39 protein-coding genes and 1 tRNA gene are annotated in these 50,479 nt (G+C 63.0%); 24 read left to right on the forward strand and 16 right to left on the reverse strand.

Annotated elements, in window-relative coordinates; translation table 11 throughout:
- Nucleotides 1-209 precede the first annotated feature (209 nt).
- From AC0L3I_RS31650 to AC0L3I_RS31665, 4 genes are all read left to right on the forward strand, one after another.
- Nucleotides 210-2,315 carry a 5'-nucleotidase C-terminal domain-containing protein gene (locus AC0L3I_RS31650; protein WP_473529545.1) on the forward strand — a complete coding sequence of 702 codons (2,106 nt, stop codon included), beginning with the start codon at nt 210-212 and terminating at the stop codon, nt 2,313-2,315.
- A gap of 144 nt (nt 2,316-2,459) precedes the next feature.
- Complete coding sequence (gene hemH, locus AC0L3I_RS31655) at nt 2,460-3,530, forward strand: ferrochelatase (RefSeq protein WP_473529546.1); 1,071 nt, start codon at nt 2,460-2,462, stop codon at nt 3,528-3,530.
- A gap of 251 nt (nt 3,531-3,781) precedes the next feature.
- Nucleotides 3,782-4,732 (forward strand): SPFH domain-containing protein, encoded by a 951-nt coding sequence (locus tag AC0L3I_RS31660; protein ID WP_473529547.1) that lies wholly within the window; start codon nt 3,782-3,784, stop codon nt 4,730-4,732.
- A gap of 10 nt (nt 4,733-4,742) precedes the next feature.
- The gene (locus AC0L3I_RS31665) at nt 4,743-5,207 is read left to right on the forward strand and encodes an NfeD family protein (RefSeq protein WP_473486423.1); all 465 of its coding nucleotides are present in this window, start codon (nt 4,743-4,745) and stop codon (nt 5,205-5,207) included.
- 365 nt (nt 5,208-5,572) lie between these two features.
- On the opposite strand, the gene AC0L3I_RS31670 is transcribed toward AC0L3I_RS31665, so the two are convergent.
- Nucleotides 5,573-6,574, reverse strand: a complete 1,002-nt coding sequence (locus AC0L3I_RS31670) for a KpsF/GutQ family sugar-phosphate isomerase (RefSeq protein WP_473486422.1) — start codon at nt 6,572-6,574, stop codon at nt 5,573-5,575.
- A gap of 152 nt (nt 6,575-6,726) precedes the next feature.
- Between AC0L3I_RS31670 and AC0L3I_RS31675 the strand changes: the two genes are divergently transcribed.
- Nucleotides 6,727-8,463, forward strand: coding sequence for an outer membrane beta-barrel protein (locus tag AC0L3I_RS31675; RefSeq protein WP_473529548.1), 1,737 nt, complete (start codon nt 6,727-6,729; stop codon nt 8,461-8,463).
- A 160-nt stretch (nt 8,464-8,623) separates the two neighbouring features.
- Here AC0L3I_RS31675 and galU read toward each other — a convergent pair whose 3' ends face one another.
- On the reverse strand, nt 8,624-9,529 hold the full coding sequence (gene galU / locus AC0L3I_RS31680) for a UTP--glucose-1-phosphate uridylyltransferase GalU (protein WP_287211435.1): 906 nt from the start codon (nt 9,527-9,529) through the stop codon (nt 8,624-8,626).
- Nucleotides 9,530-9,742: 213 nt separating this feature from the next.
- Here galU and AC0L3I_RS31685 point away from each other — a divergent pair, with 213 nt between their 5' ends.
- Both AC0L3I_RS31685 and AC0L3I_RS31690 read left to right on the forward strand, forming a co-directional pair.
- The gene (locus AC0L3I_RS31685) at nt 9,743-10,969 is read left to right on the forward strand and encodes a lytic murein transglycosylase (protein ID WP_473486420.1); all 1,227 of its coding nucleotides are present in this window, start codon (nt 9,743-9,745) and stop codon (nt 10,967-10,969) included.
- Between the two features lie 131 nt (nt 10,970-11,100).
- Nucleotides 11,101-12,339, forward strand: a complete 1,239-nt coding sequence (locus AC0L3I_RS31690) for an SGNH/GDSL hydrolase family protein (protein ID WP_473529549.1) — start codon at nt 11,101-11,103, stop codon at nt 12,337-12,339.
- 155 nt (nt 12,340-12,494) lie between these two features.
- Here AC0L3I_RS31690 and AC0L3I_RS31695 read toward each other — a convergent pair whose 3' ends face one another.
- A complete protein-coding gene (locus tag AC0L3I_RS31695; RefSeq protein WP_473529550.1) occupies nt 12,495-13,949 on the reverse strand; it encodes a glutamate synthase subunit beta in 1,455 nt (484 codons plus the stop codon).
- A 144-nt stretch (nt 13,950-14,093) separates the two neighbouring features.
- Entirely contained in the window at nt 14,094-18,842 is a 4,749-nt protein-coding gene (gene gltB / locus AC0L3I_RS31700; RefSeq protein ID WP_473486505.1) for a glutamate synthase large subunit, read from the reverse strand.
- Between the two features lie 471 nt (nt 18,843-19,313).
- Here gltB and AC0L3I_RS31705 point away from each other — a divergent pair, with 471 nt between their 5' ends.
- Nucleotides 19,314-20,366, forward strand: coding sequence for a threonine aldolase family protein (locus AC0L3I_RS31705; RefSeq protein WP_473486417.1), 1,053 nt, complete (start codon nt 19,314-19,316; stop codon nt 20,364-20,366).
- Nucleotides 20,367-20,441: 75 nt separating this feature from the next.
- Here AC0L3I_RS31705 and AC0L3I_RS31710 read toward each other — a convergent pair whose 3' ends face one another.
- Nucleotides 20,442-20,909 (reverse strand): Hsp20 family protein, encoded by a 468-nt coding sequence (locus tag AC0L3I_RS31710; RefSeq protein WP_473486416.1) that lies wholly within the window; start codon nt 20,907-20,909, stop codon nt 20,442-20,444.
- Between the two features lie 539 nt (nt 20,910-21,448).
- Here AC0L3I_RS31710 and AC0L3I_RS31715 point away from each other — a divergent pair.
- Nucleotides 21,449-22,423 (forward strand): alpha/beta fold hydrolase, encoded by a 975-nt coding sequence (locus tag AC0L3I_RS31715; protein WP_473486415.1) that lies wholly within the window; start codon nt 21,449-21,451, stop codon nt 22,421-22,423.
- A 97-nt stretch (nt 22,424-22,520) separates the two neighbouring features.
- Here AC0L3I_RS31715 and AC0L3I_RS31720 read toward each other — a convergent pair whose 3' ends face one another.
- The 3 genes from AC0L3I_RS31720 to AC0L3I_RS31730 all read right to left on the reverse strand — a co-directional run bounded on the left by AC0L3I_RS31720 (nt 22,521) and on the right by AC0L3I_RS31730 (nt 25,257).
- Entirely contained in the window at nt 22,521-23,033 is a 513-nt protein-coding gene (locus tag AC0L3I_RS31720) for a DUF1579 domain-containing protein (protein ID WP_473529551.1), read from the reverse strand.
- A 119-nt stretch (nt 23,034-23,152) separates the two neighbouring features.
- The gene (hisN, locus tag AC0L3I_RS31725; RefSeq protein WP_473486413.1) at nt 23,153-23,926 is read right to left on the reverse strand and encodes a histidinol-phosphatase; all 774 of its coding nucleotides are present in this window, start codon (nt 23,924-23,926) and stop codon (nt 23,153-23,155) included.
- Between the two features lie 374 nt (nt 23,927-24,300).
- Nucleotides 24,301-25,257 carry an N-formylglutamate amidohydrolase gene (locus tag AC0L3I_RS31730; RefSeq protein ID WP_473486412.1) on the reverse strand — a complete coding sequence of 319 codons (957 nt, stop codon included), beginning with the start codon at nt 25,255-25,257 and terminating at the stop codon, nt 24,301-24,303.
- Between the two features lie 147 nt (nt 25,258-25,404).
- Between AC0L3I_RS31730 and cpdR the strand changes: the two genes are divergently transcribed.
- Both cpdR and AC0L3I_RS31740 read left to right on the forward strand, forming a co-directional pair.
- Entirely contained in the window at nt 25,405-25,767 is a 363-nt protein-coding gene (gene cpdR, locus AC0L3I_RS31735; RefSeq protein WP_006199474.1) for a cell cycle two-component system response regulator CpdR, read from the forward strand.
- 115 nt (nt 25,768-25,882) lie between these two features.
- Nucleotides 25,883-25,957: transfer RNA gene (locus AC0L3I_RS31740), tRNA-Val, on the forward strand.
- 323 nt (nt 25,958-26,280) lie between these two features.
- Here the strand turns inward: AC0L3I_RS31740 and fcl are convergent.
- Complete coding sequence (fcl, locus tag AC0L3I_RS31745; protein WP_473486411.1) at nt 26,281-27,243, reverse strand: GDP-L-fucose synthase; 963 nt, start codon at nt 27,241-27,243, stop codon at nt 26,281-26,283.
- A gap of 141 nt (nt 27,244-27,384) precedes the next feature.
- Nucleotides 27,385-28,539 carry a dihydrodipicolinate synthase family protein gene (locus AC0L3I_RS31750; protein WP_473486410.1) on the reverse strand — a complete coding sequence of 385 codons (1,155 nt, stop codon included), beginning with the start codon at nt 28,537-28,539 and terminating at the stop codon, nt 27,385-27,387.
- Between the two features lie 235 nt (nt 28,540-28,774).
- Here AC0L3I_RS31750 and AC0L3I_RS31755 point away from each other — a divergent pair, with 235 nt between their 5' ends.
- The 13 genes from AC0L3I_RS31755 (at nt 28,775) to AC0L3I_RS31815 (ending at nt 43,653) form a co-directional block, all read left to right on the forward strand.
- Entirely contained in the window at nt 28,775-29,818 is a 1,044-nt protein-coding gene (locus AC0L3I_RS31755) for a LacI family DNA-binding transcriptional regulator (RefSeq protein WP_123149668.1), read from the forward strand.
- On the forward strand, nt 29,815-30,831 hold the full coding sequence (locus AC0L3I_RS31760; protein ID WP_473486409.1) for a Gfo/Idh/MocA family protein: 1,017 nt from the start codon (nt 29,815-29,817) through the stop codon (nt 30,829-30,831). Before AC0L3I_RS31755 ends, AC0L3I_RS31760 begins: the two co-directional genes overlap by 4 nt.
- A complete protein-coding gene (locus tag AC0L3I_RS31765; RefSeq protein ID WP_473486408.1) occupies nt 30,828-32,429 on the forward strand; it encodes an acyl CoA:acetate/3-ketoacid CoA transferase in 1,602 nt (533 codons plus the stop codon). Before AC0L3I_RS31760 ends, AC0L3I_RS31765 begins: the two co-directional genes overlap by 4 nt.
- Nucleotides 32,422-33,198, forward strand: coding sequence for an enoyl-CoA hydratase/isomerase family protein (locus AC0L3I_RS31770; protein ID WP_473486407.1), 777 nt, complete (start codon nt 32,422-32,424; stop codon nt 33,196-33,198). Before AC0L3I_RS31765 ends, AC0L3I_RS31770 begins: the two co-directional genes overlap by 8 nt.
- 25 nt (nt 33,199-33,223) lie before the next feature.
- A complete protein-coding gene (locus AC0L3I_RS31775; protein WP_473486406.1) occupies nt 33,224-34,735 on the forward strand; it encodes an aldehyde dehydrogenase family protein in 1,512 nt (503 codons plus the stop codon).
- Nucleotides 34,736-34,794: 59 nt separating this feature from the next.
- Nucleotides 34,795-36,048: an ABC transporter substrate-binding protein gene (locus AC0L3I_RS31780; RefSeq protein ID WP_091600411.1), complete on the forward strand. Its 1,254-nt coding sequence runs from the start codon at nt 34,795-34,797 to the stop codon at nt 36,046-36,048.
- A gap of 164 nt (nt 36,049-36,212) precedes the next feature.
- Nucleotides 36,213-37,169: a carbohydrate ABC transporter permease gene (locus tag AC0L3I_RS31785; protein ID WP_473486405.1), complete on the forward strand. Its 957-nt coding sequence runs from the start codon at nt 36,213-36,215 to the stop codon at nt 37,167-37,169.
- Nucleotides 37,166-38,110, forward strand: a complete 945-nt coding sequence (locus AC0L3I_RS31790) for a carbohydrate ABC transporter permease (RefSeq protein ID WP_473486404.1) — start codon at nt 37,166-37,168, stop codon at nt 38,108-38,110. Before AC0L3I_RS31785 ends, AC0L3I_RS31790 begins: the two co-directional genes overlap by 4 nt.
- A 4-nt stretch (nt 38,111-38,114) precedes the next feature.
- Complete coding sequence (locus AC0L3I_RS31795) at nt 38,115-39,230, forward strand: ABC transporter ATP-binding protein (protein ID WP_192356886.1); 1,116 nt, start codon at nt 38,115-38,117, stop codon at nt 39,228-39,230.
- Nucleotides 39,231-39,235: 5 nt separating this feature from the next.
- Nucleotides 39,236-40,747: a GMC oxidoreductase gene (locus tag AC0L3I_RS31800; protein WP_473486403.1), complete on the forward strand. Its 1,512-nt coding sequence runs from the start codon at nt 39,236-39,238 to the stop codon at nt 40,745-40,747.
- A gap of 208 nt (nt 40,748-40,955) precedes the next feature.
- The gene (locus AC0L3I_RS31805; RefSeq protein ID WP_473486402.1) at nt 40,956-41,717 is read left to right on the forward strand and encodes a 3-ketoacyl-ACP reductase; all 762 of its coding nucleotides are present in this window, start codon (nt 40,956-40,958) and stop codon (nt 41,715-41,717) included.
- 12 nt (nt 41,718-41,729) lie between these two features.
- Nucleotides 41,730-43,358 (forward strand): GMC family oxidoreductase, encoded by a 1,629-nt coding sequence (locus AC0L3I_RS31810; protein ID WP_473486401.1) that lies wholly within the window; start codon nt 41,730-41,732, stop codon nt 43,356-43,358.
- A 10-nt stretch (nt 43,359-43,368) separates the two neighbouring features.
- On the forward strand, nt 43,369-43,653 hold the full coding sequence (locus tag AC0L3I_RS31815; protein ID WP_473486400.1) for a Dabb family protein: 285 nt from the start codon (nt 43,369-43,371) through the stop codon (nt 43,651-43,653).
- 30 nt (nt 43,654-43,683) lie between these two features.
- Here the strand turns inward: AC0L3I_RS31815 and AC0L3I_RS31820 are convergent, their stop codons facing one another.
- The 6 genes from AC0L3I_RS31820 to AC0L3I_RS31845 form a co-directional block, all read right to left on the reverse strand.
- Nucleotides 43,684-44,529, reverse strand: a complete 846-nt coding sequence (locus tag AC0L3I_RS31820; protein WP_473486399.1) for an EamA family transporter — start codon at nt 44,527-44,529, stop codon at nt 43,684-43,686.
- Between the two features lie 7 nt (nt 44,530-44,536).
- Nucleotides 44,537-45,451, reverse strand: coding sequence for an endonuclease/exonuclease/phosphatase family protein (locus tag AC0L3I_RS31825; protein WP_473486398.1), 915 nt, complete (start codon nt 45,449-45,451; stop codon nt 44,537-44,539).
- 369 nt (nt 45,452-45,820) lie between these two features.
- Nucleotides 45,821-47,371: a cation:proton antiporter gene (locus tag AC0L3I_RS31830; protein ID WP_473486397.1), complete on the reverse strand. Its 1,551-nt coding sequence runs from the start codon at nt 47,369-47,371 to the stop codon at nt 45,821-45,823.
- A 170-nt stretch (nt 47,372-47,541) separates the two neighbouring features.
- Nucleotides 47,542-48,606, reverse strand: a complete 1,065-nt coding sequence (locus tag AC0L3I_RS31835) for an ABC transporter ATP-binding protein (RefSeq protein ID WP_473486396.1) — start codon at nt 48,604-48,606, stop codon at nt 47,542-47,544.
- Between the two features lie 29 nt (nt 48,607-48,635).
- Nucleotides 48,636-49,430: an ABC transporter permease gene (locus tag AC0L3I_RS31840; RefSeq protein ID WP_473529552.1), complete on the reverse strand. Its 795-nt coding sequence runs from the start codon at nt 49,428-49,430 to the stop codon at nt 48,636-48,638.
- Entirely contained in the window at nt 49,427-50,335 is a 909-nt protein-coding gene (locus tag AC0L3I_RS31845) for an ABC transporter permease (RefSeq protein ID WP_473486394.1), read from the reverse strand. The genes AC0L3I_RS31840 and AC0L3I_RS31845 overlap by 4 nt, the downstream gene beginning before the upstream one ends.
- Between the last annotated feature and the right edge of the window lie 144 nt (nt 50,336-50,479).

Below are 50,479 nucleotides of genomic sequence, written 5' to 3' on the forward strand. Positions count from 1 at the left end.
GCGAAAACTCGCAACCTGGGATACCGACTACCTGATGGCAGCTCTCCAAGCCCGTTAACCTGGACTCGTTGCCCTGCGTTAAACACCTCTGCGCATGACCCCAAAATCGGAATCGATTTTCGGAAAGGATCATGCGCAAATTGGTACAGTGTCCTTTGCGCGTCCAAAATGACGCGCGGCGCTGTACTCAGGTCATCCGGGAGACGAAGATGAAGAAGATCGCCGCCATTGCCGCCCTGTCGGCGTCCACGCTCGGCCTGTCGGCCGGCGTGTCCTTTGCCGACTACACGCTGAACATCCTGCACATCAACGACTGGCACAGCCGCATCGAAAGCAACAACAAATATGAATCGACCTGCTCGGCCGAGGAGGAGACCAAGGGCGAGTGCATCGGCGGCGCGGCGCGGCTGATCACGGCGATCGCCCAGGAGCGCAAGAAGCTCGACGGCCAGAACGTGCTGCTGCTCAGCGCCGGCGACAATTTCCAAGGATCGCTCTTCTACATAACCTACAAGGGCAAGACCGAAGGCGAATTCCTCAATCAGATGAAATTCGACGCCATGGCGGTCGGCAATCACGAGTTCGACGATGGCGAGGCGGCGCTGGCGCCGTTCCTGGACATGATCAAGTTTCCGGTGCTCGGCGCCAATGTGAAGGCCGACGCGCAATCCAAGCTCGGTGACCGTGTAAAACCGTCGATCGTGATCGAGGTCGGCGGCCAGAAGATCGGCGTCGTCGGCGCGGTCACCAACGACACGCCGGAGCTCGCCTCGCCGGGCCCTAACGTCATGATCGAGGACGACGTCAAGTCGATCACATCAGAGGTCGAGAAGCTGAAGGGAGAAGGCGTCAACAAGATCATCGCGGTTACCCATATCGGTTACAAGCGCGAGCGCGACGTCATCGCCAAGATTCCGGGTGTCGACGTGGTGGTCGGCGGCCACAGCCATTCGCTGCTGTCCAACACCGACCCCAAGGCTGAAGGCCCCTACCCGACGATGGTCGACAATCCGGACGGCTATAAGGTGCCGGTCGTCCAGGCAGCGTCCTATTCGAAATATCTCGGCGAGTTCAAGGTCGTGTTCGACGACAACGGCGTCGTCAAGCAAGCCAGCGGCGACCCGATCTACCTCGACAAGTCGATCACGCCGGATCCCGCCGTGCTTGCCCGCATCAAGAAGCTCGGCGCTCCGATCGAGGCGTTGAAGAACCAGGAGGTCGCCGAAACCACCAAGGCGATCGACGGCAGCCGCGAGAACTGCCGCACCCGCGAGTGCGAGATGGGCAATCTCGTCTCCGATGCCGTCCTCGACCGCGTCAAGGACCAGGGTGTCGAGATCGTCATCACGAATGGCGGCGGTCTGCGCGCCTCGATCGACCAGGGCACCGTCACCATGGGCGAAGTGCTGAACGTGCTGCCATTCCAGAACACAGTGGCGACCTTCCAGATTTCCGGCAAGGATCTGATTGCCGGGCTAGAGAACGGTCTCAGCCAGATCGAGGACGGCGCCGGCCGCTTCCCACAGGTTGCCGGCCTGAAGTATTCATTCGACAAATCGGCCGCCCCGAATGCCGGGCGCGTCAAGTCGGTCGAAGTCATGCAAGGCGGCGCGTGGACGCCGATCAATCCGGATAAGGATTACCTGGTCGCCACCAACAACTATGTGCGCCAGGGCGGCGATGGCTACGACGTATTCGCCGACAAGGCCAAGAACGCCTACGATTACGGTCCGGGCCTCGAACAGGTGGTCGCCGATTATCTCGGCGCGCATCGGCCCTATACGCCGAAGCTCGATGGCCGTATCACCGAGATCGCGGCCGCCGCCGCGGCGGAACCGGTCCAGGAACCGGCCCAGGAACCGGCCAAGCCGGCTGAAGCCGCGCCTGCTCCGGCCGAGCCGGCAAAGCCGGCAGAAACGGCTCCAGCCGCAACCGCGGAGCCGGCGATGCCCGAACCGCCGGCTGGTTCGGACGATATCGCCACGACGCCGCCAGCCGTCCCGGCGGAACCCGCCCCGGCAGCGCCGGCACCTGCCGAGCCGGCTAAACCGACCGAGACGGCACCCGCGGCACCGGCTCCTGCGGCGGAACCGGCCAAACCAGCCGAGGCTGCGCCTGCCGAGCCGGCAAAGCCGGCCGAGGCAACACCGGCCGAAAGCAGCCATGTGATCGTTGCCGGCGATACCTATTGGGACCTGGCGGAGAAGGCCTATGGCGATGGCACCAAGTGGAAAACGATCTCGGACGCCAACAAGGACTATGAGCCGCGCCGCCTTCCGGTCGGCGCAACCTTGACCATCCCGGCCGCAAACTAAATTCTTCCGTCATTGCTGGAAAACCCGTCCGGGGAACCGGGCGGGTTTTCTGCTTTCCGCCCGAGGTAAGATAAGGTGCGGCCAGACGCTGCATTGAAAACCGGCGCGGCATCGCTAGTTTCGCGCGGTGTCCGGAGATCCCTAATGACGCTTTCCAACCCTGTCGATCCCAAGGCCGCGGCGGCGAAGGGCCTCGGCCCGCAGCCGGCAGGACAGCCGCCGGTCGGGGCGGGCAGGATCGGCGTCATGCTGGTTAATCTCGGCACGCCCGACGGCACGGAATTCAAGCCGATGTGGCGCTACCTCAGGGAATTCCTGTCCGATCCGCGCGTCATCGAGCTCAACAAGGCGATCTGGTACCCCATCCTCTACGGGCTGGTTCTCACCACACGGCCGAAGAAGTCGGGCGCCAACTATGCCAGGATATGGAACCGGCAGCGCAACGAGTCGCCGCTGCGCACCTACACCCGCGCCCAGAGCGAAAAGCTGACCGAGGCGCTGCGCGACCTGCCCGACGTTATCGTCGACTGGGCGATGCGTTACGGCAATCCGTCGACCGAGAGCGTCGCCAAAGGGTTGGTCGCGCAAGGCTGCGACCGCATTCTGTCTTTTCCGCTCTATCCGCAATATTCCGCGACCACGACCGCGACCGCCAACGACCAGCTGTTTCGCGCGCTGATGAAGATGCGCCGCGCCCCGGCGATCCGCAGCGTGCCGCCCTACTATGCCGAACCGGTTTATATCGAGGCGCTTGCCCGTTCAATCGAGCGCCATCTGGCGACGCTCGATTTCGAGCCGGAGGTGGTCATCGCCTCCTATCACGGCATTCCGAAACCCTATTCCGACAAGGGCGACCCCTATCAGGCCCATTGCCTGGAGACGACCCGGCTGCTGCGGGAAAAGCTCGGTTGGGATGAGAAGAGGCTGATCACCACGTTCCAGTCGCGCTTCGGTGCGCAGGAATGGTTGCAGCCCTACACCGACAAGACGGTCGAGAAATTGGCCGGAGAAGGCGTGAAATCGATCGCCATCATCAATCCGGGCTTTTCTGTCGACTGCATCGAGACGCTGGACGAGATCGGCAGAGAGGCGGCCGAGACTTTCCACCATGCCGGCGGCAAGAAGTTCGCGCACATCCCCTGCCTCAACGACAGTGCCGAGGGCATGGCGGTGATCGAGGCGATGGTGCGGCGCGAACTGTCGGGCTGGATTTGAAGCGGACATAATCGAGCGCCGCTAGCCCGGCCGCCCATACGCCGACAATTCGCGATCACCCGATTGTAACATTTCTGAAACACACTTAAGTGTTTGGTGAAGTCGGTTGCGTTGAAACGTCTACCGCATCGGCGGAAAATCGGAATCGATTTTCGGAAAGCACGATGCGCAGGTATAAAAGTTAGAGCGTACTTTGTGCGTCCAGTGGACGCGCGTCGCTCTAATGTGCTCGGCATCTGAGGGAGGGCCAAATGGATTTCAGTGGTTTCGATATCGCGCTTCTTGTTCTTGTCGCTCTTGTCGTGCTCGTGCTTTTCAAAGGCATCCGGACAATCCCGCAAGGCTACAATTATACCGTCGAACGCTTTGGCCGCTATACCAAGACATTGAGCCCCGGCCTTAACCTCATCGTGCCGTTCGTCGACCGCATCGGCGCCAAGTTGAACATGATGGAGCAGGTGCTCGACGTCCCGACCCAGGAGATCATCACCCGCGACAACGCCACCGTCGCCGTCGACGGCGTCGCCTTCTACCAGGTGCTCAACGCCGCGCAGGCCGCCTACCAGGTCGCTGGGCTGGAGAACGCCATCCTCAACCTGACGATGACCAACATCCGTACCGTGATGGGTTCGATGGACCTCGACGAGCTTTTGTCGAACCGCGACGCCATCAACGAACGCCTGCTGCGCGTCGTCGACGAGGCGGCGCACCCCTGGGGCATCAAGATCACTCGTGTCGAGATCAAGGACATCAACCCGCCGGCCAATCTCGTCGAATCGATGGGTCGCCAGATGATGGCCGAACGCAACAAGCGCGCGCAGATCCTTGACGCCGAAGGCCTCAAGCAGTCGCAGATCCTGGAAGCCGAGGGCCGCAAGGAAGCCGCCTTCCGCGACGCCGAGGCGCGCGAACGCTCCGCCGAGGCCGAGGCCCGCGCCACGCAGGTGGTGTCGGAAGCGATCTCCAAGGGCGACGTGCAGGCGCTCAACTACTTCGTCGCGCTGAAATACACCGAAGCGCTGACCAGGATCGGCTCCGCCACAAACAGCAAGGTTGTGCTGATGCCGATGGAAGCTTCGTCGCTGATCGGCACGCTCGGCGGCATCGGCGAGATCGCCAAGGAAGTCTTTAGGGGCGACGGCACTGCCGGCACGCCGCAGCAAGCCGCCCGCCCGCCCGTAGTTCGCCCGAGCGAGAGCTGAGGCCGGTCCCATGTTCGACCGCATCATTTCCGAACTCGGCCCTTGGAACTGGATGGTTCTCGGCTTCCTTCTCCTCGTAATGGAGGTCGTCGCACCGGGCATTTTCATGCTGTGGATCGGCATCGCCGCGCTGCTGATCGGTGCAGTCTCCCTGCTCATCTGGGACGCAGGTTTTTGGACTTGGCAGGTCCAGGTTCTCGCTTTCCTGGCGATGTCGCTGGTTTCAACCTATGTCGGCAAGAGACTGGCGGGCGGACGCCACGACCCGACAGACCAGCCACTGCTCAACCGCCGCGGCGAACAAATGATCGGCAGGATGGCGACACTGGCCGAGCCCATCAAGGACGGCCGCGGCCGCATAAAGCTGGGCGACACGCTATGGCGCGTCTCCGGCCCCGATCTGCCGGCCGGCACGCAGGTGCGCGTGACGGGCGCGGCCGACACCGATCTGGAACTGACGGTCGAGGCGGTCTAGGACCGATCCCACCGATCTCGGCGGGCGACTTTTCAAACAGGCCTGAGCCTCTGTCAGAGACTGTTTCGAAATTCGATCTGGCGAGTCATATGGTGGTGGTTTCGAGAACCGGCGCGCAGCGGACATTAGAGCGCTGCGCGTCCAATTGGACGCGCAAAGGACGCTCTAACACTTTGCATTTGCGCATGATCCTTTCCGGGAAACCGAAATCGGTTTCCGGGGTCATGCGCTGGTCCGTGAGCACCGGCCTACGCCGGCCGTAGCTTTAACTGCCACGACCGCTCATAAGTGCTTCGGCCGGCGAAGGCCGGAAGCGCAGAAAACGCCATCAGATGGCCGCCAGAGTAGAGTTTCCAAACGGGCTCTCAGGCCGCGCCGATGCGCAGCAGATCGTGCAGATGGACAAGTCCGACCGGCCGTCCGCCCTCGACAACCATCAGGCTGGAGATGGCCGAATTGTTGATCGTCTGCAGCGCCGTCGCCACCAGCGTATCTGGACCGGCCGTCTTCGGCTCCTTGGTCATGACCTGATCGACACTCATCGCCAGAAGATTGCTGCCGATGTGGCGCCTGATATCGCCGTCGGTGACGATGCCGATCAGCGCACCATCCGCAGCGGTTATTGCCACGCAGCCAAACCCCTTGCGCGACAATTCGAGGATCGCTTCGCGCATTCCAGTGCCGGAAGGCACCAGCGGCAGCCTGTCGCCGACATGCATGATGTCGCGGATCTGCGTCAGATTGGCGCCAAGTTGCCCGCCGGGATGGAAGGTGCGGAAATGATCCGGCGTGAAGCCGCGCGCTTCGAGCAACGCGATGGCCAGCGCATCGCCGATCACCAGTTGCAGCAGCGTCGATGTCGTCGGCGCCAAGCCATGCGGGCAGGCTTCCGGCGCACGCGGCAGCAAAAGCACCACATCGGCCGCGCGCGCCAGCGCCGATCGCTCTCCGGCGGTGACCGCGATCAGCGGAATCGAGAAGCGCCTGGAATAGGCGATGATGCCCTTGAGTTCCCGGCTCTCGCCCGACCACGACATGGCGATGATGGCATCGTCCCTGGCGATCATGCCGAGGTCGCCGTGATTGGCTTCGGCAGGATGGACGAAGAAAGCCGGCGTGCCGGTCGAGGCGAGCGTTGCGGCGATCTTTGAGCCGATATGGCCGCTCTTGCCGACGCCGGTGACGATGACGCGGCCCTCGATCTGCGACACCATGTCGACGGCGCGCGCGAACGGTTCGGTCAATCCGTTTTCGAGCGCGGCCGCCAGCGCCGCGACACCGGCCTGCTCGGTCGCTACCGTTCTGAGCGCCGAGGCGATCGAAGCTTGCCCGTCGAACCGCTTCTTGTCTTGGGATCCCGCATGCATGGCTGATGCGATTAGCGCTTTGCTGCGCGCCTGTCCAACGGAATTGCCATCCAGCGGGGCTTTAAACCAACGCCGCCTCAACCCTCCATTAACCATCCCTATTTACGGTTCGGTAAGTATGGCGCGCGGGCGCCGCGCAAGCAGTGGTGGCAATGTCCGGGGCCCAGCATGAAAAGAAAGGAAGGCGAAACGGCAAGGCGGTCTACGCCTTGCTGTTGGCGACCAGCGTCTTCGCCTTGCTGCGGCCTGCGCAGCCCTATGCCCAGGTAGCCGAGCTGCGCGGCGAGGTTTCGGAATCAGCGATTCTGGACGACCAGCAGCGCGAAACCAGGCAATTGAGCATGGCCAGCGCCCAGGATCAGACGGCACGGGCCGACGCAGCCATCCAGGGCAATGCACCGGCGCCGACCTATCAGCCGGCCAGCCCGGGCGCCGTGCAGGACGACGACACGGCACCCGCGACCGGCAGCATTTTTGATCCGCTGGAAGCCACCGATGATGCGTTTGCGGACACGCCCGCTCCAATCCCGCCGCGCCGGCCATCGAGCGTAACGCAACGCGCGAACGATCAAGACTTGGCCGCCGAGGCCGCCGCCGCGACTGCAGCCACGACGGATGACACGGACACCGGCGAAACTGACCAGGACGCCACCAATCCCCGTGCCGTGACCATTGATTCCGCCGACAGGCAGCAGCTCGATCCGGGCGCCGAGCGCGCCGAAGCTATCGAAGGTCAGGACGAGAGTGCCGAGGACGACCCGTTCGCCGCCACCGGCATCAAACTCGGCTCCTTCGTGATCAGGCCGACGCTCGAGCAAGGCCTGACGGCGTCGTCGAATGCCGATTCAAGCACCGAAGGCAAACCGGCCCTGCTGTCCGAAACGGCGCTGCGCTTCAATGCCATCTCCGACTGGCGGGAGAATTCGGCTGTCATCGACGGCTATGGCATCTTTCTCAAGACCATATCGGGCGACGAGGTTCAGGAGGCACGGGGCCGTGTCGACGGCACGCTCAATGTCGACCTCGACAACGATCTGCGCGCTATCGCCAGCCTTGGTTACGAGGCGGCGCCGGAATCGGCTTCGTCGCCGGTCGTCATCGAAGGCACCGTCGAGCAGCCGGTGCGCCAGAGCATTAACGGCAGCCTCGCGGTCGAGAAGGATGCCGGCAAGATGCGCTTCGCCCTGACCGGCGCAGTCGAACACGACATCTACGGCGACGCCAAGCTTTCGACGGGCGGAACGCTGTCGCAGAAAGACCGTGACTCGACGCTCTATACCGCCACCTTGCGCACCGGCTACGAGATTTCCCCCGCTATCACCCCCTTCACCGAAGTCGAAATCGGCCGCCGGGTCTATGATTTGCGCGTCGACGCCAATGGTTTCGAACGATCCTCGACGGGGCTTGGGGTTCGGGCCGGCGCCGAGCTCGACCTCGGCGAGAAGCTTGCCGGCGAATTCTCGGCCGGCTGGCTGCGGGAGGCGATCGACGACGACCGGCTGCCGGCAATTTCGGGTGCCACGGTGAACGCCGACCTCAGATGGTCGCCGGAACGCGGCACCACGATCGGCCTCATCGGACAAACGACCGTCGAGGGCACGACAACCCCCGACGAAAGCGGCGACATCCTTTACTCCGGCCTCCTGACGGGCGAGCGGGAAATCCGTGCCAACCTGATCGGGAACGCAGCTCTCGGCGTGGGCTGGCGCGACTACGTCGGGTCCGACGGCCATGATCTGATACTGAGCGCCGAGGCCGGACTGACATGGTGGCTGAACCGGTATGCCGGACTGACCACCCGCGCCAGAACTGAAAAACAGACCAGCAACCTGGAGGGCCGCGACTACACCGCCCACAGCATCTTCGTCGGGGTGAAGCTGCAGCCGTAAGGCAGCCGTTAAAGGTTTGGGGTATCTCGAGTTTTCGGGTCAGGCGGTGGCGAGAATGGTGGCTTCGATCACCTGAACGCAGCCTACATCGAGGTATGCGAGTGCCGGAAGCGCAGGAAAACCGCCGTTCCCCGGCCGGCTGACTATCGATATACCTAAATTAGAACGCCGCGCCCCGTTGCTCTGACGGTTTCATCTCGTCGAGAAGCTTGCGGATAACGCCCGCCATTCGGCCGTTTATGTCGCTGCGCCACAGCGCGAAGGCGACGTTGGCCTCGACAAAGCCTTCCGGCGATCCGCAATCAAAGGTGCGCCCCTGGTAGTGGCAGCCGTAGAAGGGCTGTTGCTTCTCCAGCTTCAGCATCGCATCGGTGAGTTGGATCTCGTTGCCGGCGCCCTTCTCCTGGCCCTCGAGAATCCCAAATATCTCCGGCTGCAGGATGTAGCGCCCGTTGATGTATAGGTTGGAGGGCGCCGTGCCGGCCTTCGGCTTCTCCACCATGCCGGTGATGCGGAAACCGTGATGCGTATCCTCGCCACGGCCGACGATGCCATATTTATGGGCCTCGGCGGGGTCGCATTCCTGAACCGCGACGATGTTGTTGCCGGTCTCGGCATAAAGCTCGACCATCTCCTTCATGCAGCTTTTTTCCGACTGCATGATCATGTCAGGCAAAAGCAGCGCGAAGGGCTCGTCGCCGACCAGCTCGCGGGCGCACCAGACGGCATGGCCGAGGCCAAGCGGGACCTGCTGGCGCGTGAAGCTGGTCTGCCCCGGCGAGGGTTGCAGCCGCTGCAGGCGGGCGAGCTCGTCGTCCTTGCCGCGCTGGGCGAGCGTGTCATAGAGTTCGAACTGGACGTCGAAATGGTCCTCGATGACCGCCTTGTTGCGGCCGGTCACGAAGATGAAATGCTCGATGCCGGCTTCGCGTGCCTCGTCGACCACATACTGGATGACTGGCCTGTCGACGACCGTCAGCATTTCCTTGGGTATGGCCTTGGTGGCCGGGAGAAAACGCGTGCCGAGACCGGCGACCGGGAAAACTGCCTTGCGAACTCTCTTCATGCTGTCAATTATCCGCTTCTAAGCCTGTTCGGCAATCCCGCCTCGAGACATTTTCGTGCCGGAATCTAGGATTATGGAACGGCTGGTCAGAAAAAAATTTGTAGTCCGTAAAGCACCAACCCGCCTTTTCGTTCCCAACGGCACCTATGGTAAACTAAATGCTAACCGGGTTCGGCGATGAATGATCTTCCTGTGATGAAGAAGGAGGAAAAGATGACCGTTCGCAACGCCGCAACGCGCTTCACAAGCTTCGTTGCGGCCGCCAGCCTGTCGCTTGCCTTGCTGTTGCCCACCGGATCGGCTTTTGCCGACGCCGGTTTCCGGCAATGGGTGGCGAGTTTCCGCGCCACCGCGGTGCGGAGCGGCGTTTCCGGCGCCGTTTACGACCGGGCATTCGAGGGCATCAGCGATGCCGACCCGGTCGTGCTGGAAAAAGCGCGTTATCAACCCGAATTCACCGCGCCCGCCTGGGACTATTTCGACAACCGCGTCCACGACCAGTCGGTCGCTGTTGGCCAGCAGATGGCAAGGAAGTGGAAGCCGTGGCTAGACAGGATCGAGGCAAGATACGGCGTCGACCGTCACATCCTGCTGGCCATCTGGTCGATGGAATCGAATTACGGCGAAATCCTCAAGCGCGACGATGTCATGCGCAATGTCGTGCGTTCGCTGGCAACACTTGGCTATGCCGATTCGAGACGATCGAAGTTTGCCCGCACTCAGTTGATCGCGGCGCTGAAAATCCTGCAAAGGGGCGACATCGACAAAAGCCACCTCAGCGGCTCATGGGCCGGCGCCATGGGCCATACCCAATTCATTCCCACCAGCTATCAGGCCTATGCGGTCGATATGGACGGCGATGGCAAGCGCGACATCTGGAATTCGATTCCCGATGCATTGGCAACGGCCGCCAATCTGCTCAAGAAGAACGGCTGGCAGGCCGGCAAGACCTGGGGCTATGAAGTCAGCCTTCCCGACGGAAAGAAGTTCCCGGCCGGATCGAAGTCACTATCGCAATGGCAAGCGCTGGGTGTCACGCGTGTCAACGGCAAGCCGTTCAAGAATAGCGCGGAGAAGGCCACGCTGAAGGTGCCAGGCGGCCGCGGCGGCCCGGCTTTCCTGATGATCAAGAATTTTTCGGTCATCAAGCGGTACAACAATGCCGACAAATACGCGGTTGCTGTTGGCCTTCTTGCCGACGGAATCGCCGGCTATGGTGGGCTTGTGCAGGACTGGAAGCGGCCTTTCACGAAGCTCTCCTTCGAGGAGAGGCAAGAGCTTCAGCAGCGGCTTTCCCAGTACGGCTACTATGACGGCAAGTTCGACGGCAAGATCGGCGAGGGATCGAAAGCCGCCATCATGGCCTTCCAGGCGAAGGCTGGCTTGACCCAGGACGGACATCCGAGCATGGAAGTGCTCAAATGGCTCAGGCAGAACTAGCCTCGCATAGGGGCTGACCTGGAGCATCGGACCCAAACCGGTTTTGGGGAATCCGATGCTCAAAAAAAAAGATAGAGCGGCGGCACGGTTGGATTTGAGGGTCCGGCGCTCTTAAGGGATGGAGACGGTAATTGGTTTCGGCTGCGCGTATCCGTGTGATCCTTCGTCGCGTGCCGATCCTGATTCTGGCTATTGCCGTTCTGGCCGTCAGCACTGCCGCCGTCTTTCAGGCGCCGGCCATGGCGCAGGAAGAACAAAGGCGTGGCTGGTCGCTGCGCGACTTGTTGTTTCTGCGCCGAAGCGAGCGGGTGGAACCGCCGCGACTGATTCAGCCGCGACAGATTCAGAGGATCGGGCCACGGAAGCCAAAAGCCAGAAAGGCCCGTGCCGCGCCGCGCCGGCCGGCTGAGCCGGCAGCCCCCATCGTCGAGAAGGCGCCGGATGCCCGCACCGTTCTGGTGGTCGGCGATTTCATGGCGAGCGGCCTCGCCGAAGGTCTCGACACCGCCTTTGCCGAAAACACCAAGGTCAGGATCGTCGTCCGCAGCAACGGTTCGTCCGGTTTCGTGCGTGACGATTTCTACAACTGGCCCGAACAGATCAAGTCGCTGATCGAGACCGAAAAGCCGGCGGCCGTGATCGTCATGCTGGGCTCCAACGATCGGCAGCAAATGCGCGTGAACGGTGAACGCGAACAGCCGCGGTCCGAAGCCTGGACCAAGGAATACGAACGCCGGACCGAAGCGTTCGGTAAGGCCATTGCGTCGGCCAACGTGCCATATCTGTGGGTCGGCATGCCGGCCTTCAAGGCGACGAAGATGACCTCAGACATGCTGGCTTTCAACGACATCTACCGCTCGACGGCCGAAAGTCACGGCGGCGAATTCATCGACATCTGGGACGGTTTCGTCGACGAGGAAGGCGCCTTTGTCACCAGCGGGCCTGACATCAACGGCCAGCCGGTGCGCCTGCGCACCGACGACGGCATCTATGTCTCGAAAGCCGGCAAACGCAAGCTCGCCTTCTATGCCGAAAAACCCTTGCTGAAGATCCTTGGAATGACCGCTCCCCCCGGCACACTGGCAGCTTATGCGCCAGCCGGCGCTCCCGTCGGGGCGCCGGCGCCGACACCCATGGCCGTCGATCGCACCGTGCCGATGCTGCTCAACGATCCGGCACTCGACGGCGGCTCGGAACTTCTCGGCGCTGCATCGCCGGCAAAGGCGGACGGGCCTGGCGAAAAACTTGTCGTCGAGGGCAAGGCGCCCGCTGCTTCGCCCGGCCGCGCCGACGATTTTTCCTGGCCGCCCAGGGGACAGCCTGCGGCGGCGGCCGCTGGAAGCGACACGACGACGGCGATCAATCCTTGATACGAGGCTCCTCGGAGACCGTTTCGAAACTCGCTCCTGTGAGTCATATGAGGGTGTTTTCGAGAACCGGAGCGGAGCGTACATTCGAGTACGTGAGCACCGGAAGCGCAGAAAACGCCCTCAGATGGCCGCAGGAGTAGAGTTTCCAAACGCTCTCAGCGCGGCAACACGCTCGATCCCATCAACGCCTCGTCGATCGAACGAGCCGCCTGCCGGCCCTCGCGGATCGCCCAGACGACTAGCGATTGACCGCGGCGCACATCGCCCGCCGCATAGAGCTTTTCGACGCTGGTCTTGTAGTCGCGGTCATTGGCCTCGACGTTGTTCGAGCGGCGGCTGTCGATGGCGATCTTCATCTGGCCAGCCAGCTCCGACACCGGTCCGACGGTGGCCGGCCCGGCAAAGCCGATGGCGATGAAGGCGAGATCCGCGCGGATGACGAATTCCGTGCCGGCGATCGGCTTGCGCTTTTCATCGACCTCGCAGCATTTGACGCCGGTCAACGCGCCGTCCTCGCCGATGAATTCGAGCGTCGCCACCTGGAACTCGCGCTCGGCGCCTTCGGCCTGCGAGGACGAGGTGCGCATCTTCGTCGCCCAGTAAGGCCAGACTGAAAGCTTGTCTTCCTTTTCCGGCGGCTGCGGCCGGATGTCGAGCTGGGTGACGCGCACGGCGCCCTGGCGGAAGGCGGTGCCGACGCAGTCGGAGGCGGTGTCGCCGCCGCCGACGACGACGACATGCTGGCCGCCGGCGACGATCGGCGGCGAGGGCCACGCCACCGACTGGATCGGCTCGCCGCCGATGCGCTTGTTCTGCTGCACCAGATAGGGCATCGCGTCATGCACGCCGTCGAGATCGTCGCCGGGAATGTTGGCCGGGCGCGGCGTTTCCGAACCGCCGCAATAGAGCACAGCATCGTATTCGGCGAGCAGTTCCGCCACCGGTTTGTCGACGCCGACATTGACGCCGCAATGGAAGCTCACGCCCTCGCCTTGCATCTGCTCGATGCGCCGGTCGATATAGTGCTTCTCGATCTTGAAGTCGGGGATGCCGTAGCGCATCAGCCCACCCGGCCGGCTCTCGCGCTCATAGACGTGGACGTCGTGGCCGGCGCGGCCAAGCTGCTGGGCGGCCGCCATGCCGGCCGGCCCCGAGCCAATGACGGCGACGCGCCTGCCGGTCTTCTTTTCCGGCGGGTAGGGCCGGATATGACCGGTTTCATAGGCCTTGTCGGCGATCGCCTGCTCGATCGTCTTGATGGCGACCGGAATGTCCTCAAGGTTCAGCGTGCAGGCTTCCTCGCAAGGTGCCGGACAGATGCGGCCGGTGAATTCCGGGAAATTGTTGGTCGAGTGAAGGTTGCGGATCGCATTGTCCCAGTCGCCATTGTAGACGAGGTCGTTCCAGTCCGGGATCTGGTTGTGGACCGGGCAGCCGGTCGGCCCGTGGCAGTACGGAATGCCGCAATCCATACAGCGCGCGGCCTGTTTCTCGACCTCCTTATCCGACATCGGCAACGTGAACTCGCGAAAATGCCGGATGCGGTCGGAAGCCGGCTGGTACTTGTGCACCTGCCGGTCGATCTCGAGAAACCCTGTTACCTTGCCCATAGTCCAGTCCCTGCTGTCCAGATGGCGCGCTCGACGACGCACCCGTTAACCTCATAAGGCAGCCATGGCAACCTTCAGTCCGAGGCCAGGATTGTTGATGAAGGCGTCGACCGGGAAGCCTCGCTTCCCGGCAACTCCCAAAGCCTATTCCGCCGCCACGCCCATGCGCATGCGTTCCATTTCGATCAGCGCGCGGCGGTATTCGACCGGCATGATCTTCCGGAATTTCGGCCGGAAAGTCGCCCAGTTGTCGAGGATCTCGCGGCCTCGCACCGAACCCGTATAATGGACGTGGTTCGAGATCAGCTGATAGAGCCGCTCCTCGTCATGGCTGGTCATGTCGCCGGACACGTCGACGCGGCCTTTGTGGTCGAGGTCGCCGCCATGATGGAGCAGTTTCTCCATCAGGTCGTCTTCTTCGGGAACGGGTTCCAGTTCGACCATCGCCATGTTGCAGCGCTCGGCGAAATCACCTTCCTCGTCGAGCACATAGGCGACGCCGCCCGACATGCCGGCGGCGAAGTTGCGGCCGGTCTGGCCGATGACGACGACAATGCCGCCGGTCATGTACTCGCAGCCATGGTCGCCAACGCCTTCGACGACGGCGGCCACGCCCGAATTGCGAACCGCAAAACGCTCACCTGCAACGCCGCAGAAATAGGCCTCGCCTTCGGTTGCGCCGTAGAGCACGGTGTTGCCGACGATGATCGACTCCGCTGCGACGATCTTCGTGTTCTCCGGTGGGCGGATGACGATGCGTCCACCCGACAGGCCCTTGCCGACATAGTCGTTGCCGGCGCCAATCAGTTCGAACGAAACCCCCCGCGCCAGGAAGGCGCCAAAGGACTGGCCGGCGGTGCCGGTGAGCTTCACCGAGATCGTGTCCTCACGCAGGCCCTTGTGCTTGAAGCGCTTTGCCACTTCACCGGACAGCATGGCGCCGGTGGAACGGTCGACATTGCGGATCGGCAGCTCGATGCTGACCGGCTGCCTGGCCTCGAGCGCCGGCTTGGCCAACTCGATCAGCCTGCGGTCGAGCACGTCGTCGATCGGATGCTTCTGCCGCTCGGTCCAGTGCACCGCCTCATGCGGGGCATCCGGCTTGAAGAACATCTTGCTGAAATCGAGCCCGCGCGCCTTCCAGTGCTGGATCAGCGCCCGCTTCTCCAAGAGTTCGGTGTCGCCGATGATCTGGTCAAGATGGGTGTAGCCCATCTCGGCGAGCAGCGCCCGCACCTCTTCCGCCACATAGAAGAAGAAGTTGATGACGTGTTCCGGCGTGCCCTTGAAACGCTTGCGCAACACCGGATCCTGCGTCGCTACGCCGACCGGGCAGGTGTTGAGATGGCACTTGCGCATCATGATGCAGCCGGCCGCGATAAGCGGCGCGGTCGAGAAGCCGAATTCGTCGGCGCCAAGCAATGCACCGATGACGACGTCGCGACCGGTGCGCAGGCCGCCATCGACCTGCAACGCAACGCGCGACCTGAGGCCGTTGAGCACCAGCGTCTGGTGCGTCTCGGCAAGGCCCATTTCCCACGGGCTGCCGGCGTGCTTGAGCGAGGTCAGCGGCGATGCGCCGGTGCCGCCGTCATAGCCGGAAATGGTGATGTGATCGGCGCGCGCCTTGGCGACGCCGGCCGCAACCGTGCCGACGCCGACTTCGGACACCAGCTTGACCGAGACATCAGCCGCCGGATTGACGTTCTTGAGATCGAAGATCAGCTGCGCCAGATCCTCGATCGAATAGATGTCGTGGTGCGGCGGCGGCGAGATCAGGCCGACGCCGGGCGTCGAATGCCTGACCTTGGCAATGGTGGCATCGACCTTGTGGCCGGGCAGCTGACCGCCCTCGCCGGGCTTTGCGCCTTGCGCGACCTTGATCTGCATCACATCGGAATTCACCAGATATTCCGCCGTCACGCCGAACCGCCCGGAAGCGACCTGCTTGATCGCCGACCGCTCGGGGTTCTTGCCGCCGCCCGGCAGCGGCAGGTAGCGGTCGGCCTCTTCGCCGCCCTCGCCGGTGTTCGACTTGCCGCCGATCGTGTTCATGGCGCGCGCCAGCGTGGTGTGCGCTTCCCTGGAAATCGAGCCGAAGGACATCGCACCGGTCGAGAACCGCTTGACGATATCGGCCGCCGACATGACCTCGTCGAGCGCGACCTTCTTGCGGCCGGTTTCTTCGGCGAACCTGATCTTGAACAGGCCGCGAATGCTCTGCGCCCGCGCCGCCTCGCTGTCGATCTGAGCGGAATAGTCCTTGAACGTCTCCCACGATCCTTGGCGCACGGCGTGCTGGAGGGTGGCCACGGCATCGGGTGACCAGATATGCGCTTCGCCGCGCATGCGGAACATGTATTCGCCGCCGACCTCGAGACTGTTGCGCAGCACCGGGTCGTTGCCGAAGCCGTCGGCGTGGCGGCTGACCGTCTCGGCCGCGATCTCTTCCAGCCCGACGCCTTCGATCAGCGTCGCGGTGCCGGTGAAATACTTCTGCACGAAATCGGTCTTCAGCCCGATCGCGTCGAAGATCTGCGCGCCGCAATAGGACTGGTAGGTCGAGATGCCCATCTTCGACATCACCTTGAGAATGCCCTTGCCGATCGACTTGATGTAGCGGGAGACGACCTCGTAGGCGTCGACCTCGGCCGGCAGCTCGCCGCGCTTGTGCATGTCGAGCAGCGTGTCGAAGGCGAGATAGGGGTTGATCGCCTCGGCGCCGTAGCCGGCAAGGCAGCAGAAATGATGCACCTCACGCGGCTCGCCGGACTCGACGACGAGCCCCACCGACGTGCGCAATCCCTTGCGGATCAGATGATGGTGGACCGCCGCCGTGGCCAGAAGTGCCGGAATGGCGATGCGGTCCGGCCCGAGCTGACGGTCGGACAGGATGATGATGTTGTAGCCGCCGGCGACCGCCGCTTCAGCGCGCTCGCACAGCCGGTCGATGGCGCCCTGCATGCCGGCCGCGCCTTCGTTCGAAGCATAGGTGATGTCGATCGTCTTGGTGTCGAAACGGTCCTCGGTGTGACCGATGGAGCGGATCTTCTCCAGATCGCCATTGGTCAGGATCGGCTGGCGCACTTCGAGCCGCTTGCGACGCGAATTGCCGACGAGGTCGAAGATGTTGGGCCTCGGCCCGATGAAGGACACCAGGCTCATCACCAGTTCCTCGCGGATCGGGTCGATCGGCGGGTTGGTGACCTGGGCGAAGTTCTGCTTGAAATAGGTGTAGAGCAGCTTCGATCTGTCCGACATCGCCGAAATCGGCGTGTCGGTGCCCATCGAGCCGACCGCTTCCTGGCCGGTGGTTGCCATCGGCGACATCAACAGCTTGGTGTCTTCCTGGGTGTAGCCGAACGCCTGCTGGCGATCGAGCAGGCTGACGTCCCTGCGCAGCGCGCGCGGCTCGACCGGCTTCAGGTCTTCAAGGATGAGTTGGGTGTTGGCGAGCCAGCTCTTGTAGGGATGCCTGGTCGCGATCTCCGACTTGATCTCCTCATCGGAAACGATGCGGCCCTTCTCCAGGTCGATCAACAGCATGCGGCCGGGCTGCAGCCGCCACTTCTTGACGATCCTTTCCTCCGGCACCGGCAGCACGCCGGCTTCCGAAGCCATGATGACGCGATCGTCGTCGGTGACGATGTAGCGCGCCGGGCGCAGCCCGTTGCGGTCGAGCGTAGCGCCGATCTGGCGGCCGTCGGTAAAAGCTACTGCGGCCGGTCCGTCCCACGGCTCCATCAGGGCGGCGTGGTATTCGTAAAAGGCCTTGCGATCCTGATCCATCAACTTGTTGCCGGCCCAGGCTTCCGGGATCAGCATCATCATCGCATGGGCGAGCGAGTAGCCGCCCTGCGTCAGGAATTCGAGCGCATTGTCGAAACAGGCGGTGTCCGACTGCCCCTCATAGGAGATCGGCCACAGCTTGGAGATGTCGTTGCCGAACAGTTCGGAATCGACCGAGGCCTGCCGCGCCGCCATCCAGTTGACGTTGCCGCGCAGCGTGTTGATCTCGCCATTGTGGGCGACCATGCGATAGGGATGCGCCAGCTTCCACGACGGGAAGGTGTTGGTCGAGAAACGCTGGTGGACGAGGATCAGCGCCGTCTCGAAACGCGGATCGGTCAGATCCTTGTAATAGGCACCGACCTGATAGGCCAGGAACATGCCCTTGTAGACGATGGTCCGCGATGACATCGACACGACGTAGAAGCCATTATCGACGCCCTTGGTCTCTTCATGGATACGACCGGAAATGACCTTGCGCAGGATGTAGAGCCGCCGCTCGTAATCATCGTCGCTCTCGATCTCGGCGCCACGACCCAAAAACACCTGCCGCTGGACCGGTTCGGAAGCAGCGATATCAGGCGCCTTTGACAGCAATGAATTGTCGACCGGCACATCGCGAAAGCCGAGCAGCGGCTGGCCTTCAAGCTGCGCCACCTCGGCGATGATGCCTTCGATATGCGCCTGAAGCTGAGGATCGCGCGGCATGAACACATGGCCGACGGCGTAATGGCCGGGCTTGGGCAGTTCGACGCCTTGGCTGGCCATCTCCTCGCGGAAGAAGCGGTCGGGAAGCTGCACCAGCACGCCGGCGCCGTCGCCCATCAGCGGATCGGCGCCGACGGCGCCGCGATGCGTCAGGTTTTCGAGCACCGCAAGGCCGTCCTTGACGATCTGATGCGACTTCTCGCCTTTCATGTTGACGATGAAGCCGACGCCGCAGGCATCGTGCTCGTTGCGGGGATCGTAAAGGCCGTGGGCGGCGAGGCCGGTATGGGTGCGCCCGATATTGGTCAGGCCAGTGGCGTTGGACCGATTTTTGACAGCTGGCGCTTTCGTCTGCGCGGCCGGGCCGTTCGTCGCAGATGGCGTCATTTCCGTCATCATCCTGTCCTCCATTCCGCGCCCCTCAGGGCGCTGGTTTCCGTCGGGAAGCGCCTGGGCTTCCCTCTCATCCTTGCGGCACGTCTTGCGAAATCCTTGCCGAACCAGGCGGCCTGGTTCGCACCGGCAATCGTACAGGCCAGAGTCGGGCTGTCTACCTGTCGCTCGCGGCAACGGCCGGAGAGGCCCAATGATACGCCAATCCAGCCTGTTTTTGTGCGACAAAATAAGACAGCACTACTGTCCTAAATTTTTATGACAGAAATTGCGGATGCGCACAAGACCGATTCACAACAATCTTAGGCATTTAGAGACAGAAAATTACGCGCGACCGTACCAAAACGCAACCTTCGGTCGTCCGCCTGTGTCCCGGCCTCTCGCTGGCTTTACCGCTTTTCCGCCGCTTGGCACTTGCGAGCGGCATGCGAAAGCGGCCAAGGTTGCATCGATTTTCCCAGCACAGGCAAACGCATGAATTTCGCTTCCGACAATTGGGCAGGCGCCCATCCCGACATCTCAGCCAATTTATCCCGGCATGCCGCAGGTGCTGCCAATGCTTACGGCGACAGCGACCTGGACCGCGCCATCTATCGGCGCTTCAGCGAAATTTTCGAACGCGAGGTTGCAGTGTTCTTCGTCGCAACCGGTACGGCGGCCAACGCCCTCTCCATGAGCGCGTGCAACCGAATTGGCGGCATCGCCTTCTGCCATTCCGAAGCGCATATGACCGTCGATGAATTCGGCGCGGCGGGCTTCTACACCGGAGGGGCGCGCATGTCGCCGGTGCCGGGTCCATTGGGGCGCATCAATCCGCAGGCGCTCGACCGGGCCATCATGCGCTATTCCCAAGACCTGGCTCCCGCCGGCCAACCGATGGCGGTCACGATCACGCAGGCGACGGAAGTCGGCACCGTCTACACCGTCGCCGAGATCACAGCCATCTCCGAAGTGAGCCACCGTCATGGGTTGCCTCTGCATATGGACGGCGCGCGCTTCGCCAACGCGATTGCCGCGATAGACACCAGTGTGGCGGAAATGACCTGGAAGAGCGGCGTCGACATCGTCTCCTTTGGCGGCACCAAGAACGGCTGCTGGATGGCCGACGCAGTCGTGGTTCTTAATCAAGACCTGGGGCATGATTTGCGCCTGTTGCGCCAGCGCGCCGCCCAGAACTTTTCCAAGTCGCGCTTCATCTCGGCCCAGTTCGAAGCCTATTTCGCCAACAATCTGTGGCTGGAAACCGCGCGACACGCCAACGCCATGTCGGCTCGGCTGGCGGCAGCAATTGAGGATTCTGCTTCGGCCCGGCTCGCCTGGCTTCCCCAGGCCAATGAAGTCTTCGCAATCCTCAGCCGCAACAATGCCGAACGGTTGCAAGCCGCCGGCGCCAAATTCTACGATTGGGGGGTGCCGCATGGCCTTGACGGCCACATCGGCGAGGACGAGGCGCTCTACCGTTTCGTCACCAGCTTTGCGACCACGGCCGAAGAGGTCGACCGCTTTGGCCAGCTAATTGCTGGATAGCACCTTATCCACATCCACAAAAAAGGGCGACGCCAAGCGCCGCCCTTCGTCCCTGAGATCGTCTTGTGACGCAGCTTACGCGGCGGTCTTGGCCTCGATCTGCTTGGCCTTCGCCGAAGACGCGGTGATCGCGATCTTGCGGGGCTTCAGCTCCTCGGGAATATTGCGCTTGAGATCGACGAAGAGCAGGCCGTTCTTCAGCGAGGCGCCGACGACTTCAACATGGTCGGCAAGCTGGAAGCGGCGCTCGAAGGCCCTGCTGGCGATGCCGCGATAGAGCAGTTCGGAGCCTTCGCCATTGCCCCCTTCCTTGCGCTCACCCTTGACGGTCAGGACATTGCGGTGAGCTTCGATCGAGAGCTCGTCGTCCGAGAAGCCGGCGACCGCCATCGAGATGCGATAGGAATCCTCACCGGTGCGCTCGATGTTGTAGGGTGGATAGGTCTGCGCACCTTCGGGCTGCGCAAGCGAATCGAGCATGGTGAACAGCCGGTCGAAACCGACGGTCGAACGATAGAGCGGGGAAAAATCAACGTGACGCATAGTGTGTTCTCCTGTTGAGCAACAAAGTTTGCGTATGGCCGGTGCGAAACCCGTGACGGCGTTCCGAATAGGCCAGCGGCCCCGACATTGGCGGCCACAGCAGACATTTGGGGAACACCTGAAAGCATTTCAAGATTTCTCGATGAACGGCAGATGAACCGCGGCTTCGGCGGACGTTCAGCTAAGTGGCGGTAGACTGCTTCCAGGATCAAGGAACAGGCGGCGGTTACGGCGTCGCGCGTCCTCTCGGACACGCAAGGACGCTGTAACACTTTGATTGCGCATGATTCACAGCGAAAATCGGGTCCGATTTTCGGTGTCACGCGCGAGATGCCGCAACGGCGCCGACCGGGTGTAACGTCCCTTCCTCCCGGATCGACGGGGGCCGGAAGCATGCCGCAAGCTGCTTTCGGCCTCACTCGCTGGCTGCCTCGTTCAGCCTTTCCAACGCGTCCGGAATTCCTTTGCTTTTGCTGCATGGGCGTCTATGCCTACCAAAGCTTGCGCCATGCAGGCAGCGACACACAAACGCAGCGCGAATGACGGACCTCCTCAACAAAATTCCCCTCTTCCGCGAAATTCCGGGCAATCCGCTACCGGAAAATGCGGCCGGTGGTTTCTTTACGACGCGCGATGGCAAGAAGATCCGCTACGGCCTCTTTCCCGCCGTTGCCCGCCCGATGAAGGGCACCGTGGTCGTCTTGACCGGCCGCAACGAGTGCATCGAAAAATATTTCGAGACCATCCGCAACCTTGCCGATCGCGGCTTCGGCGTCGCCACCCTCGACTGGCGCGGCCAGGGCGGTTCCGACCGGCTGATCAGCGACCGCGAGCGCGGCTATGTCCGGAGCTTCTTCGACTATACCGGCGACCTGGAACAGTTCTTCGAGGAGATCGTGCTGCCCGACTGCCGGGGGCCATATTACATATTGGCCCATTCGGCTGGGGCGGTGATTACGCTGCTTGCCGCACCGTCGATGGTGAACCGCGTACGGCGCATGGTGCTGATCGCGCCATTCCTGGCCGTCCCCGACCTGCCGGTCTCGACAACCACCGTTCGCCGCCTGTGCTCGCTGTTCTGTCTGCTGGGCCTTGGCAAGCTTTATGCCGCCTGGGGTCCGCGGCCCAGAAGAATCATTCCGTTTGCCGCCAACATGGTGACATCAGATCCAGAGCGGTACCGACGCAACACGCTGATCTACGAAACCTACCCGCAGCTGGCGCTCGGCGGCCCGACGATACGCTGGCTGAAAGCGGCGGCGCAGGCCTCCGAGGCCATCAGCGATCCCGACTTCATGGCCAGGATCCAGGTACCCTTGCTGGTGATCGCCGCCGGTGCCGACCAGGTCGTCTCGACCAAGGCGGTGGAAACCTACACCAGACGCCTGCGCCTCGGTTCGCTGCTGGTGATCGATGGTGCACGCCATGAAATATTGCAGGAAGCCGACTTCTATCGCGAGCAGTTCTTTGCCGCCTTCGATGCCTTCATCCCGGGAAGCGACGACACCGCCTGATTGAGTGCCGCACTCCCTCCGGACGCTCCAAGAGCGCTCCAAGTCATTGAAGTCCATGCCTCGGCTTGAAAAATGCCTGCCAACCTCGATCGTCGGCCTATCCCTGCCGGGCGAAATCCATGATCCAGTTGGTCTCCCAGGTCTTGCCGCCATCCGGTGAAAAAGCCTGCTCCCAGCGCGCCGATTTTTCAGTGATCCGCGACCAGAGGAAGCGAACCTGGATATTGCGTCCGTCGAAGACGTCGTCGCACAGGAACGTGCCGACGCCTGCTTCGAAGGTGCCGCGCATCGGAACATCGATGGTTGCCGGGTTGCGGCCGTCGATCCACCAGATCGACCATTGTCTCGTCGCCGGATCGAACGTCCGCAGCGTGGCGGCGCGATAGGCCTCGCCGGGCAATTCAATCACATTGTCGTCGACATTGCCGAGGCCGCCAAGGATCGGGCGCACGTCGCATGTCCCGCCAAACACGTCCCAGTTCGTGTCGCCTTGCAGCCGCTTCTGCAACCTTCGATGGCTGACGTTCCAGCGTGCGAAGAAGAGATCGAAATCGGCCCGGCCGTCTGCTGGAGCATTTTCGGAACGGCTGGCTGTTGACTGCGTCGACATGAATACCTCCCCGTGGCATGATCTCCATAGCAGAGAGCTGCTGACATCTTCCTGTCAGGAGCGTGGGCTACATCGCCGGTGGGCACCTTGGTCCCGCAATCGCCAGCTGCCCAGCCGGTTCAGCCACGCAGCGCCGCCATCGCGGCGGCATGAAGCTCCGGCGTTGCCGCAGCCAGGATGTCGCCGCCCCTTTCCGCCGGTCCGCCTTCGAAGGTGGTGACGACGCCGCCGGCCTTCTCGATGATCGGGATCAGCGCGACGATATCGTAGGGCTTTAAACCGGGGTCGGCGACGATGTCGACGCTTCCCGCCGCGACCATGGCGAAGGCATAGCAGTCGGTGCCGTAGCGGGCGAGCTGGACCTGCTGCTCGAACAGGTCGTAGCGCAGGCGCGCGTCTCCCTTGAACAGTGCCGGCGTGGTGGTGAACAGCGTCGCCTCGGCGAGGCTTGCCGTCTTGCGTGTCGTCAGCCTTCGCGGTCCGCCCGGGCCTTCATAATGGGCACCGGACGCGTTGGCATAGAAAAGCTCGCCGGTGAAGGGCTGCGACATCATGCCGGCAACGGCATCGCCGTCGACTGTCAGCCCGACCAATGTTCCCCACACCGGCAGGCCGGAAATGAAGGCGCGCGTGCCGTCGATCGGATCGATCACCCAGACGTGCCTGCTGGAAATGTTCTCGCTGCCATGCTCCTCGCCAAGGATGCCGTGATCGGGATATTCCGCTGATATAAGCGCCCGGATGACCCGCTCGGCCTCGCGGTCGGCCTCGGTGACCGGGTCGAAGCTGCCTTGCTCCTTGTTGGCGACCGCGCCCTGGCTGCGGAAGCGCGGCAAGGTTTCGGCCGCGGCGGCATGCGCAATGCGCCGCATGAAATCGATGCTGATATCCAACTGAGTCTCCCCGCGTTGCAGCCTGCTGGAACCGTCGTTTGCCTGTGGTTTTCCGCCAAAGCAAGGGCGTGCGGAACTTTTGCGCATCGTCAACTGTTGCTCGAATGCAACGCTGGCGCCCTCGAATTCAGTTTCCACATCACCGTGAATTAAAAACTCCGGTCGACGGCTTGACATTTGTGCATCGCACAATAGATTTGTTCTCGGACAGGCTTTCCTGTCCATGCCCTCCTTGGGCGTTTCCTCCCTAGACTTCGACCGTGTCGTGCAAACGATGCGGTCTTTTTTTCGGCGTGGCATCCAGCGGATTGCGCTTCCCCGACCCGCACGTCGACGCCTTTATCTGGCGCAAGGTCTCGTTTCGATTTTCGGCATCATTCGGCGGCAAGCGGCAGATCGATAAAATGGTGGTCGGGCATCGCCATCAGATCGGCCGAGAATTGTGCCAGATCGTCGGCGAGTGCATCGAAGCCGGCGGATTTCTGGAACGTCCGCTCGTTCATGTAAAGCCCGCGATTGACCTCGATCTGCAGTGCATGGAGATGGCGCACGGGGCGGCCATAGTGCTCGGTGATGAAGCCTCCGGCGTAAGGCTTGTTATGGGCGACGGTGTAGCCCATGCCGATCAGCAGGCCGATCGCCGTCTCGGTCAACGCTGCCGAGGCGGAGATGCCGAAACGGTCGCCGACGATGAAGTCGGGCCTGACACCGCTGTCGCCGACCCTGATGCTCGCCGGCATCGAGTGGCAATCGATCAGCACGGCAAAGCCGAACCGCGCATGGGTCCTGGTCAAAAGCCGTTTCAGCGTCTCGTGATAAGGCTTGTAGACAGCCTCGATACGCGCGACGGCTTCCGCCAGTGGCAAGCGGCCGGCATAGATTTCGAGCCCCTCTCCCACCAGCTTGGGCACGGTGCCAAGCCCGCCGGCCACGCGTGCCGAGCGGATGTTGCAGAAGGACGGCACGGGTTCGGCGAACATCCGCGGATCGAGTTCCCACGGCTCCCGGTTGACGTCGAGATAGGCGCGCGGGAAGTTTGCCGCCAGCATCGGCGCGCCGAGCGCGACGGCGCCGCCGAACAATTCGTCGACGTAGCAATCCTCGGAGCGGCGGATGGCGTTTCGATCCAGCCTTGCCATCGCCAGGAACCGGTCCGGATAGTGACGGCCGCTATGCGGCGAGTTGAAGAGGAAGGGGACGCGCTGTTCGGCGCCCGACCGGATTTCGAAGGGAGGAACGACCGAAAAATCCTCGGCTGCCGTTTTCAATTTGAACGAATCCGGAAACACCAATGCATCATGGTTGGAAACGTGCCACCTCGCCGGCCGCATGTCCAGCGTTTCGGCGTCCGGGCCGCTTTGTTAAAGGCCGATCGGGCCTTTATCGTTCACTTGATGTTTACCCTCACCTCCTCATATACAGGATGGTTAACGGGCTGCCCCACGGCAGACTCGGACGGGTGATTCGGACGGGAAAAGATGGCACGCATTCTACTGGCGGAAGACGACGATGACATGCGCCGGTTCCTCGTCAAGGCGCTGGAGCGTGCCGGCTACCAAGTCAGCGACTTCGACAATGGCGCCAGCGCCTATGAGCGGCTGCGCGAAGAGCCTTTCTCGCTGCTCTTGACCGATATCGTCATGCCGGAGATGGACGGCATAGAACTCGCCCGCCGCGCCACCGAGATCGATCCCGACCTCAAGGTCATGTTCATCACCGGCTTCGCCGCCGTTGCGCTCAATCCGGATTCCAAGGCGCCGAAAGACGCCAAGGTGCTGTCGAAGCCGTTCCATCTGCGCGACCTCGTCAACGAGGTCGAAAAGATGCTGCAGGCAGCCTGATCCGATTCCGGCACGGCTTCAGCGCGCCTTCGACGGCGTGGCAAGGCGAACCTTTCTTTCCCTTTTCCTGCTATTGACGCGCCGTAGCAAAAATGGTGTATGCGCGGCTTCGGATGGGCGTGTAGCTCAGCGGGAGAGCACTGCATTGACATTGCAGGGGTCACAGGTTCAATCCCTGTCACGCCCACCATCCAGACAATCCGCCGTATCCCGCAGATATCCTCGCTCAAGGGCGCTTCCGGGCTGGACCGCGTGAATGCCGCATTTTCGAGAATGCCAAAATCGGACGCCTTGATTTTCTCGCCCAGCCAATGCTTCTCAATAAAGTCGGCAGAGAATATCTTTTCGACTACATCGACGACATGAAACATGAAATTTGGGTGAGGGCATCGCTCCTCTAGGTCAATCCGAAACGGTATCCAAGCGTGTCGGCGAGCGACTTTGCATTGGCCATGGCCAAGAGACGGCCGCCCAAGCCGTCATGTCTGGTGCGGCAATCAGCGTCGTTGAGGATCAGGCCGCGCCGAGGCGGAGGTCACCTGTCTCGATATGCTGGAGAAACCAGGCATAGGTCTGTTCCAATCCGCTCTGAAGCGAGTACCGCGGGCGCCAGCCCGTGGCAAACAGGCGCGACACGTCCATCAGCTTGCGCGGCGTGCCGTCCGGCTTCGTCGCATCGAATGTGAGCACCGCGTCGGCGCCGACGACGGAGAGCATGGTGCGGGCCAGCTCGGCAATGGTGATGTCTTCGCCCGAGCCGACATTGACGTGGCTGTCGCCGGCATAGTTTTTCAGTAGCCAGACCAGAGCGTCGGCGGCGTCGTCGACATGCAGGAACTCGCGCATCGGCGTGCCCGATCCCCAGACCTCCAGGGTTTTGTCGCCGGCCCGCTTGGCCTTGTGCGCCTTGCGCATAAGGGCTGGTACGACATGGCTGGTGGAGAGGTCGAAATTGTCGCCGGGGCCATAGAGGTTGGTCGGCATCGCCGAGATGTACTCGACACCGTATTGGCGCCGATAGGCTTGGCACAGTTTCAGCCCAGCGATCTTGGCGATCGCGTACCATTCGTTGGTCGGTTCGAGCGGACCGGTCAGCAAGGCGTCCTCGGAGATCGGCTGTGCCGCAAACTTCGGATAGATGCAGGACGAACCGAGAAACAGCAATTTCTGCACCTCGTTGCGAAAAGCGCTCTCGATGACATTGGTCTGCATGATGAGATTGTCCTGCAGAAAATCGACCGGCAACCTGTTGTTTGCCAGGATACCGCCGACCTTAGCCGCAGCCATCACCACCGCATCCGGCCTGTGGTCTGCCATCCAGCGCCGCACGCCGGCCTGGTCCATCAGGTCGAGTTCATCGCGGGATGCGGTCAGGACCTCGCAGTCCTCGTCCGCCAGCCTGCGCAATATGGCCGATCCGACCATGCCGCGATGCCCGGCCACGAAAACGCGCTTGCCCTGAAGGTCGAAGTCCATTGGCGTATCCCTATGCAGAACGGTCGCTATGACCACTGGCGTCGCCGCGCCAGATGGTCCTGCGTCGGACGCATAGCGCATACAGATTTGCCCGGACAAGGCAAATCGGAGATTCGGGCGAGCTCTTCTTGCGGTTGGCGCTCAGACGCCCGCCACGGCGCACAGGTTCTTCATTCTTGCGACGGCAAGCTCCGGGTCGGCCAGCAATCCGGCCTGGTCGGCAAGACGGAACACATCCGCATAGTGGCTAATGCCGCGCGCCGACTGCATGCCGCCGATCATCGAGAAATGGTCCTGGTGGCCGTTCAGCCAGGCCATGAGGACGATACCGGCCTTGTAGTACTCGGTCGGCGCCTCGAAGATTTTCCGCGACAGAGATACCGTCGGCGCCATCAGCGCGTCATAGCCTGGGCGGTCGCCAGCGGCCAGTTTCGCCAGCGCGGCATTGGCGACCGGCGCAATGGCGTCGAAAATCCCGAGCAGCGCATGCGAATGTCTTTCGCCGTCGCCGGCGATCAGCTCGGGGTAGTTAAAGTCGTCGCCGGTGAACATGACGACCCCTTCCGGCAGCCGGTTGCGCAGGGCAACCTCTTTGCCGGCATCGAGCAGCGATATCTTGATCCCCTCGACCTTGCCGGCGTGGCGTTCGATGATGGCGACGACCGTGTCGAGCGCGGTGTCGAAATCATGGCTGCCCCAATAACCCTTCAGCGCCGGATCGAACATGCCGCCCAGCCAGTGCAGGATGACCTTGCCGGATGCCTGGGACAGGATGCGATCATAGACGCTTATATAGTCGTCGGGACCCTTGGCGACAGCCGCCAGCGCGCGGCTGGCCATCATGATCGCCGTGCCGCCCAGGCCTTCGATGAAATCGAACTGCTCTTCATAGGCCGCGATGACATCGTCGAGTGTCCTGACGGCGCCTGGCGCCAGATGGTCTGTTCCGGCACCTGAGGCGAGGTCGGCGCCCTCGACGGTTCGCGCCTCGGCGATCGAGCGGCGGATCAATTCCCTGGCGTTTGTCCAGTCGAAACCCATGCCACGCTGTGCGGTATCCATCGCCTCGGCGATGCGGAAGCCGAGCCGCCACAGATGATGGCGAAACGCCATCGTGCGCTCCCAGTCGACCGCTGGATGAGCCCATGGATCGGTCATCTCAAGCGGATCGGCAACGACATGGGCGGCGGCATAGGCGATGCGCGAAAACCGCGCGCCGATCACCGGCTGTGCCGGCTGGCCGACAAGGCGGTAGCGAGTGCTGCGACCGCCCTCCCCGGGCAAGGCAATGTCCATCGATCTCTCCCTTGGTCGCGCCTATAAATGGAACGTTCCAATAAATCAAGAACCTTTTGATCCTCAATCCATGCCCCGAAATGCTGCCTCGCAGCGACAAAGCCCTTTGAGTGCACCGTCCTCAGCCGCGGGGTACTCGTTTTCTGGATTCGAGAAAATCCTGATTGACTCAAATGCAGCACGGAATTAGAACGTTCCAATAAATTCGACCAGAAAATACCGGAGGACGATCGGGATGGCCAGCAGGCCCAAGGCGACGATACTCGACATTGCCCGTGAGGCGGGCGTGTCCAAGTCGACGGTGTCGCTCGTGCTGCAGGGCAGCGGTCTGATCCGGCCTGAGACCGCGCTGAAGGTTCGCAAGGCGATCGAGGATGTCGGCTATGTCTACAACCGCGGCGCCGCCAATCTGCGCAAGGCCCACTCCAACGTCATCGGCATGGTCATCAACGACCTTACCAACCCGTTTTTCGCCGAAATGGCGGTCGGCATGGAGCGTGTCTTCCAGTCGGCGGGCATCGTGCCGTTCATCGCCAACACGGCGGAGAACCCGGTGCGCCAGGAAGAGGTGCTGAAATCGCTGATGGAGCAAGGTGTCGCCGGGCTGATCGTGTCGCCGGCGCGCGGCACGACGCCCGGTGCTTTCCGCCGCATCGAGACGGCGGGGCTTCCGATCGTCTTCACCATGCGCCGCCTTCCTGAAAGCCGCATCCCGGTGATCGCGCCTGACAATCATCGCGGCGCCTGGCTCGCCACCGCCCATCTGATCGGCAAAGGGCATCGCCGGCTGGCCTTCTTCGGCGGCTCATCGGATCTGGTGGTCTATCACGAGCGGCTGGGCGGTTTTCGCGAGGCCTGCGAGGGGCTCGGCATCGCCAAACGCGATATACTCGTCGTCGAAGGCGAAACCAGCCGCAAGGGCGGCATTGCCTGCCTGGAGACGGCCCTCGCCATGGCCGAGCCGCCGACCGCGGCGCTGTGCTTCAACGATGCGGTCGCCTTCGGCGTCATGTTGGCGCTGCGCAAGCGCGGCCTCGAGCCCGGCGCGGATTTCGCCGTCGTCGGCTTCGACGACGTGATCGAAGCCCAGCATTATATGCCGGCGCTGACCAGCGTCGCGGTGGATTCGGCAGGCCTGGGCGAGCGCGCCGCCCATGTCATGCTGAAGATGATCCAGTCGCGCACCACGCGCGCCGAGGATCATATCGGCGCCGTCAACCTCGTCGTCAGGGACAGTTGCGGTCCTGATCGCCGCGCTGGAATGGGAGACGCGGCATGACCGTCAAATGGGGACTGATCGGCGCAAGCACGATCGCCAGGCAATTCATGATCAATGCCATCCGCGCGCAACCGAACAGCGAGATCACGGCGGTGATGAGTTCCAGCCCGGATCGCGCCACTTCCTATGCCAAGGACAACGGCATTCCGCTCGCCGTCTCGACGCTCGATGAATTGCGCGGCTCCGGCATCGACGCCGTCTACATCTCGACCACCAACGAATTGCATCTCGAACAGGCATTAGCCGCCATCAGGGCGGGAAAACATGTGCTGTGCGAAAAGCCGCTGGCGCTGACCAGCGCCGATGCACGCGCAATGGTCGCCGCCGCCAAGGCGGCCGGCATCGTGCTCGGCACCAACCATCATCTGCGCAATGCCGGCGCGCACCGGGCGATGCGCGAAGCCATTGCCGGCGGCCGCATCGGCAAGCCGATCGCCGCGCGCGTCTTCCACTCGGTCTATCTGCCTGAGAATTTGCAGGGTTGGCGCATCACCAGGCCGGAAGCCGGCGGCGGCGTGGTGCTCGACATCACCGTGCACGATGCCGACACGCTGCGTTTCGTGCTCGACGACGATCCGCTCGAGGTTTCGGCGTTCACCCAGGCCGCAGGCATGGCCGCCGGCGGCCTGGAGGACGGCGCCATGTGCATCTGGCGCTTCAAATCGGGCATCATCGCCCAGTCGCATGAGGGCTTCACCACCAAATTCGCCGGCACCGGCTTCGAGGTGCATGGCAGCGAAGGCTCCCTGATCGCGAAAGATGTGATGACGCAGAAGCCGATCGGCTCTGTGCTGCTGCGCACGGCACAGGGCGAGGAAGAATTGAGCTTCGACCGCGAAGATCTCTATGTCAGGTCTTTGCGCCAGTTCCATGCGGCGATCCGTGGCGAAGGCCAGCCGTCGGCGACCGGCGAGGACGGCGTCTGGTCGCTGACTTCAGCCGAAGCGGCGTTGCAATCCGCCAAGTCCGGCAAATCAGCCGCGATCGATCCGAAACTCGGGGGGGCAGGGTGAGCAAGCTCATCTCCGCAGCGCAAGCCGCCAGCCTGATCAGGGACGGCATGGTCGTTTCCGTGTCGTCGTCGAGCGGTCTCGGCTGCCCGGATGCGGTACTCGCCGCGATCGGCGAGCGCTTCGACGCGGAAGGCCATCCGAAGAACATCACGACGCTGCATCCGATCGCCGCCGGCGACATGTACGGCATCAAGGGTATCGACCATCTGGCCAAGCCCGGCCTGTTGAAGCGCACGCTGTGCGGCTCCTATCCGTCCGGCCCGTCATCTTCGGAGCCGCCGCAGATCTGGAAGATGATCGGCGACAATTCGGTCGCCGCCTACAACGTGCCATCCGGCATATTGTTCGACATGCACCGCGAGGCTGCGGCCAAGCGCCCCGGCGTGCTGACCAAGGTCGGCCTCGACACGTTCGCCGACCCGCGTCATCAGGGCTGTGCCATGAACGCGGCCGCCAGCGAGCCGATCGTTTCGGTGCAGCAGTTCGACGGCGAGGAATGGCTCTATTTCCGCTCGATCGTGCCTGACGTCTCGATCATCCGGGCGACGACGGCCGACGAGCGCGGCAACCTGACCTATGAGCACGAGGGCGCCTATCTCGGCGGGCTGGAACAGGCGCTCGCCGCCCGCAACAACGGTGGCATCGTCATCGCGCAGGTCAAGCGCGTCGTCGAGAACGGCACGCTGAAGCCGCATGACGTGCGCGTGCCCGGTGTGCTGGTCGACCATATCGTGGTGGCGCCCGACCAGTTGCAGACGACGCTCACATCCTACGATCCGGCGATCTCGGGCGAGATCTTCCGGCCGCTGTCGACTTTCCGTAACGCCGAGATGAGCGTCCAGAAAGTGATCGCGCGGCGCGTCGCGATGGAGCTTGCCGACGGCATGGCCGTCAATATCGGCTTCGGCATCTCGGCCAATGTGCCGCGCATCCTTCTCGAGGAAGGCCAGCACGGCAAGGTCACCTGGGTGATCGAACAGGGCGCGGTCGGCGGCGTGCCGCTGCTCGACTTCAAGTTCGGCTGCTCATCGAACGCCGACGCCTTCATGCCTTCGCCACACCAGTTCATCTACTTCCAGGGTGGCGGTTTCGACGCCTCGCTGCTGTCCTTCCTGCAGATCGACCGCCACGGCTCGGTCAACGTGTCGAAGCTTTCGGCGAGGCCGCATGTCACCGCCGGCGCCGGCGGTTTTGTTGACATCACTGCGCGAGCGAAGAAGATCGTGTTTTCCGGCTTCTTCAATGCCGGCGCCAAGCTGTCGCTGGCCGATGGCGGCATCCGTATCGACGGGGAAGGCAAGGTCAAGAAAGTGGTCGGCGAGGTCGAGCACATCTCCTTCTCGGGCAAGCGCGCGGTCGCGCAAGGACAGGACATCACCTATGTCACCGAACGCTGCGTCATGAAGCTGACGCCGGACGGGCTGATGGTGACGGAGTTGGCGCCGGGCATCGACCTTCAGCGCGACGTGCTGGCGCAGGCCGAGATCCCGCTCGCCGTCGCCAACGACCTGAAAGTCACGCCGGACGCGCTCTACCGTGACCGGCCGATCGGACTGTCGCTCAATGGCGGCGCCTCGCTTGGAGGCGCGCATGGCTGAGCGTCTCGTCACCTTTGAAACCGACGGCGACCTCGGCATCGTCACGCTGCGCCGGCCGGAGAAATTCAACGCGCTCGACATCCCGATGCTGCGCGCGCTGGAAGCCGCGCTCGATACGGCCGAGGCCGCGGACGGCGTCCGCGTCGTGCTGCTGTGCGGCGAAGGCAAGGGCTTTTGCGCCGGCGGCGACGTCGAAGCGTGGTCGCAAATGAGCGCCGCCGATTTTCAGGTGCAATGGGTGCGTTATGGCCACCGCGTCTTCGACCGGCTGGCGCGGTTGCGGCAGCCGACCATCGCCGTGCTGTCCGGCCATGCGCTGGGCGGCGGGCTGGAACTGGCGGTCGCCTGCGACTTCCGTGTCGCCGAGGCGCAGGTCAAATTAGGTTTTCCGGAAACCGCGATCGGCGTGGTGCCCGGCTGGTCCGGCACGCAGCGCGCGGTGCGCCGCTTCGGCGCGCAGACGGTGCGGCGCATGGCAATCGGCGGCGAGACGTTCGTGGCGGCCGAAGCACTCGCTCTGGGCATCGTCGACCGGGTGGTCGACACGGGCAAGGCATTCATCGAGGCCAAGGCCTGGGCCGGCAAGATCGCCGAGCGCGGCCCGCTGGCAACGCAGGCCGCCAAGCTGATGATCGCGGTCGCCGAGGGCGAGGAAAGTGCTGCTGCGACAGAGGCGCTGGCCAGCGGCTTCATCGCGCTGACCGGCGACCTCAAGGCCGGCATCGACGCTTTCAAGACCAAACAGAAACCAGCGTTTTCAAGATCCTAGAATGCATGCGGGACCTGGAAATCACATGAACTTGCCCCTCACTATCGCCATGCCCGCCGAGGCATCCGCGACGCCGAAGACCTACCGGCTGCTGATCGACGGCAAGTTCGTCGATGCGCGCGACGGCCGCACGCTGGAGCGCAACAGCCCCGGCCACGGCTTCACCGTTTCGCGCTATGCACAAGCCGGCGCGGCCGAAGTCGAGGCGGCGGTGACCGCCGCGCACAAGGCTTTTGAGACCGGCCCTTGGCCGCGCATGAAGGCAGCAGAGCGCGCAGCGATCCTGCTCAAGGCGGCGGACCTGATCGAGGCGCGGCTCGAGGAGATTGCCCGGCTCGACGCGCTGGAATCCGGCAAGCCGATCGCCCAGGCGCGCGGCGAGATCGGCGGCGCCGTCGACATCTGGCGCTATGCCGCGGCGCTTGCCCGCACGCTCCATGGCGAAACCTACGCCAATCTCGGCGACGCCATGCTGGGCGTCGTGCTGCGTGAACCGATCGGCGTCGTCTCGATCATCACGCCGTGGAATTTTCCCTTCCTCATCGTCAGCCAGAAACTGCCGTTCGCGCTCGCCGCCGGCTGCACGGCGGTGGTCAAGCCGAGCGAGATGACCTCGGCCTCGACCTTCGTGCTCGGCGACATCTTGATGCAGGCCGGCTTGCCGGACGGCGTCGTCAACATCCTCGCCGGCCTGGGCGCCGATGTCGGCGCGCCGATGGTCAGCCACCCGCTGGTCGAGATGGTGTCGTTCACCGGCTCCACCCGAGTCGGCAAGATGACGATGGCGTCGGCTGCGAACTCGCTGAAGAAGGTCTCAATGGAGCTTGGCGGCAAGAACGGCCAGATCGTCTTTCCAGATGCCGACCTCGAAGCGGCAGCCGACGCGGCGGTGTTCGGCGGCTTCTTCAACGCCGGCGAATGCTGCAACGCCGGCAGCCGGCTGATCGTTCATGAGGCGATAGCCGACGACTTCCTCGGCGCAGTGAAGGCGCTCACCGCAAGGGTGACCGTCGGCGATCCGCTCGATATCAGCACCAAGGTCGGCGCGATGATCTCTTCCGAGCACCTTTCCAAGGTGACCGGCTACGTGGCGGCGGCGGCAAGCGACGGCAGCAGCATCTATAGCGGCGGCAAGCAAATCGCCTCCAGTGCCGGTCAATATCTCGATCCGACCATCCTTCGCGGCGTCACCGAAGACATGGCCATTGCGCGTGAAGAAGTGTTTGGACCGGTGCTGTCGGTGCTGACGTTTGGATCGATTGAAGAGGCGTTGCGCATCGCCAACAACACGCCTTATGGTCTATCGGCGGGCGTGTGGAGCGCCAGCATCGACACCTGCATGTCGGTGGCGCGGAATGCGCGTTCGGGAACCGTTTGGGTGAACACGTTCATGGAAGGTTATCCCGAGCTGCCTTTCGGAGGCTACAAGCAGTCCGGTCTGGGACGCGAACTCGGCAAGCGCGCCGTTGAGGACTATACCGAAGAAAAGACAATCCAGTTTCATCGCGGCCAGCGCACCGGATGGTGGGTCGGCTGAGTTGGGAAGAACCCGGCGGACAATCGCCGGTCGTGTAGCTGCAACAAGGGAGGAAGTACATGTTGCGCAAATTGCTTATCGGAACGGCTCTCGGCTCGGGTCTTGCGTTCGCGGCCCATGCCCAGGACGTCAAGGAAGTCGAGATGCTGCATTGGTGGACGTCTGGCGGCGAAGCGGCTGCCTTGAACGTGCTCAAGGAGGATCTGGCCAAGCAAGGCTTTGCCTGGAAGGACGTGCCCGTGGCCGGCGGCGGCGGCGACGCCGCCATGACCGCGCTGAAGGCGATGGTCGCGGCCGGCAACTACCCGACCGCCTCCCAGATGCTCGGCTATACCGTGCTCGATTATGCCGCGGCCGGCGTGATGGGCGACCTGACCGAGACGGCGGTAAAGGAAGGCTGGGACAAATCCGTTCCGGCCGCCCTGCAGAAATTCTCGGTCTATGACGGCAAGTGGGTCGCGGCTCCGGTCAACGTCCACTCCGTCAACTGGCTGTGGATCAACAAGGCGGTGATGGACAAGATCGGCGGCACCGAGCCCAAGACCTTCGACGAATTCATCGCGCTGCTCGACAAGGCCAAGGCGGCGGGCGTCATCCCGCTCGCGCTCGGCGGCCAGAACTGGCAGGAAGCCACCATGTTCGATTCGGTCGTGCTGTCGACCGGCGGACCTGAGTTCTACAAGAAGGCCTTCAACGACCTCGACGAGGAGCAGCTGAAGTCCGACACGATGAAGAAGTCGTTCGACAACCTTGCCAAGCTCGTCACCTATGTCGACCCGAACTTCTCCGGCCGCGACTGGAACCTTGCCACCGCCATGGTCATCAAGGGCGATGCGCTGGTGCAGGTCATGGGCGACTGGGCCAAGGGCGAATTCAACGCCGCCAAGAAGACCCCGGGCACCGACTTCCTGTGCTACCGCTTCCCGGGCACCGACGGCAGCGTGGTCTACAACTCCGACATGTTCGGCATGTTCGACGTTCCGGAGGACCGCAAGGCCGCCCAGGCCGCCTTGGCCACCGCCACTTTGTCGAAGAGCTTCCAGTCGGCTTTCAACGTCGTCAAGGGCTCGGTCCCGGCCCGCACCGACGTGCCCGACACCGACTTCGACGCTTGCGGCAAGAAGGGCATGGCCGACCTGAAGGCCGCCAACGAAGGCGGCACGCTGTTCGGTTCGCTGGCGCAAGGCTATGGCGCGCCGCCGGCTGTCGCCAATGCCTATAAGGACGTCGTCTCGAAGTTCGTCCACGGCCAGATCAAGACCTCGGACGAGGCCGTGACCCAGCTGGTTAACGCAATCGAAGACGCCAAATAAGAACCGGCATGAAAGGACCTTCCCCGCTCCGGTGGGGAAGGTTCCACCAAGCCAGGATGGTCGGCCTCTGGTCGGAATGGCGCCGGCGATCAACCAACACGCCCCGTCTCGACGGGGCTATCCTTCCCCGCCTGGCGGTGAAGGGACCCGAGAGGGAGGAGCCCATGACTACGGTCGCGACCCAGATCAAGCTGACGCCGGAGCATAATGCCCGCCCGGGTGTCTCCATGCGTTCGCGCCTGCAGGACGCGCTGCCGAAGATCGTACTGGCGCCAAGCTTTGCGATCACAATCGTCTTCGTCTACGGCTTCATCCTGTGGACGGTCTATCTGTCCTTCACCAACTCCAAGACCTTCCCGTCCTATGCCATATCAGGGCCGCGCGCCTATCAGCGGCTGTGGCGCTGGACTTTCGAGAGCGACCCGCCGTCGAGCTGGTACACGTCGATCACCAATATGGGCATTTTCGGCTTTCTCTACATCTTCATCTGCCTGGCGCTCGGCCTGTTCCTGGCGATCCTGCTCGACCAGAAGATCCGCGGCGAAGGCATGTTGCGGCCGATCTATCTCTACCCGATGGCGCTGTCTTTCATCGTCACCGGCGTCGCCTGGAAATGGTTCCTCGATCCCGGCCTCGGCCTTGAGCAGACGCTGCACCAATGGGGCTGGACGAGCTTCCATTTCGACTGGATCAAAAACAAGGATTTCGTCATCTACACCGTGGTGATCGCCGGCGTCTGGCAGGCCTCGGGTTTCATCATGGCGATGTTCCTCGCCGGCCTGCGCGGCATCGACGGGGAGATCATGAAGGCGGCGCAGATCGACGGCGCCACGACTTTCCAGCTCTATCGGCGCATCGTCATCCCGCTGCTGCGGCCCATCTTCCTGTCGGCCTTCATCGTGCTCGCCCACCTCGCCATCAAGTCCTACGATCTGGTCGTAGCGCTGACCAGCGGCGGGCCGGGCGGCTCGGCTTGGTTGCCCTCGAACTTCATGTACGAGTACACCTTCAAGCGCAACGAAATGGCCGTCGGCTCGGCCAGCGCCGTGATCATGCTGATGACCATCACCGCGATCATCGTGCCCTATCTTTATTCCGAGCTCAGGGAGCGGCCGCGATGAGCGTCATTGCCACTCCCGCTCGCCAGAGCACTGGCGGCATCAGCGCCAAAACCGTCAACCGCATCGTCATCTATGGCCTGCTGGCGCTGTTCGCGCTGTTCTACCTGATGCCGCTGTTCGTCATGCTGGTGACTTCGTTCAAGACGATGGACGAGATCCAGAACGGCAACATGCTGGCGCTGCCGCAGGCGCCGACCTTCGAGCCGTGGCTGAAGGCGTGGGGCGAGACCTGCGTCGGCCTGACCTGCGCCGGCATCAAGGGCTATTTCTGGAATTCCATCAAGATGGTGGTTCCGGCGGTGCTGATCTCGACGCTGCTCGGCGCGCTCAACGGCTATGTCCTGACCAAATGGCGCTTCCGCGGCCACACGCTGGTCTTCGGGCTGATGCTGTTTGCCTGCTTCATCCCGTTCCAGTCGGTGCTGTTGCCGATGGCGACGATCCTCGGCAGCCTTGGCCGTTTCGGCGTGACGCTGCGAAACGCAACGGGATTTTCATTCGGTCTCGGCAACCCGACGGTCAACCTGGTCTTTGTCCACGTCGTCTACGGGCTTGGCTTCACAACGCTGTTCTTCCGCAATTATTACGAGGCGTTCCCGACCGAACTGGTCAAGGCGGCACAGGTCGACGGCGCCAGCTTCTTCCAGATTTTCCGGCGCATCATGTTGCCGAATTCGATGCCGATCTTCGTCGTCACCGTCATCTACCAGTTCACCAACATCTGGAACGACTTCCTGTTCGCCTCGGCCTATGCCGGCACCGGTGACGCGATGCCGATGACCGTGGCGCTGAACAACGTCGTCAACACCTCGACCGGCGTCGTCGAATACAACGTCAACATGGCGGCAGCGATGATCGCCGCACTGCCGACCCTTCTCGTCTACGTGGTCGCTGGCCGCTATTTTGTGCGCGGCCTGATGGCCGGCGCCGTCAAAGGATAATCGAATGGCTTTTCTCGAAATCAATGGGCTGAGGAAGCGGTTCGGATCGGTCGAGATCCTGAAGGGCATCGACGTTGATCTCGAAAAGGGCGGCTTCCTGGTGCTGGTCGGCCCGTCCGGCTGCGGCAAGTCGACCTTGCTCAACACCATCGCCGGCCTGGAAACCATCACCGAAGGCGAGATCCGTGTCGACGGCCGAACGATCAACGATCTCCATCCCTCAAAGCGCGACATCGCCATGGTGTTCCAGAGCTACGCGCTCTATCCGAACATGACTGTCGCCGGAAACATTGCCTTCGGCATGGAGATGCGCGGCGTGCCGGCTCAGGAGCGCCAGAAGGCGATCGACAAGGTGGCGAAGGTGCTGCAGATCGGCCACCTCCTGCAGCGCAAGCCGAGCCAGCTTTCCGGCGGCCAGCGCCAGCGCGTCGCCATGGGCCGGGCGCTGGTACGCGACCCCAAGCTCTTTCTCTTCGACGAGCCGCTCTCCAATCTCGACGCCAAGCTGCGCGTCGACATGCGCATCGAGATCAAGCGGCTGCACGCGACCACCGGCACGACAATCGTCTACGTCACCCACGACCAGATCGAGGCGATGACGCTGGCCACCAAGATCGCGGTGATGCGCGACGGCGAGGTGCAGCAGTTCGGCACGCCGGCCGAAATCTATAACAACCCAACCAACCTGTTTGTTGCCGACTTCATGGGCTCGCCGGCGATGAATCTGATTCCGGCGACGATCGGCGGCAATGGCAATGCGCTTTCCGTGGTGCTGCAGCGCGAGGCGCGCGAGCCGATCTCGCTGCCGCTGGCCGATGCGCCGACGGGTCTGTCGGCATTCCACAGCAAGCCGATAATCTTCGGCGTCCGCCCCGAGGCCCTGACCGATCCTGAAGGAGCCGAACGCAACGCGTCGAACATCGCCACCGCCGACTGTCATATCGAAGTCGTGGAACCGGCCGGCTCCGATACCTTCGCCGTCACCAATCTCGGCGGCAAGGCGGTGGTGGCGCGTCTGCGCGCCGACGCCAATATCCAGCCGGGCACGGTCACGCCGCTCGCCTTCAACCTGACCAAGGCGGTGTTCTTCGATCCGGCGACCGAGAACCGTATCCTCTGACAGCCATGACAAACCCGGACATCGTCATCATCGGCTCCGGCATCGGCGGCGCCACGATCGCTTCCGGCCTTGCCGGCAGTGGCGCCTCGATCCTGATGCTGGAGCGCGGCGAGACGCTGCCGGCGACGCCGCATACGCGCGACACGCGCGCCATCTTCGTCGACGGCCACTATCGGCCGAAGGAAATGTGGCGCGAGGCCGGGGGTGCTGCGTTCAATCCCGGCAACTACTACTATGTCGGCGGCAATTCGAAATTCTATGGCGCGGTGCTGATCCGCTACCGCAAGGAAGACTTTTCGGAGATGGAGCACTATGGCGGCGTCTCGCCGGCCTGGCCGTTCTCCTATGAGGAGTTCGAGCCATGGTACTCCAAGGCCGAGCAGCTTTTTCGCGTGCGCGGCGCACTCGGCGAAGACCCAACCGAACCGTTCCACTCGATCCCCTATGCGTTCGGGCCGGTGCCGGACGAGCCGCCCATCGCCCGCGCCCGCGCCGAACTCAAGGGACTCGGCCTGCATCCGGCATCGCTGCCGCTCGGCGTCGATATCGATGCCTGGCTGAAGGACGGCAAGACAGGCTGGGACGCGTTTCCCAACACCGGGACCGGCAAGGTCGACGCCCAAACGGGGCCGCTCGCGGCGGCACTGGCCGACCGGAACATCAAGCTCGAGACCGGTGCCCATGTCGAATATCTCGAAGCGTCATCGGATGCCAGAACGATCGCCGCCGTTCATTATCGCCAGAATGGCACGCTGAAGAAAGTGACGCCGAAGCTGGTCATCCTCTCGGCCGGCGCGGTCAATTCGGCGGTCATCCTGCTGCGCTCGCCCTCCCCCAGCAGCAAGGGAGGCGGCAACGGACTCGCCAACCGTTCCGACCAAGTCGGCCGCAACTTCATGAACCACAATTCGAGCGCCATGCTGGCGATCGACCCACGCCGCAGGAACACATCCGTCTACCAGAAGACGCTGATGCTCAACGACTACTATCTGTCCGACGGCAAGGGCGGCAAGCCGCTCGGCAACGTCCAGCTTCTCGGCAAAATCGATGGCTATATCTTGAGGGCCAACGTCAAGCTTGCTCCCAAATTCGCGCTGGACTTCATAGCCGGCCACACCGTCGACTGGTACCTGATGTGCGAGGACCTGCCCGATCCCGAAAGCCGCATCATGGTCGACGGCAAGGACATCGTCATGCAGTGGCGGCGCTCCAACATGCAGTCGCTTGAGCGACTGACCAAGGTGATGCGCGAGAATTTCCGCGCCTGCGGCTATCCGATCGTCCTGTCGCGGCCTTTCGACAAGCGCACGCCCTCGCACCAATGCGGCACGGTCAAGATGGGCGACGATCCGGCAACCTCGCCGCTCGACCCGTTCTGCCGCTCGTTCGACCACAAGAACCTGTTTGTCGTCGACGCCAGCTTCCTGCCGAACTCGGCCGCAGTTAACCCAGCACTTTCGATTGCCGCGCAGGCCCTGCGCGTCGCCGATCACATCCGCAAGAGCGAGCTGGCATGATTGGTTTGCGCTGCCCCTCATCCGCCTGCCGGCACCTTCTCCCCGTGAACGGGGAGAAGCCCGCTGGCCGCAACCTCGGCGCTTTTTTTGCAACGCTGGCGATTGGCGAAGCAGGCGATGAAGGCGTCCTTCTCCCCGTCAATATACGGGGAGAAGTGCCCGGCAGGGCGATGAGGGGCGGCACTGACATGCGAAGGGAGATCTTCACATGAACCGCCCGGCAGCCATCGTTACCGGCGGCGCGCGCGGCATCGGCCTTGCTTGCGCCGAAGCGCTGGCCTATGCGGGCTTCGACATCCTTGTCGTTGATCTTGCCGAAGAAGCCGCCGACGGACTTGCCGCTGACATCACTGCCCGCGGCGCGAAATTCGCCTACCATTGCGGCGACATCGCCGATCTCGACCGCCATGCCACACTGGTCGATGCCGCGACAAGCGCCTTCGGCCGCATCGACTGCCTCATCAACAATGCCGGCATCGGCGCCGTCATACGCGGCGACCTGCTGGAATTGAAACCGGAGAATTTCGACCGGATCCTCGCCATCAATCTGCGCGGCACCGTCTTCCTCAGCCAGGCCGTTGCCAAGGCGATGCTTGCGGAGCCGGGTGCTTACCCCCGGTCGATCATCACCATCACCTCGGTCAGCGCCGAAATGGCCTCGCCGGAACGTGCCGACTATTGCATCTCCAAAGCCGGGCTTTCGATGTGGGTGAAGACCCTGGCGCTGCGGCTTGCTCCCGAAAATATCGGTGTGTTCGAGGTGCGGCCGGGCATCGTCCGCACCGACATGACATCAGGCGTCACCGCCAAATACAACGCGCTGATCGACGGCGGTCTGGTGCCGGCGAAGCGCTGGGGCGAAGCCGCCGATGTCGGGGCCGCGGTGGCGGCACTCGCCGGCGGCAAGCTCGGTTTTTCGACCGGCTCGATCATCAATGTCGACGGTGCGCTGTCGGTGCCGAGGTTGTGAACAGGTGACGCCATGACCGACTACATCATCGCCGGCGCCGGCCCGGCCGGCTGCGTCCTGGCCAACCGGCTGAGCGAAGATCCGTCGCATCAGGTGCTGCTGCTCGAGGCCGGCGGCAAGGACTGGCACCCGCTGATCCACATGCCGGCCGGTTTCGCCAAGATGACCAAGGGCATCGCCGCCTGGGGCTGGTCGACCGTGCCGCAAAAGCACATGAAGGACCGCGTCTTCCGGTACACACAGGCCAAGGTGATCGGCGGCGGCTCCTCCATCAACGCCCAGATCTATACACGCGGCAACGCCCGCGATTACGACGCCTGGGAGAAGGAAGAGGGCCTTGCCGGCTGGGGCTATCGCGACGTGCTGCCCTATTTCAAACGGGCCGAGAACAACCAGCGCTACGCCAACGATTTTCACGGCGACCAGGGTCCGCTCGGCGTGTCGAACCCGATTGCGCCGCTGCCGATCTGCGAGGCCTATTTCCGCGCTGGACAGGAGATGGGCATTCCCTTCAATCCGGACTTCAACGGGATAGCCCAAGAAGGCGTCGGTTATTACCAATTGACGCAGAAGGACGCGAGACGCTCCTCCGCCTCGGTCGCCTATCTCAGGCCGATCCGCGAGCGCAAGAACCTGACCGTCAGGACCGGCGTGCTGGTGACGCGCATCGTCGTCGAGAACGGCCGGGCCGTCGGTGTCGAGATCGTCGACAGGCCGGGCGGCCAGCCGACGACCCTGCGTGCCGAGCGCGAAGTCATCGTCTCGTCCGGCGCCATCGGCTCGCCAAAGCTCTTGATGCAGTCGGGCATCGGCCCGGCCGACCACCTGAAGTCGGTCGGCGTGACGCCAGTCCACGACCTGCCCGGCGTCGGCTCCAACCTGCAGGATCATCTCGACCTGTTCGTCATTGCCGAATGCACCGGCGACCACACCTACGACAATTACGCCAAGCTGCACCGGACGGTGTGGGCCGGCTTGCAGTACCTGCTGCTGAAAAAAGGTCCCGTTGCCTCCAGCCTGTTCGAAACCGGCGGCTTCTGGTACGCCGATCCGACCGCTGCCTCGCCCGATATCCAGCTCCATCTCGGCCTCGGCTCCGGCATCGAGGCCGGCGTCGAGAAGCTGAAAAATCCGGGCGTGACGCTGAATTCCGCGTTCCTGCGCCCACATTCGCGCGGCACGGTGCGGCTGAACAGCGCCGACCCCGCCGACCACCCGCTGATCGACCCGAACTACTGGTCAGATCCCTACGATCGCGACATGTCGATCAAGGGGCTCAGGCTGGCGCGCGAGATCATGCGGCAGAAAGCGCTAGCCCCTTACGTGCTGCGCGAGGTGCTGCCGGGACCGGTACTCACCAGCGACGACGAGCTGTTCGACTATGCCTGCCGCAGTTCCAAGACCGACCACCACCCTGTCGGCACCTGCCGCATGGGTCATGATGCGATGAGCGTGGTGATGCCGGATCTCAGGCTGCGCGGCATCGAAGGGTTGCGCGTCTGCGACGCCTCGGTGATGCCGCACATCCCCTCCTCCAACACCAATGCGCCAACGATCATGGTCGGCGAAAAGGGCGCCGATCTGATCCTTGGCCGCGAACCACTGCCGCCGGCCGTGTTTTCCACCAACCAAGCGGCATGAGATCCCAAGAATGATCAGGCACTGTGTTTTCGTTCGATTCCGCAATGACGTCACCGACGACGAGCGCGCGGCAATCCATGCCGATCTTGAGGCGCTGCGGCGGGTGATCGACGGTATGGGCAAGGTCGAATTCAGCGTCAACACCAGCCCAGAGCCGTTCGCGCGCGGCTTCACGCACGGCTTCACCATCGACTTCCGCGATGCCGCCGCACGCGACGCCTATCTGGTGCATGAGGCTCACAGCCGAGCGGCGCCCGGCTGGTCGCGGCGCTTGAAGGCGGCACTGACGGGCTGATGGTGTTCGACCTCGAGTCAGGCGCTTAGCCTATCCGAGCCTCAGCGCGACGACGCCGGCAACAATGCTGAGCACGGCGGCACCGCGCCATCCTGTCATCTTCTCGCCGAGCGCAAACACCGAGATCATCATGGCGAACAGGATCGAGGTTTCGCGCAGCGCCGCGACCGAGGCGATCGGCGCCTTGGTCATCGCCCACATCACGATCCAGTAGGCGGCGCCGCTGAGCACGCCGGTGTACACGCCCGCCTTCCAGTCGCGCGCCAGCACCGGCAGCGCTTTTGGTCCGCGAAAGATCAGGCACAGCACCAACGCCCATGCCGCATCACAGACGAACAGCCATGCCGCATAGCTTGAGGCGGTATCGGCCAGCCGCGCGCCGCTGCCGTCGGAAAGCGTATAGCCGGCGATGAAGATCGAGGTGCCAAGCGCAAAGCCGACCGCGCGCAGGTTCAGCCTCTCCAGGTGTGCGCCGCCGCGAAACGACAGCACCAGCGTGCCCGCCGACAGCAGGACGATGCCGAGAATAGCGAGTGGCGCCGGTACCTCGGCGACGACCACGATGCCGCCAAGTGCAGCCAGCAGCGGCGCCGTGCCGCGCGCCAGTGGATAGGTCTGGGCGAAATCGCCGGCCTTGTAGGCGCCGATCAGGAACGTCCTGTAGCCCATATGGAAGATCACCGAGGCGATGATGTACGGCCACACTTCCGCCCTCGGCACCTCGACGAAAGGCAGCGCCAGAAGCGCCACGGCGCCCATGCCGAGCGTCATCAGCGTGATCGACAGGAAGCGGTCGAGATGGACCTTGACCAGCGCGTTCCAGATCGCGTGCATGGCGGCGGCGGCAAGCACCGCGAAGAAGACGGACAGGGTCATCGGTGGCTCATGCGCCTCCGATCCCTGTCGCGAAGGGCGTTTCCAGGTCGATGTCGACCCGCAGCGGAAAATGATCCGAAGCGACTTCGCCGATATCGGCGCTGACCGAGCGCACCCGTCCCGCCAACATCCCGCCGACGAAGCAATGGTCGAGCCGGCGCTTTGTCAGCCTGCCGTCGATGGTTTTCACATGGGTGTGGAAATCCGACGTTGGTTCGCCGGCGACGGCGGCGGCATCGACGAAACCGTCGAGATAGGCCGCACCGCGATGATAGGGCATGCTGCCGACGATGCGCCGGTACTCGACGCTGCCTGGCTCCATGTTGAAATCGCCCATCCAGATCGCCGCCAGCGGGTTTTCCGGCTCCGGCTGGCCATTGCTCCAGTTGCGCACCGGCTCATCGTCGGCGCCGCTCCACGGGCCGCCGTCGGACGGCGCCCGGCGATGCTCGGCGAGCAGATAGTCGATCTGCTCCAGCCGCTCTTCGGCGGCGATATGCGCGAGATGCAGCGACAGCACCCGCACCGGACCGGCAGGGGTGTGGATCATGCATTCCAGCGCTGCGTTGCGGGTGTTGAGCGGACGCACGGTGCGGCGCAGCGGCAGCGTGTGCAGGCGCGACCAGACGATCGGCAGCTTGGACAGGACCATGGTGCCGAATTGCCGCCGCCGGTTGACGATGCGGCCGTCACGCCGCTCGCTGGCGTCCATGTCGAAGGCCGGCCCATAAACCCAATAGTATTCGGGCAGCAGTCGCGAAAGAAGTTCCGGCTGGTCGTCATCGCTGCTGCGCAGCCAGTGCCGCTCCACCTCTTGCAAGGCGATGATGTCGGCGCCGGCCACGACGCGTGCCGCGCGCGCGAGATCGTAGCGGCCGTCGCTGCCGAAGCCGTATTGGATGTTGTAGCTGACCAGCTTCATCGCTTAACCGGCTCAATTTCGTGATGGCAGTAGCCGTTTGGCGGATTGGTTGCAATGTGCAGCCGGGTGGAGAGAGCTTGGGCCAGGCAGCGCGCGGCTAGAGCATCGGACCCAAAAGCCTGCCCTCGGGGCCTGACCCGAGGGTGGTACCGGTTTTGGGAAAATCCGATGCTCAAACAAAAAGATAGAGCGGCCGTACGATTCGATTTGAATGTCCGCCGCTCTAAGAGACTGTTTCGAAATTCGCTCTGGCGAGTCATATGATGGTGGTTTCGAGAACCGGCGCGCAGCGGACATTTGGGTCCGTGAGCACCGGAAGCGGAGAAAACGCCATCAGATGGCCGCCAGAGTAGAGTTTCCAAACGGTCTCTAAGTCGTCAGCGGCTGGAATCGTCCGGGCGGAGAGGCGGCCAGTTCCGACCAGTCGATTTCCTCCTCCAGGCGATGATATGCTTCGTCGCCGATCGTCCCGTCGATACGCAGCTGTTCCAGCGCGTCACGCTGGCTCTTGATGGCGTAGAGCCGCAACCTGTCGTACTCGGTCGCAGCCTGGGCGTCGTCAGGATTTTCGGCGATCACGCGCTGCGCGGTAAATTGCTCGCGGACCGCAACCGCGGCATTCGATGTCTTGCCGCTCAACACGTCCAGCGCTGCCTGCATGATGGCGACGCGCGCCTGCGCGACTTCGCGGTCGACAATTTCGTCCGGATCGAGACCAAGCAAGCGCAGCAGCGGCTTCAGGCTGATGCCTTGCAGCACCAATGTGCCGAGGACGACCGAGAAAGCGGCGAGCACGATCGGGTCGCGGCCCGGAAAGTCGGCCGGCAAGGCAAAAGCTGCAGCAAGGGTGACCAGACCGCGCATGCCGCACCAGCCGATCAGCACGCCGCCGCGAAACGACGGGGCTTCGGCCTGCCGATCCGCGTCACCGAAGCTGGCAAGCCACCTCATGATCGCGCCGCATCCCAGCACCCAGGCGAGACGCGAGACGATGACGACAGCCAGCACGGCTGCGGCGAAGACGAACGCTTCGACCTGCCCCTGCTCGGCAAGCCGGCCGACGATCAACCGTGCCTGAAGTCCCATCAGGACGAATGCCAGCACGTTGAGCACGAAGACCGCCGTCTCCCAGACCGAGTAGGAACTGACGCGATTTCTGGCCGGCATGCGGCGCGGCGCGGTGCGCGCGATGGTCATGGCATAGACCACGATTGTTATAATGGCGGAGAGCCCGATCCTGTCGGCCAGGATCCAAACGCCGAATGTTCCGGCAAATTGCACCACCGTGCCGCTTGCCGGATCTCTGATGCGACTGAGGGTGACGAGAGACAACTGGCCGAGCACATAACCAGCGGCAAGGCTGCCGACCGTCGACAGCAAGATCATTGGAACCGCGCTGCTCAGCAGGATGGAGCCGGCAGCGGTCGAAACCGCCATGCGGTAGATCAGGAGTGCCGTGGCGTCGTTGAGCAGGCTTTCGCCTTGCAGGATCGCGGTGACGCGGTGCGGCACCTTGAACTGTCCAAGCACGGCAGACGCCGCGACGGCATCGGGCGGCGCGACGATCGCGCCAAGGGCGATCGCCGCAGCGATCGGCAGGCCTGCCATTGTCCATCCAACGAGCGCCACGGCAGCGGTGGTGAAAACGACGGCGCCAAGCGCCAGCAAGACAAGCGGCAGTCTGTAGCGATTGAGATCGCGCAGTGACGTGTCGTAGGCCGCGTCAAGAAGCACCGGCGCGATGAACAAGGCGAGCGCCAGTTCGGGATCGATCTCGATGGTCGGCGCAAACGGCAGGAAGGCGATGCCCGCGCCTGCCAACGCCAGCAACGACGGATAGGGAACCTGGAGACGCCGCGACAGCGCCGTCAGCGCGACGGCGATCAGCAGAAGAATAAGGGTCAGCTCGAAAAGCGCCATGCCCTACCGTACCGGTGAAGCCGGGCGATTGGCACTGCAAAAAAACGGCGACCGGCTTTGGCTGGTGAATGGTGAATGGTGAATGGTGAATGGTGAATGGTCGCTTGCAGAGAAATTTCGGCGCGTAAAGTGCACTTCTTGCTATTCACCATTCACTATTCACTCTTGCCCTAATGCAGCACCAGCATGTCGCCTGACGAGAAGGAAATCTCGGCCTTTTCGCCGACGGCGGGCGGCGGTGTGGCCGGGCTGTTAAACGTGTCGAGCGACACCGTGCTGCCGCCGATGCCGACGCGAACCCGGATGACCGAGCCGAGGAAATGCACTTCGGTGATCTCGCCCGAAAGGCTCGCGTCGCGGCCGGGATGGCGGCCGAGCGAAATCGCTTCGGGCCGCAGTGCCAGCGACAGCGTGTCGCCGGACTTGGAGCCGTTGAGCTTGCCCTTGAGCGAGATCTCTTGCGCGTTGACGCGCACCTTGCCCGACGCCGCGTCGGTGACGGTACCCTCGAGCACGTTCAGTGTGCCGACGAAATTGGCGACGAACTTGGTTGCCGGCCGGTTGTAGATCTCGAACGGCGTGCCGACCTGCTCGGCCTTGCCGCCATACATGACGGCGATGCGGTCAGAGATCGACAGCGCCTCTTCCTGGTCGTGGGTGACGAAGACGGTGGTGATGCCGAGCTTCTTTTGGATCGAGCGGATTTCCTCGCGCAGCGACACGCGCACCTTGGCGTCGAGCGCCGACAGCGGCTCGTCGAGCAGCAGGAGCTTCGGCTTCGGCGCAATCGCCCGCGCCAGCGCGATACGCTGCTGCTGGCCGCCGGAGAGCTGATAGGGATAGCGGTCGCCCATCTGCGGCAGCTTGATGAGGTCGAGCATCTCGGCAACGCGCCTGTCGGCATCGGCCTTGGGCATGCCCGCGACCTTCAGCCCGAAGCCGATGTTTTGCGCCACGGTCAGGTTCGGAAACAGCGCGTAGGCCTGGAACACCATGCCGACATTGCGCTGGTTGGGCTTGAGCCGGGTGATGTCCTTGCCGGCCACCACGATCTTGCCGGCGCTCGGCTCCTCGAAGCCGGCGACCATGCGCAGCACCGTCGTCTTGCCGCAGCCCGACGGCCCGAGGAACGAGACGAATTCGCCCGGCTCGACGTCGAGATTGAAGTCCTGGACGACGGTGGTGGCGCCGAAAGCTTTTCGAACCTGCTGGATGGAGAGGAATGGCTCGGCCATGGCTTTTCTTTCGGTCAGTACTTTTTCGATCAGTTTGGCCGGTTCGCCGATCGCGGCGCAAAACGCGACAGGATCTGGATCAGCGACATACAGCCCCAGGTGATGGCGAACGAAATGAGCGCCAGTGCCGACGGCTCATAGGCACTGTTGGCGCCGATGTTCTGCAGATAGGGGCCGAAGGCCGGGCGATTCAGCAGCGAGGCCATGGCGAACTCGCCGATGACGATGGCAAAACTCAGGAACGCGCCGGATAGGACAGCGATCAGTACGTTCGGCAGGATGATGCGGGCGATGATGGTGGTCCAGCCGGCGCCGAGGATTTGTGCGGCTTCGGTGAGCGTTCTGACGTCGATGGTCCTGAGACCGGTATCGACCGCCCGGTACATATAAGGCAGCGCCAGCACTGCATAGCCGATGACCAGCAGAGCATCGGTGCCACGCGCCGTCGCCAGAAAAGGCAACGCTGAATTCGAACCGAACATTCTGATGTAGCCGAAGACGATGACGATAGCGGGGATAACCAGCGGCAGCAGGGTGATGAACTCTACGACCGGCCGCAGATTCGGTAGCCGCAGCCGTATCCAGTAAGCCGTCGGCACGACCAGGAGCACGCCCAAAAGGATGGTGAATACCGCCACAACGACGGAATAGGTAAATGTCGCCTGGAAATTCGGATCTTCGAAGACCGAGCGGTAGGCGTCAAAGGAATATTCCCCTCGCCGCTTACGCAAGGAGAATTCAAAGGTCGCCACAAGCGGCAGGACGAAATAAGTGGTTCCCACGCCAAAAACGAGCCAGGCCCAAAAGCGGTTGCCTTGCTTCATTTCAGCCACCGTTCGGCTCGCCGTTGGAACAAGATATAGAAGAGATTGGCCAGGCCGGTGATGACGATCATGCCGAATGCAAGTGCGTAGCCTAGATTCGGATTGTAAAGCACGTCGCCGCGAATCTGCGCGAACAGCTGAATTGGCACGATGTTGAGTGACGGCCCCGTCAGTGCATAGGCCGTTGCGACCGCCCCGAACGCGTTGGCAAAGAGGAGGACCGTCGTACCGAGAAAACTCGGCCATAACACCGGGATGACCACCATGCGCCAATATTGCCAATTGGTTGCCCCGAGCGTCGCGGCAGCTTCGCCCCATTCCTTCTTCAGCCCATCGACCGCCGGTGTGATGATCACGATCATCAACGGAATCTGGAAATAAAGGTAGGTGAGAATCAGACCCCAGAACGAAAAGATACTGAAGCCGAGCGAATAGATGTTAATGCCGAAAATGTCACGCAACAGGATCGTCGCCACTCCGAGCCGACCTAGCGTCGCGATGAACGAGAATGCCAGCGGTACGCCGGCGAAATTCGAGGCGACGCCCGAGAAGGTCAATGTTGCCGAGCGTAACCACGGCGGCAAGCCTCCGCGAACGACTGCCACGGCCATCGCCAGACCGATCAAGGCGCCAAGGATCGCAGAAACAAAGCTGATCTGAATGGATACCCAATAGGCCGCCGCGAGCTTGGGTTGCGACAACGCTATGATGTTGTCGAACGTATAGTCGCCGGCTGCATTTTTGAACGCGCCGGCGATCAGCCCGACCGTGGGCAAGATCAGGAAGACCAGTGCGAAAGCGAAGAACGGAGTTACGCCTAACCAATGCAGTGGCAGCCGAAGGCGGCTGATCTCCGGCGCGCGAGGACTGACGCGGGCTGTCTCGGATATTGTGGAGTCTGCCATGGAATTCCCGAAGCTGGCATAGGGCGCCCGGGGGGGGGCCCCCCCCCCCCCCCCCCAAAAAAATAAACCCCGGCCCCACCAAGGGGACACAAAAAGGGGGTGTTTGATTTTTGTGGGGGGGGTGTTGGAGCAACATTTGGGTTA

The organism is Mesorhizobium sp. WSM4840 (genome assembly GCF_055811755.1).

Bases quoted from the DNA above. Each gene is read 5' to 3' on its own strand.
- AC0L3I_RS31650 (WP_473529545.1), top strand. From the start codon at position 210: ATGAAGAAGATCGCCGCCATTGCCGCCCTGTCGGCGTCCACGCTCGGC.
- hemH (WP_473529546.1), top strand. From the start codon at position 2,460: ATGACGCTTTCCAACCCTGTCGATCCCAAGGCCGCGGCGGCGAAGGGC.
- AC0L3I_RS31660 (WP_473529547.1), top strand. From the start codon at position 3,782: ATGGATTTCAGTGGTTTCGATATCGCGCTTCTTGTTCTTGTCGCTCTT.
- AC0L3I_RS31665 (WP_473486423.1), top strand. From the start codon at position 4,743: ATGTTCGACCGCATCATTTCCGAACTCGGCCCTTGGAACTGGATGGTT.
- AC0L3I_RS31670 (WP_473486422.1), bottom strand. From the start codon at position 6,574: ATGCATGCGGGATCCCAAGACAAGAAGCGGTTCGACGGGCAAGCTTCG.
- AC0L3I_RS31675 (WP_473529548.1), top strand. From the start codon at position 6,727: ATGTCCGGGGCCCAGCATGAAAAGAAAGGAAGGCGAAACGGCAAGGCG.
- galU (WP_287211435.1), bottom strand. From the start codon at position 9,529: ATGAAGAGAGTTCGCAAGGCAGTTTTCCCGGTCGCCGGTCTCGGCACG.
- AC0L3I_RS31685 (WP_473486420.1), top strand. From the start codon at position 9,743: ATGACCGTTCGCAACGCCGCAACGCGCTTCACAAGCTTCGTTGCGGCC.
- AC0L3I_RS31695 (WP_473529550.1), bottom strand. From the start codon at position 13,949: ATGGGCAAGGTAACAGGGTTTCTCGAGATCGACCGGCAGGTGCACAAG.
- gltB (WP_473486505.1), bottom strand. From the start codon at position 18,842: ATGACGGAAATGACGCCATCTGCGACGAACGGCCCGGCCGCGCAGACG.
- AC0L3I_RS31705 (WP_473486417.1), top strand. From the start codon at position 19,314: ATGAATTTCGCTTCCGACAATTGGGCAGGCGCCCATCCCGACATCTCA.
- AC0L3I_RS31710 (WP_473486416.1), bottom strand. From the start codon at position 20,909: ATGCGTCACGTTGATTTTTCCCCGCTCTATCGTTCGACCGTCGGTTTC.
- AC0L3I_RS31715 (WP_473486415.1), top strand. From the start codon at position 21,449: ATGACGGACCTCCTCAACAAAATTCCCCTCTTCCGCGAAATTCCGGGC.
- AC0L3I_RS31720 (WP_473529551.1), bottom strand. From the start codon at position 23,033: ATGTCGACGCAGTCAACAGCCAGCCGTTCCGAAAATGCTCCAGCAGAC.
- AC0L3I_RS31730 (WP_473486412.1), bottom strand. From the start codon at position 25,257: ATGCGGCCGGCGAGGTGGCACGTTTCCAACCATGATGCATTGGTGTTT.
- cpdR (WP_006199474.1), top strand. From the start codon at position 25,405: ATGGCACGCATTCTACTGGCGGAAGACGACGATGACATGCGCCGGTTC.
- fcl (WP_473486411.1), bottom strand. From the start codon at position 27,243: ATGGACTTCGACCTTCAGGGCAAGCGCGTTTTCGTGGCCGGGCATCGC.
- AC0L3I_RS31750 (WP_473486410.1), bottom strand. From the start codon at position 28,539: ATGGACATTGCCTTGCCCGGGGAGGGCGGTCGCAGCACTCGCTACCGC.
- AC0L3I_RS31755 (WP_123149668.1), top strand. From the start codon at position 28,775: ATGGCCAGCAGGCCCAAGGCGACGATACTCGACATTGCCCGTGAGGCG.
- AC0L3I_RS31760 (WP_473486409.1), top strand. From the start codon at position 29,815: ATGACCGTCAAATGGGGACTGATCGGCGCAAGCACGATCGCCAGGCAA.
- AC0L3I_RS31770 (WP_473486407.1), top strand. From the start codon at position 32,422: ATGGCTGAGCGTCTCGTCACCTTTGAAACCGACGGCGACCTCGGCATC.
- AC0L3I_RS31775 (WP_473486406.1), top strand. From the start codon at position 33,224: ATGAACTTGCCCCTCACTATCGCCATGCCCGCCGAGGCATCCGCGACG.
- AC0L3I_RS31780 (WP_091600411.1), top strand. From the start codon at position 34,795: ATGTTGCGCAAATTGCTTATCGGAACGGCTCTCGGCTCGGGTCTTGCG.
- AC0L3I_RS31785 (WP_473486405.1), top strand. From the start codon at position 36,213: ATGACTACGGTCGCGACCCAGATCAAGCTGACGCCGGAGCATAATGCC.
- AC0L3I_RS31790 (WP_473486404.1), top strand. From the start codon at position 37,166: ATGAGCGTCATTGCCACTCCCGCTCGCCAGAGCACTGGCGGCATCAGC.
- AC0L3I_RS31795 (WP_192356886.1), top strand. From the start codon at position 38,115: ATGGCTTTTCTCGAAATCAATGGGCTGAGGAAGCGGTTCGGATCGGTC.
- AC0L3I_RS31800 (WP_473486403.1), top strand. From the start codon at position 39,236: ATGACAAACCCGGACATCGTCATCATCGGCTCCGGCATCGGCGGCGCC.
- AC0L3I_RS31805 (WP_473486402.1), top strand. From the start codon at position 40,956: ATGAACCGCCCGGCAGCCATCGTTACCGGCGGCGCGCGCGGCATCGGC.
- AC0L3I_RS31810 (WP_473486401.1), top strand. From the start codon at position 41,730: ATGACCGACTACATCATCGCCGGCGCCGGCCCGGCCGGCTGCGTCCTG.
- AC0L3I_RS31815 (WP_473486400.1), top strand. From the start codon at position 43,369: ATGATCAGGCACTGTGTTTTCGTTCGATTCCGCAATGACGTCACCGAC.
- AC0L3I_RS31820 (WP_473486399.1), bottom strand. From the start codon at position 44,529: ATGACCCTGTCCGTCTTCTTCGCGGTGCTTGCCGCCGCCGCCATGCAC.
- AC0L3I_RS31825 (WP_473486398.1), bottom strand. From the start codon at position 45,451: ATGAAGCTGGTCAGCTACAACATCCAATACGGCTTCGGCAGCGACGGC.
- AC0L3I_RS31830 (WP_473486397.1), bottom strand. From the start codon at position 47,371: ATGGCGCTTTTCGAGCTGACCCTTATTCTTCTGCTGATCGCCGTCGCG.
- AC0L3I_RS31835 (WP_473486396.1), bottom strand. From the start codon at position 48,606: ATGGCCGAGCCATTCCTCTCCATCCAGCAGGTTCGAAAAGCTTTCGGC.
- AC0L3I_RS31840 (WP_473529552.1), bottom strand. From the start codon at position 49,430: ATGAAGCAAGGCAACCGCTTTTGGGCCTGGCTCGTTTTTGGCGTGGGA.
- AC0L3I_RS31845 (WP_473486394.1), bottom strand. From the start codon at position 50,335: ATGGCAGACTCCACAATATCCGAGACAGCCCGCGTCAGTCCTCGCGCG.